Source organism: Paraburkholderia podalyriae (assembly GCF_014397785.1).
GTDB lineage: Bacteria > Pseudomonadota > Gammaproteobacteria > Burkholderiales > Burkholderiaceae > Paraburkholderia > Paraburkholderia podalyriae.
This window is the reverse complement of record NZ_VZQQ01000009.1, coordinates 115344-172117: the sequence shown is the minus strand read 5'-3', so window position 1 is coordinate 172117 and position 56774 is coordinate 115344. Positions and strand designations below refer to the sequence as shown.

The window sequence follows — 56774 nt, the reverse complement described above, 5'->3', positions numbered from 1 at the left end:
CGGCGCTGTTTTCATAGATTTTCCGCCTTGCATCAGCAACAAAAGATGCGAAGCAATGGCGGGTATGCCTTGAAAATCCTCACTACGATCAGTGACATAAGGTGAAACGAATTCTTCCCTTATACGTCGCGAGTTTCGCCTATGCTTAGTTTGGCTTTCGACAGGTTCTTGATAAAGGACGGTCGGATTATCTGGATTCGTCGTATCAAACGAAAGCCAACTGAAGCTCGTAAGGATTATTGAAATTCCCCAATGCATTTACTCAGGACGACAAACCATGGACAGAAGAGAATTTATCAAGAAGACGTCGGCCGTCGGCGCAGCCGTCGCTACGGCCAATGTCACCGCTCAGGCCGCGGATGGCACGCAAGGGGGCGACTCTTCCAACAGCAAGCCTAATATTCTCTTCATCCTGCTCGACGAAATGCGCTTTCCTCGCGTCTTCCCGGACGGCATCACCGATGTGCGAGGCTTTCTCAAGACCTACATGCCGAGAACATTCGATCTGTGGAGAAAGGGTGTCAAATTCTCGGGCCATTACACGGCGGCTTCGGCATGCAGCCCGGCGCGTGCCGCGCTGGTCACAGGGCTCTATACGCAGCAGAACTGGCTGCTAACAACTATTCTGGATTCGCCAGATACGAGGGTATCGATACAACCGGTGCTGCGCCGCGAGTATCCGACGTACGGGAAAATCCTCCAGTCGCTCGGCTATTTGACGCCGTACATCGGCAAATGGCATTTGTCGATCGTGCATAAAGGGCCACGCCCGCTCTCGCTGTATGGTTTCGAGGGCATGACGTATCCCGATCCGACCGGCAGCAACCTGCAAGGCACGATCGGAGATCCGGGAGAAGGCTATCTGAGCGACGCGAATATCGCGGACCAGGCAACGCAATGGTTGCAGGGACGCAAGCCGGGCGATTCACCGTGGTGCCTGACTGTCGGCTTCATCAATCCGCACGACAAGGAGTTCTTTCCCGCGGGCACGGAGTTCAAGCGCTTTACCGCGTTGTTCAATTCGAATCGGTACAACCCGAACGGCTATACGCAGTGGGTCAATTACACCAAGGGGCCGCCTGCTTACGACTGGGAATCCAACCCGCTGCGCAGTCCGCCCCGGCTCGACTATCCGGCGACTGCGCCCAACTGGGAATCCGGCTCTCAACTGGCAGCGAACAAGCCGCCGATGCAAACCTTCAACCGCACGATTCAGGAAGCCGTGTGGGGCGGTGTCCAGGATACGCGTGGTACCGACTTCGAGATCACGGCTTATCCGGTGAATCCGAACTATCCGCCGCCGTCCGAGACCAAAGGCATCGCCAAGGCGCCTTTCCATTACTGGAAGCGAGGCCTCGATTCGTACACGCAGATCATGTCGATCGTAGATGCGAAGATAGGCGCCGTCGTCGACGCGTTACCGCACGCTGTCGCGAGGAAAACGATCATCATTCTCACGTCGGATCATGGCGATTATGCGGGCGCGCACGGCCTGATCTCGGGGAAGACCGGGACGTGTTACGAAGAAGCGTTCAACGTCCCGCTCATCGTGGTCGATCCGACCGGGCAGTACAACGGCGATCTCGACACCGTGCGCGGCGCGCTGACGTCGTCAGTGGACATTCTTCCGCTGCTCGTCACCATCGGCAACGGAGGTCAACGGAACTGGCTGACCGGGGACTACGCTCAGATGTACGGCAACCGGCACGACCTGCTCCCGATGTTGAAGAGCTCGAGCGCACCAGGCCGGCCGTATGTGGTCTTCTCATCGGACGAAACCGTGCCCGAAAGCGTGAACTTCAACAATGCAGCGCCGCACATCATCGGCGTGAGGACCGACAGGGACAAGCTGGGAACATACTCGCACTGGGCGCCGTCCACCACGACGATCACCGGTTCGAGCGACCTGGAGTACTACGATTACTCGACTGAGCAGGGAAGGCTGGAACTCGATAACCGCTACCGCGACCCCGCAGCGCAGGCGCTCCATGATCAGTTGATATCGGACATTCTTCCGAACGAGTTGCAAGCGCCCTTGCCGGGCTATCTGGTCGCAGCGCAGAATCTCGCACAGGCGCGCTACCTTGAGTACGTGCAGTTGATCAACAGCGGCGGCAATTTCGAACTGCCGTTCAAAATTGGGGATGTGTGAACGAGTTGACCGCTCGCCGAGCCGGCTTGCGCCACATTGAAGAAGCGCACGAGGCCAGGCCGGCGATGACGATTCACTCAGCCGTCACCAACACGAATGCGCTACGCGGCGGCAATGAAGCGATCACCGTTCCATCGGCGGCGACAACGAGCCTTGAGGCGCCGTGGCTTGCCGCCGCGCGATTCGCGAGCACCGTGCCCCGCGGCAGACCGGTTGCGAGCGTACTCGCCGCGGCGTCGCTGTCCGAAGTATTGATGGCCGGCAAGACTCATCCATCCATGACTTAGCTGACATTCCTCGACACCGGGTTGCGAAGGTCAGCAAAGCGACCTGCTGCCGCCGCACGCTGCCCGATCGGCAGCCGACCGCTATGGCCGAACTGTTGACCGCATTAGCCAGATAAGCGATTGTGGGACGTCGGCAGATCCATCGGACGATCAAGGCGCGCATTGGGCGAATGCGTGCGAATGGTGGTGATCCCGATTTGGCCTGGTAACTCGTCGTGCGCGTTGGCGGCGAGTAGCCGGGGCAAGTTCCATTCACAGGTGGGGAACACGCCGAGAGGGCAGTCGCTGCACGGGTCTGCCGTGCGATGGTTGCGCCATGCGAGCAGGAGTTTGAGCATCGCGCAGAACACAAGTACGATCGCTGCCTTGAAGAGCCAAACGGGAACAAGATAGCTCACACAAAAAAGCCCGCTCACCAGATAACTGCCACTCGCGAACCCCAACAAGCTGCGCGCGAACATCTTGAAGCGCTTGACCTGCAGTAGCGGTTGGAGCAAGGTCGGCGCCAGCAGCAACAGATGGAAAGCCATCCACTGTGCCAGCGACCAACGCTGCCAGCCGACCGAGCAGGCCGCGGCACTGCCGAGCGGTGTGCCGGGCGCGACGCAGGTGCAGCCGAGAACAACGGTCGCCCGAACGGCCGCACCAGGTGATGATCGTGACGCGAGCAATGCGGGTGATGCGCCCAGCGCAGCATGCCCGAGCCCGGCGCGAGCCGCTTGATGTCGCCAGCCAGCGGCATCGGTACGGCGCCCTCGCTCAGCGCGAGACCTGGCGCGCCGGCGGACGGGCGTGGTGCGTCGAGCTCACTCATTGCGGCGGAACACCATCGCGAGCACGCTCTTCGATCCATTGCAGGTGGCCGTCGCCGACTGGTACACCTGGACGACCCAGTAGCCTTCGGCAGCCTTGCGGTTGGCGTGGTCCTTTTTTGAAGGCGCCTGTGGTCCGCATGACTAGACCTCGCAAAAACGGCTGCGCCGCGATCGTTCCAACACTGATCGCGGCGCAACTCACTACTCAAATACGTCGACTAAACCAACGCTCAGTCGTGATCAAACTCCGGCAGCGCACGCGTACCTTCAATCGACACCGAATGCAGCAGCTCAGGCTTCAGATCGAGCAGACGCAAAATCGTCGGCGCGACCTGCGTGGTCAGCACGCGCTCGTCGTTGACCTGCCCGGCGTGATGCGTATGGGGCACGTACGTCACGAGACCGAGATGGCTGTCGTCGGGCGCATTGCCGCCATGCTCTTCGTCCTTCGACGTGCTGGACGTGTAGATGACGCCCGGGTTCGGCTGAACGATGATGTCGGGCGTGCGGCCGCGCGACGGATCGCCGAACCGGTTCGCCAGTTGCGGGCCAGACAGGATGTACGCCTGCGGGCCGTCCGCGCAAATGCCCGGCGCGTTGCAACTCAGATTGGCTTTCAGTGTCTTCACGACAGAGGACACCTGGCTTTGATCGCGCAGCCAGATCAGACCGACGTCGTCGGTCTGCACGAGACCGGTGCCGACGAGTCCAGTGCCATCGTTGAGATTGCCGCTCTTGGTAGCGGCCTGCCCAAAGTTACCGCCTGAATCCAGATAGTTGTTTGCTTCGAGCAGTCTGGTCAGCGTATCGCCGTTCTTCACGAGCTTCGAATGATCGGTCGGCGACTGGCCATGCTTCGCGGTCACGATGATCGCCGTCGACGAATAGAGATTGCGTTGCTTCAGTTCGGACACGATGCGTCCCAACGCGTCGTCGATATACGCGATCGCGCCGGCTACTTGCGGGCCCGGCGTGAAGCTCGCATCCAGATAGCCGCCGCCGCTCGCGACCGTGGCTTTCTGCGCGACGCTCAGCGTCTGGAAGTTCGCGCCGAACACGGTCGGGACCGCGGCGCTCATTTGACCGGTCGAATCCTTGCCATCGATTTCATGGATCAGAGATTGCACGTGGTAGTTGTCGAACTTTTCCGTGTGCGTGTACGTGTCGAGGTAATACGTTTTGGTCGCCGGATCGATCGAATTTATTTCGGTGCGGGCAAGATCGTCGACGCCCGTGCCGGACGGTCCGTTGAGCCAGTCATAGCCCCACGCGTGTTTGTCGGCCCACGCGGTACGCGCGCCGTGAACGTTGCGCTTGATTACTTCGAAGACCGTGTTGGTCTTCAGGTAGTTGTGCGGATAGACGGGCGTGCAGACACCATTGACGAGCGCATGCGGAATCGCCTGCGGATTGAATGCGCCGCCGCCGTCGAGATGGGTGAGCGCGCCGCCGTTCTCGCCGTCGATGCCCGTCGTTTCATCGAAGATGACATTCCAGCCGGTCGGACCCGTGCAATTGCTATCGGACGGCGCATAGAGCGTGCGGTCGTAGGAGACGTCGTAAAAGAGGCCCGCGGACTTCGGCGAGCCGCCGGTCACTAGCGCGGCGAGGCCCGGAAACGAATCCGACAGTCCCGGCGTGTGCGCGTTCGTATAGGTGGTGCCTGACTTCGCGAGCAGCGCGAGGTTAGGGCAGGTGTTCGCGCCGATGCAACGCGCGACGTCCTGCTCATGCAGGCCATCGAAGCTGATCAGCAGCACATGCTTGACCGACGCGCGATCGCGATCGCGATCGTGATCGCGACCGTGGTCGTGATCGTCGCCGGCTGTCGCGACCGCCGAGTACAGCCCGGCGAGCAGTGCGACGGCTGCGCACATTGCGCTTTGCTTACGCTTCCATTTCGTGATCGGTTTCATGTCTCGTCCTTTTGTTTGACAACGGATTTTGGTAATGCGGGACGAATTTGAACCGTAAAAAAAGTCATTTACGTGACCTCGAATTAATATTTTGCAATACTGAGATCGTAAGATTTTGTTAAGGTACGCGTGATTCGTTCGAGCCGCAGGCGCGGCGGATCGGAATCGATTCCTCGCGCGATCTACGCGAGTCGTCCTGCATAAAAAACGGCACCGGCTATCGCTGCCGGTGCCGTTTCGCCAGTGGGTAGTCAAATACCGCCAGGCGGCAGCTTCTAACAATAATCGTAGCGTTTGCCTCAGGCCATCTGTGCATCGTCATCGTTGGCTGCTTCGCGCTCGAGCAGCGGATAGGCGAGGGCGCAGATGTGTGACTGGATTCGCACGAGATCGCGCAGCACATCGAGGTGCAGAGAACTCGACGCGATGCTGTCGGCCTTGCCTTCACGCAGGCGGTCGAGATGAGAGTCCCGTGCGGCACGTTCGAGACGTCGCAGCGCCTGTTTATCATCGAGCAGCTGCGCCGCGGTCTGCGGCCGGGCCGACACGAGCAGCGCCTGAGCCCGATGGAAACTGTCGATCACCGACTGGTGCGGCGCGCGCAGTTCCGTGGCGCCTTCGGCCGAAAAGCTGACCTGTCCCGCCGAGCCGTACACGAAGGTGAATGCGAGCGCGACGAGGAACGTAGGCCGCGCGATGAACGTATCGATGAGCCTGCCCACGAAACGCGCGCCCGAAACGGCACCTTCGTTGCGTTGGATCTGGATGCAATTGGCAATTCAGGTGGCCGCGCGGCCGCTCACTCCCAGGGCATCGACCAGGTCCGTACGTTCGTGTAGCTCTTCATTGCCTCGACCATGCCCTCCTTGTAACCGTTGCCTGAATTCTTGATGCCGCCGAACGGCGACATCTCCGTGCGATAGCCGGGCACTTCCCAGACGTTCACGGTGCCGACCTCGAGCTCCTTCACGAAGCGCGTGACGTAGTCGAGCCGGTTCGTGCAGACGCCCGACGACAAGCCATAGTCTGTCGAGTTCGAAATGCGGATGACTTCCTCCAGCGCATCCGGCACGCGGATGATCGGGATGACCGGGCCGAAGGTTTCCTCGTGGACGAGCTCGCAGTCGTACGGCACATGGTCGACGACGGTCGGATGGAACAGCGCGCCCTGGCGCGGCGCACCGTAAAGCACCCGTGCACCGCGAGCCTGCGCGTCGGCGACCCGGCGCTCGAACAGTTGCGCGGACGCCTCGTTGATGACCGTGCCCACATCGACGGAAGGATCCATGGGGTCGCCGCACTTGAGTTTTTTCGCATGCACGAGTACGCGCTCGACGAAGGCATCTGCCACGCTTTGCACGACCAGAATCCGCTTGACCGCCGTGCAGCGCTGCCCGGAATTTTTGGTCGCGCCAGTCACCGCGAGCTGCGCGGCCTTGTCGAGGTCGGCATCCTCCATCACGATGAGCGGATCGTTGCCGCCGAGTTCCAGCACCGTGCGGCGATAGCCGGCGTTTTGCGCGATGTACTTGCCGACTCGCACCGAACCCGTGAACGTGATCAGATCGGCGTGCGGATCGGTGATCATCGCGTCGCCCATCGTGCGCGGATTGCCCGTGACGACGCTCAGCATCTCCGGCGGCAGGCCCGCTTCATAGAGCACGTCGGCGAGCGCGAGCGCGGTGAGCGGCGTGAGCTCGGTCGGCTTGAGCACCACGCGATTGTTGGTCGCGATCGCGGGCGCAAGCTTGTGGCTCACCATGTTCAGCGGGTGATTGAATGGCGTGATCGCCGAGATCACGCCGAGCAGCGGCAGCCGCGTCGTGAAAATCTTGCGGTTCTTGCCGTTCGGACTGATATCGCAGGCGTAGATCTCGCCATCGTCCAGGCACGTGAGTTGCGCCGCAAACGACCACACGTCGAAGGCACGGCTTGCTTCATAAAGTCCATCCTTCCAGCACAGCCCCGACTCCGCGATGATCAGGCGCGCGAAGTCTTCCTTGCGCTCGCTCAGCAGCTCGGCCGTGCGCTGCAGGATGCGCTGGCGCTCGAAGCGCGTGAGCCGCGGCTTGAATGCGTGCGCTTTCGCGAACGCTTGCTGCACGTGCTCGGGACGGCCTGCGGGCACCGTCCCCACGACTTCATTCGTGTACGGGTTGAAGACTTCGATCAGCTCGTCGGTGCTCACGTGCTGGCCGGCGATGCGCATCGATTCGTGCCTGATGGCGGGTTTGGTCATTACGTTCATCGAATACCTCGTCCAATGATCCGGTGGGGCCCGCGCGCCCGCGCCTGGCGGGGCACGCGGACTGTGAGCGGCGCGCTATGCGGCGGCCTGCAAAACGTGATTCAACGCGACGTCGAAAATGTCGAAGTTGCGTAGCGCGCGGTTTGCCGGCCAGGCGGTTCTGCGGTTGACGATGAGCGGCACATTTTCTTCCGACAGGCCGCCATGCGAACGCAGCGGCTCGGTCAGACCCGACAGATCGTGACGCGCTGCGCTCGTACCGAATACCTTGGCGCGTGTGCCGATCACGACCACGTCGCCGATCCGGTCGGGCGGCAACTCGAAGCGCTCGCAGGCCTCGGCGCTCGTCAACGCGTGTTGAATGCCCTCGGTCTGGCGTAGCCGTGCGAGCAGCGTGCGCAGCTTGTCCTTCGCGGTCACCACCGCGACCTTGGCGCCAGCGTCGTGGAACGCCGCGAAGATCGTCGGCGCACGAAGGAAACGCGCGTCGTTCATCATGACTTCTTCGCCGCTGGTGCGATCGTAGAAATAGTTGCCCGCGATGCCGTGCACTTTCGGCGGCCTGCCCGTCACGATCGACAGATTGTTCGGGTTGGTAAAGCTCGGAATCACGCATTGCGCGATGCGGCTCGTGCCGGTGCGCAACAGTTTCGCGAGATTGGGCGCGTGGCCAGCCTTCGCCGCTTCGTCGATATAGGCCGGCTCCGAACCGTCGAGGCAGATGACGACGACCGGCAGCGACGGAAACCGATAATCGCGGCCGTTGATGCTCAGTTCGGTATCTTGCGGAGTACTCATCGGATCCTCCCTTCATGCCGTTTTGGCGACAGGACGGCTCATGCCCATTTCATCGAGCACGGCGCCGATCGCGCTGAGCGCGGCGCGCATTTCACGCTCGTCGAGGCGGCCGATGCAGCCGATACGAAACGACTCGGCGACGGTCAGCTTGCCCGGATAGATCACATAGCCGCGCGCCTTCAGGCTGTCGTAAAAGCGCTGGAATTCGAAGCGCGGGTCCTCGGGCATGTGGAAGGTCACGATGATCGGAGCCTGCAGCGCCTCGGACAACAGTGGCTTGAAGCCGAGCGCGCGCATGCCTTCAACGAGAATCCGGCAGTTGTTGCGATAGCGCGCGCCGCGTCCCGCGACGCCGCCTTCGGCATCGAATTCCTCCAGCGCCTGATGGAACGCAACGATCACGTGGGTGGGCGGTGTGAAGCGGTACTGGCTGGTTTTTTCAAGGTTGGTCCACTGCTCGTGAAGATCGAGCACGAGCGTGGTCGCGTTGCCCTTGGAGCGGGCCAGCGCTTCGCGCCGGCAGATCACGAAGCCAAGGCCCGGCACGCCTTCGATGCACTTGTTCGATGAAGCGGCGACGGCATCGATATGCATCGTCTGCACGTCGATCGGCAATGCGCCGAATGCGCTCATTGAATCGACGAGATAGCCCTTGCCGAAGCGGGCCGCGATCGCGCCTATCTGCGCGATCGGGTTGAGGATGCCCGCGGTGGTTTCGCAGTGGACCGCGAACACATGCGTAATCGACGTCGTGGCGGCCAGCAGCTTCTCGATCTGGGCGAGGTCGGGCGGCGTGTCTTCAGCCGTTTCGTGTACGACGGTCTTGCGACCGGCTATCTCGAGGATGCGTTTGGCGCGCTTGCCATAGGCGCCGTTGATCAGCACCAGCACTTCGCCGCCGGGCGGCACGAAGGTTGTCAGCATCGCCTCGACAGCGAAGGTGCCCGAGCCTTGCATCGGCACGGTCACCCAGTCGTTGACGCCATTGGCGATCGCGGCGAGCCGCGCCAGCACCGAGCGATTGATCTCGATGAAGTTGGCGTCCCGGGAACCCCAATCGTGAACCATCGCGGTCTTGACGGTGCGCGAAGTGGTGAGCGGGCCTGGGGTCAGCAACAGTGGATCGCCAGTTTCGGAACAAGCCGGCGAGGCATACGGGGAACCGGTCATCGATGACTCCTGGTGGGTCGATTCGGATACTGCGTCAGTGCCTGGAAGTCACTTTACGAAATGCAACAAAAACAGTCAAGACGCCAACGTTTGCCACATTCGTCCGGGACGTGCAGAGACCCGCGTGGAGAATGGCGAAGTCCGCCACAGATATGGACAAGCCGTCTGCGCTCGGGATAAACCCGCACCGCGATGTGAGCGGCGTCACGTCCTTCGCCACACCACCGGAGTACACTGTTTTTTTCGGCGTCGTTACCGCGCAAGGAGGTCGAAATGAGATTCGTCGAAATGTTCAGGCGCCTGAGGCGGGGCGCCAAAGTTGGTCAGGCGGCCGACTCCGAGCCCCACGATGATCATGGGAAGGCGGCGCAACAGGGCGCGAGAAAGCAGTGGGACATCGTCGGCCGGAATCGCCATAAGCACGTGAAGTCGCAGTAGTGACAAGACGACTGCGCCCCGTGGTTCGATCTTCAGGTGAGCATCTCCGGCAGTTTTTCGCCGAAACCGGAGGGGCTGTCAGTCGCGGCGCGGCATGCCAGCTTGCCGGACTGCACGGATGGGCAGGTACCTGTGGCTCTGTTGTCCACAATGGCGTGGGGACGCCGGCAATCCGAATGCGACGCAGCCGATCGCACCGGGCCAGGTCTACGTGCGCAATTCGGTCAACATGTGGTCAGTGTTCGCGGTCGATCCGGTGCGGCAGGTGCTGATCGTGAATCCTAGCTATATGGCGTTCACGTCGAAGCTGGTGCCGCGCGCACAGATTGCATCGAACAACGGCGAACAGAAGGGCAGCGAAACGAGCGGCATCAAGCTCGCGCTCGGCACGCCGTTCGGCTTCGAGCTGAACGCGTTCCTGTCGCCGCTCGGCATTCCGTGTCAGGCGCCGCCGTGGGGCTACGTGGCCGCCGTCGACCTGCGCCAGGGGCATATCGTCTGGGAGCACAAGAACGGCACGGTCCGCGATAGCGCGCCGCTGCCGATCCCGATGCCGCTCGTCGTGCCGAGCCTCGGCGGCATGGTGACCACCGGCGGCGGCGTCGCGTTCCTGTCCGGCACGCTCGACTACTACCTGCGCGCCTATGACGTGCGCACCGGCGCGCGACTGTGGCAAGCGCGGCTGCCGGCCGGCGGCCAGGCCACGCCGATGACCTATGCCGACAGCAACGGCAAGCAGTACGTGCTGGTGGTAGCGGGCGGACATGGCTCGCTCGGCACGAAGCAGGGCGACTCCGTGGTCGCCTATACGTTGCCGTAGTGCCGCCGATGCAGTGACGCCGCAGTCGCGCGCGGCCACGCTCAATGCGTGAGCGCGTGCAGCAGAAGCTTAAGCGCGCCGGCCACCGTCGCGACCGCGGCGACGCCGGCGAGCCACAGCCCGGCGAACCACGCAAGGCGGCGCCACATGTCAGTGATACCCCTCGCCCGCGCGCATCTTTCCTTTGAATACCGAGTACGCGTACACGGTATAGCCGACGATCATCGGCACCGTGATTGCGGCGCCGACCAGCAGGAACGCGAGGCTTGAATGCGGCGCGGCCGCCGCGCGAAACGAGATCGACGGCGGCACGAGGTTCGGATAAAGACTGATCAGCAGGCCCGCGTAGCACAGCACGAAGATGCCATATGAAAACAGCAGCGGCTGCAGGTGACGACGCGCGGACAGGCTGCGGAAAAAGCCGATCGCCAGCAGCACGACCAGCACCGGCACCCACGCGGTGAACAGCAGGTCGGGCCAGTGGAACCAGCGTGCGGACAAGGAGTTTTGCAGCATGGGTGTCCATAGGGTGACCACCACGATCAGCGCAAGCACCGTGACGGCCATCGTGCGTGCATGCCGCCGGCAGCGCTCGTGCAACTCCCCTTCGGTGCGCCAGACCAGCCAGCACGAGCCGAGCAGCGTGTAACCCGCCATCACGGCGAGGCCGCACAGAATCGTGAAGCCGGTCAGCCAGTCCCACCAGCCGCCCATATACGAATACCCGGCGACCTCGATACCTTGCAGCAGTCCGCCGAGCACGAGGCCCTGGCACAGCGCGGCGAGCGCCGAGCCGCCGAAGAACGCGGCGTCCCACCACGCACGACCCTTGCCGATCGCGCGAAAGCGGAATTCGAACGCGACGCCGCGGAACACCAGCGCGAGCAGCATCGCGATGATCGGCGGATAGAGCGCCGGCAGAATCACGCCATAAGCCAGCGGGAAAACGGCGAACAGACCGCCGCCGCCGAGCACCAGCCACGTCTCGTTGCCGTCCCACACCGGCGCGATCGAGTTCACCATCACGTCGCGATCGACGCGTCGATGCTCGACCGCGAACAGCATGCCGACGCCGAGATCGAAGCCGTCGAGCAGCACGTAGGCGAGCACCGCGAACGCGAGGATCGCGGCCCATACCAAAGCGAGATCAAACGTGGCGGTCGTCATGTGTGGGGCTCCCCGCAGTTGATGAGCCGGCCTGCGCCTGGGCAGGTCCCGGCGTGATGCCGGCGCTGCGATGCGGCTTGTCCTTCGCGGGTCCCGGCGTGTCGAGCGTCGGCGTCGCCGCCATCAGCCGGAACAGAAAGACCACGGCCGCGCCGAATACGATCGCGTACACCACGCCGAAGCTCGCGAGCGAAACCGCGACGCCGGGCGCGGCGATCGGCGACACGCTGTCGGCGGTGCGCAGCAGACCATAAACGGTGTACGGCTGGCGGCCGACCTCGGTCACGGTCCAGCCACACAGCAACGCGATCAGACCGGCCGGCCCCATCGCGACCATGATGTGATGCATCCAGCGCGCTTGGTACAAGGTCCTTCTCGCGCGCGACACGAGACTGCCCAGTCCGAGCAGTGCCATCAGGATGCCGAGCCCGACCATCACGCGAAACGCCCAGAACACGACCGGCGAGAACGGACGCTCGGACGGCGGGAACGATTTCAGGCCGGCTATCGAGCCGTCCCAAGTATGAGTCAGAATCAGCGCGCCGAGATGCGGCACCTCGAGCGCGTAATCGGTCGTCTCCGTGCGCATGTTCGGGAATCCAAACAGGATCAACGGCTGGCCGGGACGCGCGACCCAATCGCCTTCGAGCGCGGCGATTTTCGCCGGCTGGTGCTTGAGCGTGTTGATGCCATGCTGATCGCCGACCACCATCTGGATCGGCGCGACGATGCAGGCCATCCAGAGCGCCATCGACACCATCAGGCGCGCGCACACGTTGCGAGAATCGCGTAGCAGATGCCAGGCGCCCACCGCGCCGACCAGCAACGCGACGCTCAGATACGTGGCCAGCACCATGTGCACGAGCCGGTAGGGAAACGACGGGTTGAAGATGATGCGCAGCCAGTCGGCTGGAAAGAAGCGTCCGTCGACGATCGTATAGCCCTGTGGCGTCTGCATCCAAGAATTGACGGCGAGGATCCAGAACGCGCTCATTAGTGTGCCGAGCGCGACCAGCAGCGTGGCGAGAAAGTGCAGACGCGGGCCGACGTGTTTCATGCCGAACAGCATCACGCCGAGAAAGCCCGACTCGAGAAAGAAAGCCGTCAAGACCTCGTAGGCCATCAGCGGCCCGACGATAGGGCCCGCGCGAAACGCGAAGCCCGCCCAGTTGGTGCCGAATTGATACGACATCACGAGCCCCGACACGACGCCGATGCCGAACACGACCGCGAAGATGGTCAGCCAGTAGCGGTAGACGGCGAGATACACCGGCTTGCGGGTGACGAGCCATGCGCCTTCGAGCACGGCCAGGTAGCTCGCGAGACCGATCGACATCGCGGGAAAGATGATGTGAAAAGCAATCGTGAAGCCGAATTGCATTCGGGCGAGGGTCACGGCATCGATGGAAAAGGACATCAGGGCTCCTCGTGACGCACGACGACAGGCTCGCGGCGTCGGACTGTCAAAAATGCAACGACGTACGCGGCGATTACAGCGGCGCGATGCGAGCGTTGCGCCGCGTGCCGGTGATGTCGCCGCGCACGCATGCGGCCCGCCCGCCGCCGCTACGACACGTAGCAAGCCCCATACCGTTGGGCGCGCGATCGTGCGGTATAGCGCTTGCTCGGCCGAGACATGATCGAAACCGAGGACCGCCCGATGCGATTTCTTGTACTCGCGACCGACTACGACAACACGCTCGCCAGCGACGGCCGGGTCGCCGAATCGACGTGGGCCGCGCTCGAACGCCTGCGCGCGTCGGGCCGTCACGCCATTCTCGTCAGCGGACGCGAACTCGATGACCTGCTCGCGATCTGCCCGCGGATCGAAATGTTTTCCCGCGTGGTCGCGGAAAATGGCGGCGTACTGTATTGCCCGGCCGACGGCGGGCGCCGTCTGCTCGCGTCCGCGCCGCCCGGCAGTTTCGTCGCGGAGTTGCGGCGACGCGCACCTGACGCGTTCAGTATCAGCCAGACGTTGATCGCGACGATGAAACCTCATGAGCATGTCGCGCTCGATGTGATTCGCGACCTCGGGCTGGAATTGCAGATCGTCTTCAATGGCGACGCAGTGATGATCGTTGCGCCTGGCGTGTCGAAGGCGAGCGGTCTGGACGCGGCGCTCGCCGATCTCGATCTGTCGCCGTTGAACGTGGTCGGAATCGGCGACGCGGAAAACGACCATGCGCTGCTCGACGCGTGCGGCCTCGCCGCGGCTGTCGACAACGCCTTGCCGGCGCTGAAGAAGCACGCCGATCTCGTCACGCGCGGCGTCGCGGGCGCGGGTGTCGCCGAGTTGATCGACGCGCTCATCGCCGACGATCTACGCGATATCGCCGACGCGTCGCCGCGCAATCGCATCGTGCTCGGCACCCGCCGGGACGCGCCGGACGACGAGCCGCTGTACTTGCCCGTGTACGGTAGCGTCGTGCTGCTCGTCGGCGAATCGGGCGCGGGCAAGTCGACCGCGACGGCGGGTCTGCTCGAACGGCTCGCGGGCGCGGGCCGCCAGATGTGCATCGTCGATCCCGAAGGCGACTACAGCGATGACGATGCGACGATCGTGCTCGGCGACGCGAGCAACGCACCGTCGATCGAAGAGGCCATGCAATTGCTGCGCCTTCCGGCGCGGCCGGCCATCGCGGTCAACCTGCTGCGCGTACCGCCGCCGGATCGGCCAGCGTTTTGCGCGAATCTGCTGTTGCAGATGCAGCATTTGCGCATGCGCACCGGACGGCCGCACTGGCTCGTGTTCGAAGAGGCGCATCATCTGTTTCCCGCGGAATGGGCCGGCGCGAACCAGGCGATTCCGGATGCGCTAGAAACGGCGCTCGCGGTCACCGTATCGCCCGAGCAGTTGTCGCCGGTGTTGCTGCGACAGATCGGCACGGTGCTCGCGATGGGCGACAACGCGCGCGCGGCCTTGCAGCGCTTCGCCGCGGCAAGTGGACATGAGCCGCCGGCGTCGAGCGGCGATGGGGCGCATCCGTCGACGGATGGCCCCGCGCAACTGGCCAAAGGCGACGCGCTGTTATGGCGCGTCGGCGACGCTGCGCCGCCACAACTCGTGCGGCTCGAACCGGGCCGCAAGGAAAAGCGCCGGCATCGTCGCAAGTACGCGGAAGGATTGCTGATTCCCGAGCGCAGCTTTCATTTTCGCGGCGAGCACGATGCGTTGAACCTGCGCGCACACAACCTCGTGCTGTTCGTCGAAATCGCGGAGGGCGTCGATGCGGCGACATGGGAGTTTCATCGCCGGCGTGGCGACTATTCGCGCTGGTTCGAACAGCAGATCGGCGACGCGGACCTGGCCGAAGAAGCGCGCGGCATCGAGCAGGACAGCGCGCTCGATGCCGCGCAAAGCCTCGCGCGCATCCGCGCCGCGATCCACGCGCGCTACACGCAGCCGGAAAATCCGTCGCTGCCCGCGGTGTTGACCGGCTCGCCGCAAAGTGGCGACGAGCCGGACCCGCATCGGTCCGGGGCCGAGCCGCAGCAATGACGCGTGGATTGCACCGTGACGTGCGCAGTCCGCGCCAGGCACGTGCGATGCGCAGACGCGGGTAGAACGGGCCGATGCCACGGACCGAAGGAGCCCAACATGCGCGTGCAGGCGATAGAGATTGCCGACTTCCTCGTAAGCTGGACCGTCATCAGGGATTCGGAAGGCGCTTTCCAGTGGGTCGTGCTCGTGACCGAACGCGGCGGCGAACATCACACGGTCTTCGAGCGACGCGGGACATGCGGCCACGTATCGTGGGGCGACGCGCTCGACATCGCGGCGGAGAACGCGCGCCGCGTCGCGATCGCGCTCGTCGAGCCAGCCGAGCCGGGCATGACGAACCCGCGGCGTGGGCGGACGCAGGCGGTGCCGCGGGCGAATCATTGATGCGCGATCGGGGGCGGCGGTTCGTCCGTCAAGTCGAGTAACGATTCGATCGGAGCGTTGCGACTGCAATGCTGAGCCCGGTTGCCGCGATTCTCAACAGGCCGGTCATCCCGAAGCCGCAGGTAGCGCCGCTCGCTGGATTTTTTCTTGAAGAATCGGAGTGCTATGGATAAACCGCGTGCGGTCTTGACGTGAATTGACACTTTTCCTATTGCGAAGTGTGAGGGAATGGATCGATGATCTGAAGCTTTCAATCGGGCGACAGATTGGCTCGCCGTCACTTCTCCGGAGCGAGCATTTGAATTCACGCGATCCAGCGGTGCGTCCAGGTATCGACGTCCACCAGTACTACGCCCTCGAAGTAGTTTCAACTCCGAGCGCCGCGCTCGCGGATATCTACTCGTTCACCGGCTCGCGCGGTATGGGTCTCGTAACGAACTACACCATCAAGTTCACGCACCCGCAGCGCGACCTGCCGCGTGGCGACTACATCAACAGGACGGCCTCTTTCGCCATTCAGCCGCCGCTCGTGACGCGCTGGGGCCAGCCGGAGGAAGCACGGCGCATCCATGGCGTGATTACCGGCTTTGCGCAGATCGCCAGCAATCACGACCAGACCGTGTACGAGGTGACGCTGGAATCGCGCCTCGCGTTACTGCGCAATATGCCTCGTACCCGTTTCTTTTTCGACATGACCGAGCCTGAGGTGATCGGGAAGATTCTCAGGGAGAACGGGTTCAACCAGGTTTTCGCGGATTTCAGGTTCGAGCTTTATCGCACCTACCGCAAGCGTCCGATCATCACTCAATGGTGCGAGGACGATCTCACCTTTCTTATGCGCCTGTGCCGCAGGGTCGGCATCTGGTTTGTGTGCGAATCCGGCAAACGCTGCGAGGAAGTCCGCTTCGGGGATGAGTTCATCCATTACATTCGCGACACGAAGCGCTTCACGGTGCCGTACCAGGAGCCGAATGGCCTGCATTCGGTGGCTCGGGAATCCGTGCAGTCGCTCGCCATGCGCACGACGATGAAGCCCGCGACGTACTCGGTACGCAGCTATAGCACGGAAGAGCCGAATAACGAGCGGGTGAACGGCACACAGTCGATCCACGATGACGCCACGACCTACGGCGAAACCTACACTTGGGGTCTCGATCTGGATGACGAACAGGATGCCAGGCGCGAAGCCGAACTGCGGCAGCAGGCGGCGCTGGCGGGGCAGATCGTCTATACCGGGACATGCGACCTGCTCGATATCCGGCCGTCCTGCGTGCTGCAGCTATCGAACCGCGAACTGCCCGAGGTGAAGTACGGGTTGCTGGTCACTGGCATGACCTGCAGCGCTTCGCGCAAGGAGGGCTACAAGGTTGAGTTCACCGCGATCCCGAGCGACCGGCAATACAGGATGCCCCTGCTGGAAGAAACGTGGCCTCGCATACAGGGGGTAGTGACTGGCACGATTGCATCGACAAACGGCTATGAAGGCCCGTACCTGGACGATCAGGGGCGCTACATCGTCAATCTGCATGCGGACAGGGACGCGCGCACGCCGGGGCTGGAGAGTTGCCCGATGCGCCTTGCGAAGCCTTTCGCGGGACAGGGACGGACGGGCTTCCACTTCGGGCTGGAGCCGGGAACGGTCGTCACCGTGGGCTTTCTGTGGGGCAATCCCGACAGGCCGTTCATATCGCAAGTACTGCACACGGCAAAGCACATGGACCCGCTGGTTGTCGGTCATCCGTGGGCGATGCGGCACACGATCCGCACGCGCAGCAATAACACGCTGCAGATGGACGACCGCAGCGGCCAGGAGCATATCAAGCTCGCAACGGAAAATGGCAAGTCCCAGCTAAACCTGGGCCATGTCGTGGATCGCGATGTCAAGCAGCGCGGTGAAGGTTTTGAGCTGCGCACGGACAATAAGGGAAGCGTGCGTGCGGATGGTCTGCTGGTGACGGCCTGGAAACAGCAGAAAGCGAACGGTCCGATGACCGACATGGACGCCGCGCAGACACAGTTCAGTCTTACGCAGGCGCAGGCCCAGGGACTGGCCTCGGCTGCGACGATAGCCAAGGCTGGGATCGCTGACCTCAAGGCTGAAAACCAGTGGCTCAAGGAGGAACTGGCGGGACTGAAGCAGGCTGTCATCGCCCTGACGGCGCCACATGGTGTCGGCATCGCAACGCCGAGTCGCATGATGGTATCGACCGGGAAGGACACAAGTTTTGCCACCTCGTCGGGCTTCAATGTCAATGCGTTGAAGAACATCGCCCTTGCCGCCGTCGAGGCCGTTTCCGTGTTTGCGCAGCGTGCCGGAATCCGCATTCTTGCGATGCGCGGAAAGGTTCAGATACAGGCGCAGTCGGATGCGATGGAACTCGTCTCGCAGGACAACATGCAGTTGTCGAGCGCGGCCGGCACGCTAACCGCCAATGCGGCCAACGGGGTAATCCTTCAGGGTGGCGGAACGGCTTACATCAAGGTTCATGGCGATAACGTCGAAATCGGCGGCGCGGGCGAACTGATCCTCAAAATCGCGGGGATCGACAAGAGCGGACCTGGAGCGCTTGCGCTGCCGCTGCCGAAGTTCATGCAGTCCAGTGTGACGAACAATGAAAAATTCGTTCTTTGCGATGACGTGACGGGACGTCCGCTCGCGAACCGTCCATACCGCATCCAACTGGCGAACGGAAAGATCGTGGAAGGCAAAACAACCGCGAACGGCGAGACTTCCATTTCGGGAAACGAAGTGGCGCAAGGTCTGAAACTGATGCTTCAGAAAAATAGGAATGCGTAACGATGGGTGATGAAATGAACAATCGGGCAGTCCCGTCCGCGCAGCCGGACAACGCGGATACGGCGTCCGCAGTGAAACAGCCCTATCAACTGGGTGTCGCTACCAACACGGTTCTTATGCAGCGCGATCATCTCGGGCAGCCGTACTGGGAATCCTATATGACGCCGGGTAGTTATCAGGTTTATGCCAAGGCGCTTCTTCCGCCGCATCTGCCTGGCGTCATCATCTTCGTCCATGGTGTCAACTCGGAGGGGGAGTGGTATGACAATGCGGAGCAGCAGCTATGCCAAGGACTGAATGATCGCCTTGGTCGAGCAGATTTGAAACCAAACCGCTATGAATATACGGATGCGAATGACAGACCATCCGCTCGTACCGTCAAAGGTATGGGGAGGTCGCCCGTCATCCGGTTTCACTGGGGCTATCGTGCTATGGATGGTGAGAAGGAAAACTGGAAAGTACCGCTAAGGAACATCGAAGGTGTTGATCGGTGGACAGAAGCTGGTTCAAAAAAGCAAGGTCCGTGGTACTGGGGCGGTGGCCCGTTCCAGAACGGTACCAACAATCTTCAGCAGATATGGAGCGAGAAAGGGTTCAGCCGAAATCTGTTTGGTTTTGTCAATATGCAGTGGTTCAATACCGAATGGGAGCGTGAATTGCATCACGCTCCCGGTCGGCAATATTACGCCCATGCGGCGCAGCGTCTTGCCGATCTCATCGACCGGATCGGGACGGCTTACCCGCAGGATACGGTGACGGTCATGTCGCATAGCCAGGGCACGATGATTGCGATGGCGGCAACCTTGTTGTGCAAGACGCGCGCGCCTGATTCGCTGGTGGTAATGAACTCCCCATTTGCGCTGGAAGACAAGCCGACCGACGCGCTTACCAGCTACCACGAGCGTCCGACCACGCAGGCGCGAGTCAATACCTTTAAGGCTGTCGCGAACCGGATTCAGCGTGACCGGAAAGTCTTCACCCCGGAAGATCGCGAGCAACTGCATGTCGGCGCAACGCAGGATAACGAATTATGGAAGCCTGACGCTGTGTTCAATGGTGTCAAGGAGAGGGACAATCATGGGCGTTTCTATGTTTATTTCAATCCCCATGATCGAGTGATGGGAGCCTCGCCATTACAGAGCATCGGCTGGCAGGGCGTATCCAATGTACTGATCGGCGAACTGGGCGAAACGGTCAAGCAGCGCATGCTGGCGCGGGGAACGCCCTGCTGTGACGAACCCGGCATGAAAAGATTTGGTTCGCTACCGCCGATTCCGAATCCTGAGTCCGGCGTCAAGCCGACCGAGTTCTGGAACGGCAACCGGCAAGTTGCCGGAATGCCGCTGTGGACAGTGCCGAACGGCAACCAGCAGGTGAACATCAACGCCGAGCAGGTTCCACATCCAATTACTGCCGAGGAAATGTCGAAGCGAATCTTGCGTAGTGTCACGCTGATGAAGGACGGGAAGATGTACAAGAAAGATAACGTGCCCCGTTACTTTGATGAAGCCCATTCAGATCAGGATGTCCTGGGCGCGCGCGATGATGACGGCGCCTACCTTGACTCCGGCGTGCCCTATCTCGAATCCATTCACGACAGGGAGAAGACAGTTTTTCCGAACGATCCCTATTCGGCCTCCGGCCGAACAGGAAGACTCGAAACTCAGCAGGAAATGCTGAACCGAATCGAGGATTACCAGCCGATGCCGACCAATCACAGTACGCTGGCGCAGTTCGAGCCGTTCATGACGCGCGTAGCAGCGTGGGACCTGCCAATCGGCTTTTGCGATTCATTCGAGAATCCGGATTTTTGGGCTCGGTTGATACGTGACGCAGACTGGCTGAACTACACCGATCCGTACTTCGCGTACGGGACGCTGATCGTGCCGCCAGTGCCGGAAGGAGTCGATAAGGAAACGGTTGCCAATGCGATCACGGAGGCGCAGGCCGAGCGACTGCGTAAGGAGGCGCTGTATGCGAAAAATTAATGCCTTTCGTGCCCTGAGCATGACGCTCTTACTTGCCTTAAGTGCCTGTCAACAGCAATGGGTTTACGACGCGGAGCGCAACCAGAAGGCCCTGGCGACCGGTCAGTATGAAGAAGTTCACTATAACGTGCCGCCGCAAGTGGTCTACCGCATCGACGATCACCGGTATGTCACGCTGGAGGACTACAACGGATGCCTCGGCTACGCCTGGTACAACGATACACGAACCGACGTGCGAACGAAGATTGGCCTGATGTGGCCAACCGGGTTCCGGGGAAGGTTGATTATTGACGATCCAACCGGAATGAACGTGGCGGTTCCCCGTGTATCACGAAACGTCTGTGGTGACAGAGGCTGTATTAACTACGTTGCCTACTCGACCCAACGGTGGACGAACATTTAATTGGGCTCGATACGATACGAGCGAAATAAGCTTCGATCCTGTCGAAGACTCCAACAGGTACGTGATTTCAGTTACGCAGGATGCGATGTACGTCACGTTGTTTGAACATAAATATATTCCCCTCTCTACCACTGGGCAGCGTTCCGCTTCTAACCCGTATGATCTGCAGAATGATCTGTCAAGTACTAACCGTTTTCCATTAGCGCCGGGATACGTCTACGGCAAGGATGCGAAACTGCCCGAGGGCGTCGGTAAACAGGTCAACGCCACCTTACCGTCGGGTCTTCAGACGCCTTCTGGCGCTGACCGCTTTACCTGCGACGCATCCATCCGCGATCCCAATGCGAGCGAATAATGACGAAACCAGTACGTGAAGGCGACCGCACAAGTCACGGCGGCGTTGTGAAGAAGGCAACATCCACTTTCACCGTTGATGGGAAAAAGGCCGCGTTGATTGGCGACATCGTGAGCTGCCCGGAGCACGGCGACAATCCGATCACCGAGCATGGCGAGGGGTACAGCGAAGGCGGTCGCAAATGGGTGGTCGATGGATGCAGGACATCGTGTGGCAGCGTGGTGAAGGCGAGTAGCGATGGAGTGAACATCCGGTCATGAAATGGTATCAAACTGATTTGCGGAAGCATGATCGGGTAATGGGGGCGTGTGCGTTGCAGAGCATTGGCTGGCAGGGCGTATCCAATGAACTGATCGGCGAACTGGGCGATACGGTCAAGCAGCGCATGCTGGCGCGGGGAACGCCCTGCGGTGACGAACCCGGCATGAAGCGATTCGGTTCGCTGCCGCCGATTCCGAATCCTGAGCCCGGAGTCAACCCAACCGAATTCTGGAACGGCAACCATCGCGCTGCGGGCATGCGGCTATGGACAGTGCCGGATGGCAACCAGCAGGTCAACATCAACGCCGAACAGGTTCCGAACCCGGTCACTGCTGAAGAAATGTCGCAACGCACCTTGCGCACCGTCACGCTGATGAAGGATGGGTCGATGTACGCGACGGAGATGAACCGCTACTTCGAGGAAGCACGCTCCGATCAGGATGCCCTGGGCGCGCGCGATGATAACGGCGTCTACCTTGACCCCGGCGTGCCCTATCTCGAATCCATTCACGACAGGGAGAAGACAATTTTTCCGAACGATCCCTATTCGGCCGCCGGTCGAACAGGAAGACTCGAAACTCAACAGGAAATGCTGAACCGGATCGAGGATTACCAGCCGATGCCGACCAATCACAGTACGCTGCCCCAGTTCGAGCCGTTCATGACGCGCGTAGCAGTGTGGGATCTGCCAATCGGCTTTTGCGATTCATTCGAGAATCCGGATTTTTGGGCACGGTTGATACGTGACGCAGACTGGCTGAACTACACCGATCCGTACTTCGCGTACGGGACGCTGAACGTGCCGCCAGTGCCGGAAGGAGTCGATAAGGAAACGGTTGCCGATGCGATCACGGAAGCGCAGGCCGAGCGACTGCGCAAGGAGGCGCTGTATGCGAAAAATTAATGCCTTTCGTGCCCTGAGCATGACGCTCGTACTTGCCTTAAGTGCCTGTCAACAGCAATTGACCTATGACACTGAGCATAGCCAGCAAACAATTAAGACGCGCCAGATTCCGGAACTGCACTACAACGTGCCGCCGCAGGTCATCTATCGCATTGACGATCACCGTTTCGTCACGCTGGAAAACTATAACCACTGCCTCGGCTATGCCTGGTACAGCGATACACGAACCGACGTGCGAACGAAGATTGGCCTGATGTGGCCAACCGGGTTTCGGGGAAGGTTGATTATCGACGATCCAAGCGGAATGAACGTGGCGATTCCTCGGGTGTCCAGAAATGTATGTGGTGATCGAGGTTGTATCGACTATGTCGCTTATTCGTCGGATGGTGGTCGCTCTTTTAACTGGACTCGTTACGACAACTACCATACAAGTTTTGATCCGGTTGCTGATTCCGACAAGTATGTAATCTCGGTTACCAAGGACGCGATGTACATCACGACGTTTACCTATAAGTACAGGCCTCTTTCTGAAAGAGAGATGCCTGTAACTTCCGAAACACACGACCTGCTGAATGATCCATCGATCACCGACCGTTATCCGTTAGCGCTTGGTTACATATATGGAAGAAATCCAAAATTGCCCGAAGGCATTCGCATCCAGGAAAATGTCAAGTTGCCGTCGGGTCTTCGGACGCCTTCTGGCGCTGACCGCTTTACCTGCGACGCATCCATTCACGATCCCAATGCGAGCGAATAATGACGAAACCAGTACGTGAAGGCGACCGCACAAGCCACGGCGGCGTTGTGAAGAAGGCAACATCCACTTTCACCGTTGACGGGAAAAAGGTCGCGTTGATTGGCGACATCGTGAGTTGCCCGGAGCACGGCGACAATCCGATCACCGAGCATGGCGAGGGGTACAGCGAAGGCGGTCGCAAATGGGCGGTCGATGGATGCAGGACGACGTGTGGCAGCGCCGTGAAGGCGAGTAGCGATGGAGTGAACATCCGGTCATGAAATGGTATTTGCCTGATGTGCCGGAATATGAGTACGGCAAGCCTCCGCCTGTCTGGCTTTACGTAGTGATGTGCGTTGTGATCTTTGTTGTCGGCGCTGTCATGACCGTTCTGACATGGCCGCAGGGCAAGCCGGTTGTGTCAGAGGACTTCTTCGTCCGGCTGCTGTTGCTACCGGCGCTGCTTGGCGGTTCCCTTTGCGCGGCGCTTTATATTCCGCATGAAAGATGGAGAAGCGACGTACGTTTCTGGAACGCTCTGTGCAAGTTAGCGCATGTTCAGTGGAAGCACTGGACCCGCGGGCAGGTTGTGATCCTCCGGAGCCTTGCGCTGACACCCGAACCGGAACTGGCCGAGCGGCTGCTCGGTCTGGAGGGGAGCATGCCGTCGAATCCAGGGGAAACGCTGTCGCTGAAGGTGGGCGCGCACGACGGGAAATCCCGGCTGGAATATGTGCTCGAACAATTGCTGTCGCCGTTTGTCCGTGATATTTCGCGCATCTGCCAGCACCATTCGCTCGATGTCGTACTGCAGTCAGGCAGCGAACACCATCTGACCGAGCTAAGGGCGCTCTGGCAACGGCTGAAATTGCCCGGCCTCGCTCGCATCAAGCTAGAGCCGTTCGATGCGAAGGAGGCGATAATCCACGAATGGTTCGAAGAGAGGGAGATGCCTGACTTTGTGATTGTGCTCGCGTGCCAGTTGCACGAAAACGGTGAAAAGCCTTTGTGGTCGGAAGCCGCAGTGGGAATGCTGATGGCGAAGCCGTCCGCCGTCGCACGCTACAACGGAAAGATCAGGCCGCAGGCACGAATCTTCAGGCCGATTCCTTCCACACCGGATGCGGTGCTGGACGCAGTGAAAGCGCTGATCAAGGCTGAACAGACGCCTGTCGACCGGATCAAGCATCTCTGGATGAGTGATCTGACAAAGCAGGGGCATAACGCAAGTATCGCGGCGGTCAGAGACGCGGGTCTGACGCTCGCGGTGCATGCGGTGGACGAGGCCATCGGCAGGCCCGGCCCGGTCAATGCGTTACTGCTTCAGACGCTGGCGGCGCAAATGGTCCAGCATGGACAGGGAACGCAGTTGATCGCTTCGCCGTCCGCCGAGGGACTGAGACTGAACGTCGTCGGGATGCAGGAAGCCCCTGTCGAGGAGGCTTCGGATTTCATGTATCCGCCCTGCCTCGCGTCCTTCACTATGGCCCTGATCTTTGGATGGGCCTTCTTCATGTTTCTGGCTGTTGAGACCGGCGGCCTCAATCCGATGCTGTTCTGGGTTTCATTCGGGCTCGTGATTTTGACATTCGTTGCACAGATCGCATTGGCCTTCTGGGAAGCGCGGAAGATTGGTCAAAGGTTCACGACCCGTCTGCGGCATTCATCAGCCGAGGAAGTGTCATGACGTTCCCCCAGCACCTGCGGCGGATTCCCATTCTGCTAGTTCCATTCTTCACCAGGTTCACCTGGGCAGGCATGCTTATCATGGCGGTTTATACAAACGTGGTGGGATGGTTTGTCGCGCAGGACATGGGCGATCTAGTATGGATACAGTACCCGCTGATGCTGCTGGCTTTCACGGTTGGGTTCATCGGGTATGACCTGTGGTGCCACTGGCAATACGGTGTTGCGCATGCGCTGTATATCGAGGACGTGATTGACGGGGTGTGTCCTGATACCGAACAGGAAATCTGCGAGGCCGCAATGTGGCACTGGTACGCGAAGCGAGGAAGGCCGTGGTGGATTAGCCGGAACCGTGAGCGTCCACAGTTGCGCTTCGTTGACGGGTGGCGGCGCATGGCGGCGTATCGGCGCGCGATGAAAGCCGAAGCCTTTCGGCTCAGGAAAAATCAAACCCCGTGATTTTCTGAAGAAATGCCACCCTACATGGTCGCCAAGACGACCCTCGATGCGACGGATCATCCGCGGCGGGTGGCGCGCCGCGGCCTCGGCAGCCAATGCCGCAGGGCGAGCAATAAAGTCGATCCCAGCAGCAGCGTGGCGACCGGAAACGTGCCGGCCGCATTCACCGCGATGTCCATCGGACGCTCGCCGAGCAACTGCATCCGACGGCGCGTCATCGCGGCGCCGAGCGACTGCAGATCGCTCTTCAGCGCGCGCTCGGCGTCGGGCAGCAGGATGGTTTCCTCGTCGGCGACATGATGGGCGACTTCGCGGATTAGTTGAAAAAAGATCCCGTCGTAGGCGGCGTTCTCGGGGCCCATCCCGCGCAGCTTCGCGATCGTCGCGCGCATCTCGTCGTGTTCGAGACGGCTTTTGCTCAGTGTTTCGTCACGGCCGAGCGCGCGGTCCAGCGCCGGGTAGAAAATTTCTTCCTCCAGCTGCGCGTGGATGTCGAGCGCGTCGCACACGCCGTTGACGATCGCGCGTTTGCGCCACCACGGCGTGGACGCGTGGTATCGGTGCGAAGCCGCGAGCACGTGCATATGGTCGAGGCGGATCATCGACGTGATCGACGGCGACAGCGCTGAGGCGTCATTGGACATGGCGGTTCTCCAGGGCAAGGGTGCTCGCGGATACCGCATGCGCCATTCCCGCTGCCCGGCTATCGATCGACCCGGCGCCAGCGCCTGCTAGCGGAGCGCCTTGCTGCTCGTGAGGGCGCTCAACGCCGAGTCCGCGGCATCCGCCGCGCGGGCGAACAGATCGTCGACGACTCTGCGCGCCGCGCTATATCCGCCCATCAACGCATCGGCTTCGCTGTCGAACGGCCGGCCGCCGGCAGCATCGAAGCGCAGCGGGCAGAACGTTGCGATCGCATTATCTGCCTGATAGACGTGAACCACCGCCGCGTAATGCGTGCGTACCGCCGCGCGCCTGGCGGGGCGCAACGTGAAGTCCGTCTCGACGGTCACCTCGATCGTAAACCCGTGGTATTCGTAGGTCCGCATTGTCATTTCCTTCGCCGCGTGAGTGGGTGATCGTGCCGGTGCGCGATGATCACGCGCGACCGGCGCGGCGCTCATCGCCGCCGCGCGCGTTCGGTCGGCGCTGGCTCCATGCTTCGAGCGTATCGAGCCGAGCGAGCAGCAGGCGCGCTTGCGGCTGCAGCCCCGGCGGCAGTTCGGCATTAGCCTCGATGCGCGCGCGCCAGTAAGCCGGCATCGCGACCACCGTGGCATGCCACTCGACGCGCTCGCGTTGAACGAGCCGTTCGAGGCGCTGGACCATCGCGCCGATGTGCGTCAATTCGTTTGCGACGTCGTTATAGCTACGCGCGGCTTTCACAGATGGTCTCTCCGATTTCTTGTTAGTCGTCGTCGTGGGTCATGGTTCGACCGTACCGCGTCGCCGCCCACTTGATGGCGCGTCGCTTCAACGTCTTCAGTTGAGCGGTCAATTTTTCGTCCGGCTTGCGCGGCATCGGCAGTAAGTCGTACCGGCCTGCTGGTGATGTCGGAAAACGCCGGAATCAGCATACGCCGATGTTCGCCAAAAAAATAAATCGCGCTACGTGTCCGAAACTGTCGCGTTGCAGGCAGCCCCGTCGGCACGCGCGTTGCGTGGCGTGCGGCGAGAATTCGAGCGACCTCGTGATACAGCGCTCGAAATGAGGTTGGCGCGATCGCCCGCCACTGCAACGCGTGATCTGGGTCAAAATATCGACTGGCGGTGCGGTGATTGCGCGCACATTCCGTTACCTCGTTCGCGATCGAGTTAGCGTAGCGCGATCAACGCGTATCGAGGTTGAAGGAGAGCCGAAATGCCTGACGTCCGGCAAAACCGCTCGTGCGCCATCCATGCACGCGAGCGCGCAGATTCCGCGAGTTGCAATCACAATCGCGCCTCGCCTCGCGCTGCGAGCAAGCGTCGCACGGCGGCGCTGCGCGCAACGCTGGTCATCACATTCGCGGTCGCCGCGACGGCCGCGTGCTCGACTGGGGCCGAGCGCATCGTTGCGCAGCCTCCGGGTCAACAGACGTGCAATGTGGCCGGCAAGTTTTGCGACACGTTTTTCGGACCTTGACGAAACGCGCGCCAACGCCTGAGCCGCGCCGGCGCGCGAGACCACAAGGAATTGATGACCTGTTCCTGCGGGGTAGTCATCTGATGCATTGTCGAAAGCCCGCGCTGGCGTGTTCACCCGACGTCGTTGCTGCGCGGAACTTCGCTGCCTATTTCCGCGCCAGTGGTCGGATCGCTCGACGGGTCCGAGCGCAGACGCGTCGCCATCGCGGTGAGCGCGGATTCCTGTTGCGCTTCGAGGCCGACCGACGCGCTGCCATCGCCGCCATCCACCGCCGGTTCACCGTTTTGTATCGTGAGACCGGTGCCGCTGTTCCACGGTGCGTTGATCACCGCTCCGTTGTGCGACATCTTGTAGTAGACGCTCGCGAATTGCTGTGTCGGCGGCAGCTTGCCCGGAGGGAAATTTGGCGTGATCGCATACAGCGCTTTCTCGAACGACTTCTGATGCGCGACTTCGCGAGTCATCAGAAAACCGAGCGCCTCGCGCACGCCCGCATCGTCGGTCACGTTGATCAGCCGTTCATAGATGATCTTCGCGCGCGCTTCCGCGGCGATGTTCGAGCGCAGGTCCGCGGTCGGCTCGCCGATCGTGTCGATGTACGCGGCGCTCCACGGTACGCCGCCCGAGTTCGTCAGCGGCGCTCCGCCGCCGTACAGCACCTGGGTAATGTGACTGTCGTTGCCCGCGCCGTTCAGCCTGCGGTAAAGCTCGGCCTGCTGCTCGACCGCTTCGGCGAGTTCCCCTTTCGCGCCGCGGTTCAACATCGCGACGATCGAGCCGATGATCTCGAGGTGGCTCAGCTCTTCGGTTGCGATATCGAACAGCATGTCCTTGCGCCCTGGATCTTCTTCCGCAACGGCCTGCGTGAAGTAGCGCATCGCGGCGGCCAGTTCGCCTTGCGGACCGCCGAACTGCTCCAGCATCAGATTCGCAAGACCGGGATGGGTCGTGCCGACGCGAACCGTGTATTGCAGCCGTTTGTTGTGCATAAACATCGTGACCTCCATTCGAGTTGGATACTGTGGGCCGTCCATCCCCCGTGCCACGCGTGCGGAGCGCGGTTCGTCGTGAGCGGCGCGCCGTTCGCCGCGCACGCTGCGTTCCCGGTCGGATCGAGTGGCGTCGTCAGCGAACCGGCGATGGCGTGCACGGCCGCCGATGTCGGCCACATCACGCGGCGCGCGCATCGTCAAGGGCGTGTCCGAGGCCTTCGGCATATGGACAGCCGGCATTGGTTGGAGCAGCATGGTCGCGTGGATAGGCTACGAGCAGCGGGCAAATGCTGTCCGAACGCGCATGTGTGCGAGGGCGATAACCCAGATACCCGCACTGCGGTAACGACGCTCTTTCGAGTTGCGTGCGCGAGCCAGGCAACAATTCGTCCTAATGCAGGAGGAAAGACATGCTGACGCAGAAGACCAAGGACATCGTAAAAGCCACGGCCCCAGTTCTGGCCGCGCACGGCTACACGATCATTCAACGCTTTTACAGGCGGTTGTTCGAGGCGCATCCCGAGCTGAAGAACGTATTCAATATGGCGCACCAGGAGCAGGGACAGCAGCAGGAAGCGCTCGCCCGAGCCGTATACGCGTACGCCGAGAACATCGAGGATCCGGGCAGTCTCGCCGCGGTGCTGCGCAATATCGCCAACAAGCACGCGAGCCTCGACGTCAAAGCGGAGCACTATCCGATCGTCGGTGAACATCTGCTTGGCGCGATCAGGGACGTGCTCGGCGAGGCCGCGACCGACGACATCATTTCCGCGTGGGCGCAGGCCTACGGCAATCTCGCGGACGTGCTGATGGGCTTGGAAGCCGAATTGCGCGAGACGCGCACGGCGCAGCTCGGCGGCTGGACCGGATGGCGCACGTTCGTCGTCAAGGAAAAGCGGCCCGAAAGCAGCGTCATCACATCGTTCATTCTTGAACCGAAGGACGGACAGCCGGTCGTCAACTTCGAGCCGGGCCAGTACATCGGGATTGCCGTCGATGTGCCCGCGCTCGGCCTGCAGCAGATCCGTCAATACAGTTTGTCCGACGTGCCGAACGGCCATACCTATCGGATTTCCGTCAAGCGCGAGAGTGGCGAGGCGGGCCGCCCGCCGGGCTATGTGTCCTCGCTGCTGCACGATCACGTGAACGTCGGCGACGAGGTGAGACTGGCGGCACCGTACGGCACTTTCTACATCGACGTGCATGCGAAGACGCCAATCGTGCTGATCAGCGGCGGCGTCGGTCTCACGCCGATGGTCAGCATGTTGAAGCGCGCGATTCAGGACCCGCAGCGGCGCGTGGTGTTCATTCACGGTGCGCGCAACGGCGCGGTGCACGCGATGCGCGATCGTCTGCAGCAGACCGTCGCCACCCAGCCGAATTTCGGCGCGATCGTGTTCTACGACGCGCCGCTCGGCACCGACGTGCAGGGCCGCGACTTCGACTACGCGGGTTTCATCGACCTCGGCAAGCTGCGCGACGAGATTTTGCTGCCCGACGCCGACTACTACATCTGCGGTCCGGTTCCTTTCATGCGACTGCAGCACGACGCACTGAAAAACATGGACATTCACGAGTCGAAGATCCACTACGAGGTGTTCGGCCCGGATCTGTTCGCTGAATGACGCATCCCATCGTGCCGCGCGACGGCGCTCGCGCCGTCCGCGGCGGCACGATGATTCGATAGCGGAAGCGACAAGCAGGGATGCAGTCACCGTGATCGGGAGTGCCACATGAAAGTGCACCATCTGAACTGCATTTCGACTTGCCCGCTGTGCGGCAAGCTGTTTAACGGGCACCCCGATTCGTTGATCCGCCGTGGTCATCTGACTTGCCATTGTCTGCTCGTCGAAAGTTCGGCGGGGCTCGTGCTGGTCGATACCGGTTTCGGTCTGCGCGATGTTGCCGATCCCTGTTCGCGCCTGAGCAAATTCTTCCTGCGGATGCTGAAGCCTGAGTTCCGAAACGAAATGACGGCGATCAGGCAGATCGAGCGGCTCGGTTTCGACCCGCGCGACGTGCGGCACATCGTGATGACGCACCTCGATTTCGACCATGCGGGCGGGCTCGACGACTTTCCGCGCGCGGCGGTGCACATGCTCGCGAGCGAGCGCCAATACGCGGCGCAGCAGAAGACGTGGCTGGACCGGCAGCGCTTCCGGCCGCAGCAGTGGTCGTATCAGAACATGTGGCGCGTGCATTCGCCGCAATACACCGAACGTTGGGAAGGCTTCGCCAAGGTCCATCCGATCGAGGAGCTCGCGAGCGAAATCGCGCTCGTGCCGCTGCGAGGACATACCTATGGTCACGCGGGCGTCGCGGTGCACGGCGAGGGCGGCTGGCTACTGCTCGCGGGCGACGCCTACTTCGACAACGGCGAGCTCGACCCGGCGCGTCCGCATTGCGCACCCGGTTTGCGCTTCTACCAGTGGATGCTCGCAAAGGACCGCGCGGCACGACTGTACAACCAGCGCCGTCTGCGCGACCTGGCGAAGCGGGCGAGTCCCGCGTTGACGATTTTTTGCAGTCACGACGTCGACGAATTCGAGCGGCTCGCGGGCCGTTCGGTGGCGGTGCCGCCGGAGCAGATGGCGTGATGCTCGCAAGCTGGCGACGACGCCCGGTGTTAGAGAGCTGGTCGCTTTTTTTGTGCGAGGCATTTCATCGATCCGGCCGCCTCAGCAGCGCGGCCGCGAGCAGGCCGGCGCCGAGCGCCACATAGACATTGCCGAGCGAGCGGCGCGACAGATGCGCCTCGAAACCCGGCGTGAGCCGGTCGGGCACCACCTTGTAGTCGACGACATACGCGCTCGCCACGGTCGCGGCGGCGGCTGCCGCAGTGGCGCCGGGTCGTCGCGACGGGGCGGGGCCGGCCATTCGATCGACGAGCGCCTCGAACATCACCGCCCAGAAGATCGCAGCCGCCTGATGGATCGTGAAGCCGGTCACCGTATGGCGAATGCTGAAGTCGCGTTCACGCAGCGCGCGTTGCGGCCACAGGCTGTGGGTGACGGCATTGATCGGCGCGAACGCGCTGCCCGATGATGCGTCGGTGGATGCCGCCGCAGCTGTCGCCGCCGACAGGCAGCCGGCCAACAGACCGGACGGGACGGCTCGCGTAGCGTCGCACAAGTGGCCTGATACCACGGCGAAGCGTTTTTGTACTCTAGCGTTTTCATGGCAGGGCTCCGATTCGGGCGCGTGAGCGCTCGCCCGTGGTCGCGGACAGAGGTATGCGCGAGGAGCAGCATGGCGCGTTCCGCGCGAACGATGCCGTGCATCACGCGATTTCGGCCTTCACGAAGCTCGCCATGAACGTGCGGGTCGTGCCGTCGGGAAACAGCACCGCGACCTGTTCGTCAGTTGCGAAGACCACATGGCCCGAACCGTATTTGCGCACGCGGACAGCGTCGCCGCGGCCGAAGCGCGGCTTCCCGCTGGCGTGGCGCGGCAGCTTTTTATCGTCCGGTGCGCTCCGCTGCGCTTCGAGCGTTGCCGCCAGCGGATTCAGGCAGTTGTCGCAGGTGCCGCAGCGCTCGAAACCCTGCGCATCGCCGAAATACTCGAGCATCACGCGCCATCGACAGCCGCCGGTTTGCGCGTAGTCGATCATCTGTTGTAGTGCATCGCGATCGCGTTTCGCGAACTGCGCGTAGCGTTCGACCGCGGCCTCGATCGCACGGTCCTCGCCACTGCCGGGGCCAAGGTCGCGGCTAACCTCGCGTAGCCGATACCGCTGCAGCCGGTCGCGCGATACGTGCCGCGAGTCGGTCAGCATCTTCAGCGCGACGGTGAGCTTGTTGCGGCCGACGTCCGGCACCGCGTCCAGCAGCTCGCGCGCCGTCACGCCAGGACCGGGCGATTTCGTGTGCTGCGCGAGCGCGTCGCAGATGCGGCGCAGCAGCGCCGCATCGGGATAGCGACCCAGCGCCAGAAACTGTTGCACGCGTCGATCGTTCAGATCGAACAGCAGCTCGCAGCGCGCGACCTTGCCATCTCGTCCCGCGCGGCCGCTTTCCTGGTAGTAAGCATCGATGCTGCCCGGCATCTGGTAATGGACGACGAAGCGGATATCGGGGATATCGACACCCATCCCGAACGCGTTGGTCGAGATCACCACGCGCACGTCGCCCGACACAAAGCGCTCCTGCGCGTCGTGCCGCTCTCGCGCGGGCATACGGCCGTGATAGCAGGCCGTGGCGACTTCCCAGCCGCGCACCGTCGCCGCCAGTCGTTCGGCTTCGCGCACGGTCGCCGTATAGACAATGCCTCTGCCGGTCTCGCTCGCGAGCAGCGTACGCAACGCGGCAGTCTTTGCTTCTCGCGCGCGCGTCGACGCCCGCTGGCGCCCGCCCGCGACCGACACCTGCGTGACCCGATAGTGAAGATTGTCGCGATACACGCCGGTGTTCACGATGCACGGCTCGCGAAGACCGAGAGAGCGCACGATGTCGTCGCGGATGTCCGCCGTCGCCGTCGCGGTCAGCGCGAGAATGGGCGGCTTGCCGAGCGCCTTGACGGCATCGACGATGCGCAGGAACGCCGGGCGGAAGTCGTGCCCCCACTGCGACACGCAATGCGCTTCGTCGACGACGACGAGTTCGATGCGCTGACGCAAGCGCCCGTGCAAGGCGTCGATCAGCTCCGGCCGCGTCAGTTGCTCGGGCGTGACGAACACAATGCCGCGGCGCGCGCCGCGTAACGCTTCGTAGGTCGCGCGCAGTTCGGCGGCCGGCACCGTGCTATTGATCCGCCAGGCGTCGACGCCGGCCTCGCGCAGTTTGTCGAACTGGTCTTTCATCAGCGCGATCAGCGGCGACACGACGAGCGTCCAGCCATCGAGATGCAACGCCGGCAACTGGTAGCACAGCGATTTGCCCGCGCCGGTGGGCATCACGGCGAGCGTGTCGCGCCGTTCGAGCACGCTGCGGATGATGTCCCGTTGGCCGGGGCGCAGCCGGCTGATGCCGAACACCTCGCGCAGCGTCCGGCGCATCGCGTTCAGACGGGCGGACGTGTCGCGCATGGCGGGGGTGTCGTTCATGAAAGTTGGCGGTCGGCTTGCGCCGCGGTGAGTAAGCCTGCGGCGCAGCAAACACCGTACCGCGCCGAGGCGCCGCGGCCGGGAATGCGATGTGCTGATTCGTGATGACGTGACATTGATGGCCAAACGGGTGGACTCGTGAGCAAGCAACAGAAAAGCGACGCGTATCCGTACGCATCGGGCGGATGGGGGTCGCTCAAGGCGGTTGCGAGGATCCTGCTGCAGGAAAAAGCCCTGCTGAAGGATAGTCAGGTCCTGATGCATCAGAACAAACCCGACGGCTTCATGTGCGTCAGCTGTTCGTGGGCGAAGCCAGCCGATCCGCATACGTTCGAGTTCTGCGAGAGCGGCGCGAAAGCCACCGCGTGGGATCTCACGGCCAAACGCGTAACGCCCGATTTCTTCGAAGTCCACACGGTCAGCGAGCTCGCGAAATGGCACGACCACGACGATCGCTTCAGAGGTATCAAGGGTTCGCGGATGGTGATCCTGATGAATCCGGCCGACATGGCCAAACGCGGACGCGCGCAGGGCGCGCGCATCGCCCTCGAGACGATCGCGGACGACGGCGTCGAGCGCCGCGTCGACGGACTGACCGTCGTGCCGTTCGACGTGCCGCAAGGATGCATCGGCGGCTATTACCCGGAATGCAATCCGCTGCTGCCGCTGTGGCACTACGCGAAGGAGAGCAAGGTGCCGGGCGCGAAGTCGATTCCGGTGCGGGTCTCGGCGGGCACGCGGTAATTGGCACGGCGGGGAGGTGTGCCAGCGCTTTGCGCGCGGGAATTGGCGTGCCGAACGGGGACCGAAGCGGCGCAGAACCGCTGGACTTGGGAAGATGAAAGTAGATACAAAGAGGCCGGCGTCGTTACCTGTGCCGGCCGTCAATTACACCCGGGCAGCGCGTGAAGGGCATGATAAGCGCGTGCCCATCTCCATCATAGTCGGGCCAGCGGCGCGTGACGTGCGCGTCGCGTGTTGGTAACCCATGAGTTTCGTACGAGGCGGTACTTACAGATTTAGTTGCGCGAGCGGACCAAAACTGCGGCTTTGCGAACTTCAACAACTGAAGTGGCATGCACCGCGCCAGGCGGTCGCAGCGACCCGCTTATGGCGTCGACGATCACCTGTTTTTAACTGGCCATTCAACCGGTTGAACTCGCAACTCAACCGAGTCGCACGCGAGTAACTTTACCGTCCGCATCGTCGGGCGCAACTTTCTTGATGTCACTTCCGACCCAACGTTCTTCAGAAGATTTCAGATGCGATCGCATCGCCGCTTCTGCGGCAATAGGGTCGCCTGCTTGCAGTGCATGCAGGACTTTTTCGTGCTCCTCAACCGCAGCCATCCATGTGGCTGTATTTTCGGCGAGTTCGCTAATCCTCGCCCCGATCGGATCGCGCCTCGCGTCAAACAGATTGGCCACATAGCGGCTCAACACCGTATTGCCGGCCGCTTCCGCAATGATCAGATGAAACTGTCGGTCCGGTTCCAGAGGAGATTTGTTGGCAGAGGCGAGGCGATGCATCGCATCCACGCTGCGCCGCAACCGGTCCAGAGATGTGGCCGTAAGCCGCGTACTGGCGAGCACGACGAGGCTGCCTTCGATCACGGCACGCGCCTGCATGATTTCCGTCGGACTTTCGCCTAGCACAGCCAGCGATCCTTCACTTTCGGTTGCGGTTTCGCGCACATAGACGCCCGACCCTATGCGGGTCTCGACGCTGCCGCCGATTTCCAGTGCGATCAACGCCTCGCGCAGAGACGGACGCGAAACACCCAGTTGCTGCGACAAATCGCGCTCGGCCGGCAGTCTCGACCCCGGAGGGAAATCGCCTCCGTGGATGAGGCCGCGAATCTGGTCGGCGACCAATTGGTAAAGCCGCTTTGGCTCGGTCTGTTTCATCTTGCTGTCGGAAGGAAAAATATGGCCCGATCGTCTGATCGACCGGCGATCAAGTCTAGCACGCAAGCGCGACAACGTTTTCCGCACATTTGACAGGAGGGATACGGGTTTGTACTCGGTAAGGCCAATCTGGATATAACGAAAATTGGCTTGACCAAACGGGCCTTTTATTCTCTAATCTGCCTCAGATTGGCCTGACCAACATCAGTGCCGTATTCAAAGAAGGAGACACGCGTGACAGATTTGAGCGCTGAACTGGCCCCGCGCGCGGTGGACGGCTTCGCTTCGAAGGAACCCCCGGAGCTATTGAAACTCAGCGGGCTGGGGAAGCGATTTCCCGGTGTCGTTGCACTGGAGGGCGTGCACTTCGAATTGCGCCGCGGCGAAGTGCACGCGATTTGCGGCGAAAACGGCGCGGGCAAGTCGACCCTGATGAAAATCGTCAGCGGCCAATACCAGCCCGATGCCGGCACGATCGTTTTTCGCGGCATGGAAAGGCGGTTCGCATCTTCACTCGAGGCACAGGAAGCAGGCATTGCGATCATTCACCAGGAACTGAATCTGGTGCCCCACCTGTCGATTGCGGAAAACATCTACCTGGCACGCGAGCCCAAACGCGGACCGTTCATCGATCGCGCACGACTGAATGGCAACGCCCAGAGCGCGCTCGCCCGCATTGGCTTGTCGTTGCCGCCCACCAGGCTGGTGGGGACGCTGTCGATCGCCCAACAACAGATGGTCGAAATCGCCAAGGCTCTCTCGCTCGACGCCCAGGTGCTGATCATGGACGAACCCACTTCGTCGCTCACCGAATCCGAAACCATGCACCTGTTCCGGATCATCAAGGAGTTGCGCGAGAGCGGGGTCGGCATTGTCTACATCTCTCATCGTCTGGACGAGATGAAGCAGATCGTCGACCGCGTCACGGTGCTGCGCGACGGACATCACATCTCGACGGACGATTTCGCGGCGACCAGCATGGATGAGATCGTTGCGCGGATGGTCGGCCGGGCGTTGAATGATGCATACCCGCCGCGCCGCTCGGTCCCGACGCAGGACGTGCTGCTGCGTGTCGACAATCTGTCGCGCGCACCGGCATTTGGGCCGGTTTCGTTCGAACTGAGGCGAGGCGAAATTCTCGGCTTCGCCGGCCTGATGGGCGCAGGGCGGACCGAAGTGGCACGGGCGATTTTTGGCGCTGACCAGCCGGACCGCGGCGAGATTCATATCGGGAGCGAGCGCGTCTCGATCCGCTCACCTATCGACGCGATTCGCCACGGCATCGCGTATCTGTCGGAAGACCGCAAGAGCGACGGCCTCGCGCTGAAGATGCCGGTCGCGACCAACATCACGCTGGCCAATATCGAGGCGGTGTCGGGGCGCGCCGGCTTCATCCGTTTCGCCGAAGAAGCGGCCACCGCACGGCATTACGTCGAAACGCTCGGCATCCGCACGCCGACGGTCCATCAATTCACGCGCAACCTGTCCGGTGGCAATCAGCAGAAGGTTGTCATCGGCAAATGGCTGTTTCGCGAATCGAAGATTCTGTTTTTCGACGAGCCCACGCGCGGCATCGATGTCGGCGCGAAATACGCGATCTACACGCTGATGGATCAGCTCGCCGCGCAGGGCATTGGCGTCGTGCTGATCAGTTCGGAATTGCCCGAAATCCTCGGCATGTCCGATCGCGTTGCGGTATTCCACGAAGGCCGGATCGCCACGATCCTGGAGACGCGCCACACCAGCCAGGAAGAAATCATGCACTTTGCATCGGGACGGAATCATGCTTGAAATAACATCCGAACAGAGCACTACTGTCGACACCAGCGCGAAGCTCCGGCGCCGCGACCTGATCCAGAAATTCGCCGCGCTCGGCAGTCTGATCATGCTGGTGGTCGTCTTTTCATCGACCAGTTCCGCGTTCTTCTCGGTCGAAAACGGCATGACGGTCGCCTTGCAGGTGACGTCGATTGCCTATCTCGGTGTGGCGGCAACCTGCGTGATCATTACGGGTGGAATCGACCTGTCCGTGGGTTCCGTGCTCGCGCTGTCCGGCGTGGTCGCCGCGTTGCTCGTCAAAGCGGGCGTGCCGATTCCTCTCGGCATGTTCGGCGGCGTGGTGGTGGGCGGCCTGTGCGGGCTCGTCAATGGCCTGTGCGTCACGCGCATGGGTCTGCCGCCCTTTATCGCCACGCTCGGCATGATGCTGGTCGCGCGCGGTCTCGCGCTTCAGATCACGGGTGCGCGCCCGGTTTCGGGACTCGGCGACGCGTTCGGCGAACTCGGAAATGGCGCATTGTTCCGCATCTCGCATATCGGAGCGGATGGGTTCCCCGATACGGTATTTCCGGGGATTCCGTATCCCGTGATCATCATGGTCGTGCTGGCGGTGGCCGTGTCGATCATGCTGACGCGCACCTCGCTCGGGCGGCACATCTACGCGGTCGGATCCAATGCCGAAGCCGCACGGCTCTCCGGCGTCAATGTCCGACGCGTCACCTTATTTACCTATGTGCTGTCCGGCGTACTCGCCGGTCTGACGGGTTGCGTGCTGATGTCGCGCCTCGTCACCGCGCAACCAAACGAAGGCGTCATGTACGAGCTCGATGCGATCGCGAGTGCCGTGATTGGCGGGACGTCCCTGATGGGCGGTGTGGGCACGATCTCCGGTACGGCCATCGGTGCGTTCGTCATCGGCGTGCTGCGCAACGGCCTGAACATGAACGGCGTGTCGAGTTTCGTCCAGCAAATCATTATCGGACTGGTCATTCTCGGCACAGTCTGGATCGACCAGGTCAGAAATCGTCGATAAAGCACATCGAATGATGGCATTCGAGAAGTCCAACAAAGCAGTGCAATCACCAACCCAAGGAGTGAGACATGAGGAAGACGTATCTGGCATTGGCCGCCGCACTTTTGACCGCAGTGATGGCGCACGCGAATGCGGCGGGTGGAGAGATCGCCGTGATCGTCAAGACGGCCAACTCGAATTTCTGGCAAAACGTGCAAAAAGGTGCAACGGAGGGCATGAAAGGGCTGAACGGCTACACGATGACGTTTCAGGGACCGGCGACCGAGTCAGCCGTGGCCGACGAGGTCAATATGGTCGAGAACGCGGTGAACCGGCATGTCGCGGGAATCGTGCTCGCGCCGTCCGATCCCGACGCACTGGTCCCGGCAATGAAGAAGGCCTGGGAGGCAAAAATTCCGGTCGTGCTGATCGATTCGCTCGTGTCCGATTCCGGCAAGCAGTATTACCAGTCGTTCCTCTCGACCGATAACGCCAAGGCCGGTGAGTTGTGCGCGAAAGCGATGATCGACCGTGTCGGACAGACGGGGAAAGTCGCCGTGATGTCGTATGTCGCCGGCGCGGGTTCTGAGATCGGCCGCGTGGGCGGTTTCCGGAAGTATCTCGAGCAGCACTCGAAACTCCAGATTGTCGGACCGTTCTACTCGCAGTCACAGATGGCGACCGCGCTCAATCAGACGACCGACGTGCTGTCGGCCAACCCGGATCTGAAGGGCATCTTCGGTGCGAACGAACCGACCGCCGTGGGGATGGGGCGCGCGTTGGCGCAGTCCGGGAAAGCGGGCAAGATCGTCGCGATCGGCTTTGACGGCAACCAGGACCTCCAGGGCTTCGTCAAGGATGGAACGATCCAGGCCATCGCTGTTCAGGGCTCGTATCAGATGGGCTACAAAGGCGTCAAAACGGCGGTGGATGTCATCGAACACAAGCCGGTTACGAAGCAACTGGATACCGGTGTCGTGATGGTCGAGAAGGACAACATCGATCAGCCCGCCGCGAAGAACGTGTTGTATTGAAGCGCGGCGCGGACGACGCCAGACGGCGTTGTCCGCCCTTGAGGACTGCGCCGTTCAGGACGCGCTGTAAGGCGTTGAACATCCAGCAACGAATCCCTGGAAACGGAATTCCTGATGAAAGCAAGTGATCTGCGTGATCTGTCACGCGGCGCAGTGCAACTGAGCGCACTGGGTATGGGCTGTTCGCAACTTGGCGGCTTGTATCGCACGATGCCGCCGGAACAGGCGCGTGCGCTGATGGACGAAGCGTGGTCGCTCGGTCTGCGCTATTTCGACACGGCGCCGTTCTACGGGTACACGCTTTCGGAACGCCGCGTGGGCGACGCGTTGTCAGCACGGCCACGCAACGAGTTCGTGCTGAGTACGAAAGTCGGCAGGCTTCTTCGGCCAGACCCGACGGTCGGGGCCGGCGATGACGGCTGGGCTGAACCGCTCCCTTTCCGACCGCATTACGACTATAGCTTCGACGGCGTAATGCGGTCTTTCGAAGACAGCCAGCAGCGTCTCGGTATTGCGCAAATCGATCTGCTGTATGCGCACGACATCGGTCGAATGACACATGGGGATGCAAACGTCGAATTCTGGAAACAGCTGACAGACGGAGGCGGCTTCCGCGCACTCGACACGCTGCGTAGCGCAGGGCAGGTCAAAGCCATCGGCCTCGGCGTGAACGAGTGGCAGGTTGTACATGAAGCCATGCAGGAGATACAGCTCGATGTGACGTTACTGGCGGGCCGCTATACGCTCCTCGAACAGGATTGTCTGTCGCCGTTCCTCGACAATTGCGTACGGCATGGGAATTCGATCGTGGCCGGCGGTGTGTTCAATTCTGGCGTGCTGGCAGGTAACGGCAAGTTCAATTATGGGGACGCGCCCGCGGGTGTCGTGTCGCGTGTCAACCGGCTGGCTGAGGTTTGCCGCGAATTCGAGGTTCCGCTACCCGCTGCGGCACTGCAGTTTCCGCTTGCGCATCCTGCGGTTGTGTCGTGCGTGGTGGGCGCGCGCAGTGTCGAACAACTCCGGCAGAACGTCGCGTGGTTTGAGCAGGCGCTGCCAGCCGGATTGTGGCAGGAGCTGAAGTCGGGCGGTCTGATTGCGGACACCGCACCTGTGCCGAAGGTGGTCCAGTGAGCCTGCGTATCGACGCACATCACCATTTCTGGCACCTCGCGGCGCGTGCGGGGCATTGGCCTCCTGCCACCCTCGGGCCGATCTATCGCGACTTCGGACCAGCCGATTTTGAACCGCTGCTGGAGCAATGCGGCATCGACGGAACCGTCCTGGTCCAGTCCTTACCGGACAGCCAGGACACCGGGTTTCTGCTCGAACTGGCGGAGCGTCACTCTTTTATCCGTGGCGTGGTGGGATGGGCCGACCTGAAAGCACCGCACGCGCCGCAAACGATCGATGCTTTGGCCCGCCACCCGAAGCTGAAAGCGCTGCGGCCGATGTTGCAGGATCTTGCCGACGACAACTGGATCGACGGCCCGGCATTGCGACCGGCGATTACCGCGATGCTCGCGAACGACCTTGCATTTGATGCGCTGGTCGTCCCGCGTCAGCTCCCCGGATTGGTCGCATTCGCGAGGCGTTATCCCGGTCTGCGGATTGTTATAGATCATGCAGCCAAGCCACTGATCGCTATCAGGCAACTGGAGCCGTGGCGAAGCGCCATGAACGATCTGGCCAAACTCGAAAACGTACATTGCAAGCTGTCCGGCTTATGGACAGAAGCGCCGCCGGAGACCGACTTCGCCGCTTTCGAGCCCTACGTCGAAACGCTATTCCGACTGTTCGGCACGCATCGTCTTCTGTGGGGAAGCGACTGGCCGGTCCAGCGGCTCGCAACACATTTCGGAGGCTACGCCGGGTGGCTCGCCGCCTGTGAAAAATACTGTGACCAATATGCCCGCAATGAGGACAAAGACGCTGTATTCGGCGGCAACGCTTATCGCTTCTACCGGCTCGAAGAATAGGGAGAGTGTGATGCAACGAATGGCAATGGTCATCGGCATCGATCCGCAGTACATCGACGAATACAAACGCCTGCATGCGCAGGTGTGGCCGACGGTGCTCGATCGCCTGAAACGCTCGAATGTCACCCGCTATTCGATTTTCCTGCGGGAGCCCGAGAACCTGTTGTTCGGTTACTGGGAATACGTCGGAACTGACTATGAAAGCGATATGGCGGAGATTGCGCGCGACCCCGAAACACAACGTTGGTGGAGCCTGTGCGGTCCGTGCCAGAAACCGTTGCCGACTCGTGCGCCGCCGGAACACTGGGCACAGATGGAAGAGGTCTTTTACCTCGAATAGGTGTCGTCGCGACATCGCACTCGTTTGACCTCGCCATAAAGAGACAAATTAACCGAGCCCGCATCGAAGCCGCATCATGGCTTCGAGGGTTCTGTACCTGAAAGAGGAAACCTAATGCTCACCGTTATTTGTGAAACTCCCGGCGTACTGCGCTCCGAGACGCGCTCAATGCCATTGCGAGAGCGCGGCGAAGTGTTGCTACGAGTGCGACGCGTCGGCGTATGCGGCACTGACCTGCACATCTTTACCGGCAACCAGCCATTTCTGGCGTACCCCCGCGTGATGGGACATGAACTGTCGGGGACGGTCGAAGAAGCAGATGCGGATTCCGGCCTGGCAGTCGGCGACCCGGTCTACGTGATGCCCTACCTGTCATGCGGTCAGTGCATTGCTTGCAGGAACGGCAAAACGAACTGCTGCGTGAACATTCAGGTATTGGGTGTGCATCGCGATGGCGCACTGACGGAGTATCTAAGTTTGCCGCGTCAGTTCGTTCACAAGGCTGAAGGAATCACGCTCGATCAGGCGGCAATGATCGAGTTTCTCGCCATCGGCGCGCACGCGGTTCGCCGCGCAGAAGTTCAGGCCGGACAGCGCGTGCTGGTAGTCGGTGCCGGTCCGATCGGTATGGCCGCAATGATCTTTTCACGTCTGCGCGGGGCCACGGTAACGGCGCTCGATACACGGCTCGATCGTCTGAACTTCTGCGCTGAGAAAATCGAAGTGGCGGCTACCGTGCAACTCGGTGATACCGACGTCGACGAACTGACGAAACTCACCGACGGCGAATTCTTCGATGTGGTCTTCGATGCGACGGGTAATCCGGCTGCCATGGAGCGTGGCTTCGAGTTTATTGCGCACGGCGGGAAATACGTGCTGATTTCCGTGGTGAGAGACAAGATCACGTTCTCCGATCCCGAGTTCCACAAGCGCGAAGCCACTCTGATCGGAAGCCGCAATGCGACTGCGGAAGATTTCGAAACGGTGCTCAGGGCCATGCGTGCCGGTCAGGTGCCCGATGCGGCACTCAACACGCACCGGATGAAACTTGCCGAAGTTCCCGCGGAATTTTCGAAACTGCTCGAACCGTCCGCAGGCGTAGTGAAAGCGATCATCGAATGCTGACAACGACGCAGATCGGGTATTAGCCATGAGCCAGCCAATTCTCCAGTTCGGCACCAGCCGCTTTCTTCAGGCGCATGTCGACCTGTTTGTTTCGGACGCCATGGCGCGCGGTGCCGCGCTCGGTGGCATCACAGTCGTGCAGACGACCAGCAGCGAGTCCAGTCAGAAGCGTATTGCAGCGCTGGCAGAAGGCGGACGATATCCGGTACGGATTCGAGGTATGCGTCACGGAGTGCAGGTGGACGAGATGCTGAGCGGCAACGCGGTGCGCGCGGCATGGCACGCCGGGACTCACTGGAAACAGGTGCGAGATGCCGTATCGGAACATGTCGAAGTGATTGTTTCCAATACGGGAGACAGGGGATTCCGGCTTGATGACCGGGATACCGCAGCGCTCGTGAATCATCCGGAGCGCGTGCCACATAGCTTCCCGGCCAAGCTGCTGGTGCTGCTTCATGCCCGTTGGGAAAGGAATCCCGATGCGCCGCTCTCCCTTTTTCCGTGCGAACTCGTGGTCAATAACGGCGATACGCTGCGCGAACTGGTTGTGACTCTCGCGAAAAATTGGCGGCTGCCGGAGCCATTTACTACCTTTCTTCGAACGCGTTGCATATGGGCCAATTCGCTCGTCGACCGCATCGTTTCACAGGCGATTGAACCGGTAGGCGCGGTTGCGGAACCGTATGCGCTCTGGGCGATTGAGCAGCAGCCGGGACTGGTTTTACCCTGCACTCATGAGAACATCGTTTTGACTAACGACCTGCAGCACTTCGAGCGTCTGAAGCTGTTCCTGCTCAATCTCGGTCACAGCTATCTGGCCGAGCGCTGGCTGGAGGACCGCAGGCCGGCTGACGAGACCGTATGTCAGGCAATGAACGACCCGATACTGCGCGCTAGCCTGGAAACCGTCTGGGCGGAAGATGTAGTTCCGACATTTGCGGCCTTAGGTCAGCGCGATCAGGCTCTCGCCTACCTCGTCGAGTTACGCGATCGCCTACTCAATCCGTTTCTCGAGCACCGGATAGCGGACATCGCGCAGAATCACACAGAAAAATTGCAGCGGCGTTTTCTGCCGCTCGTGCAACTTGCCGATAAACTCGGCGTGAGTCCTGGACCGCTGCGAATACGAGCGACGCTGGAGCGTGTCGCATCGGTTTAGGAAACTGCGTCGGGAAAGTTATCGGCTGCTTTACGTCCAGGTTCTGCTTGGAATGGGGCTCGGCATGACCGTCGGCCAGTTCTGGCGTTCTGGGCCTCGCGACCGCGTTCGCGCTGCATGCGGGTGCGGGACTGCACATCGACGCGCATCATCTGGACACGGCCATCCTGGCGCAGTATTCGACGCGCACGCAGTCGCACGGGCTCGTCGAGTTCGCACTGCATCTGATTCCGGAGACGCTCGTCGGCGCCTTCGCGAAAGGCGAGGTTCTGCCGGTCCTGCTGCTTGCCCTTCTGTTCGGCTTCGCATTGAACGCCAGCGGAAGCGCCGGACGGCGAGTGCAGGAATTCATCGATAGCGTCGCATACGTGCTGGTCCGAATCCTCGCGACATTTCCTCACCATACCGGTCTGAAGACGCGTCAGTGGTCTGAAGTCATTCCCGCGCTCGCGAACATTGTCGCCGCCGCGAAAACGCTGCGCAGCCAACTTTGAAAGTTTCTCCGCCTGGCGCAGGACTCGGGAACGCTGATTGCGTGTCAATCACGATGGCCGTGGTTAACCCCCGGTCACCCGCAATCTCACCTAGGAGAATGTCATGACTTCGGACAAGAATTCGAATCGTCAGCCGGCGAACCCGGTGCAGCCTGGCCGCGACAGCGGACAGCAGCAACAGAACCAGACTCCTCCGACGCATCAGGGCGGCCAGCGCCAGCCCTGAGCGCGATGAGCGACGGCGTGTGCCAGCGTGGTCGCGCGAAAAAACCGGGGACCCAGCGAAATAGCGCCGCGAATGGCGGATCGTGACTACGAAAGGCGACGTGGAAAAACTACACATCTATCTGTTCGGCGCGCACGATGCGGTCCGGCACGAGCAGGCGCTGATCCGACTCGACAAGGCCGGTTTCATGGTCACGCTCGCGCGGGTCGCGGTCGAGGATCTGCCGACCTACGTGCAGGCAAGCGAACGCCCCGAGCTGCAGAGTCTGATCAGACGGATCGCGCCGCGCGACACGCTCGTCGTTCTCGAACTGGCCGCGCTCGGCTGCAACGCGCGCGATATCCTCGTCACGGTGATGCAGTGCCGCAAGGCCGGCGTGGCGCTGCGTTGCGTCGAAGTCGGCCATTCCGATCTGGCCGGGCGTCCCGAACCATCGGCGGTGAAGGCGCTGCGCGCGCTGGTGCGGCTCGATGCAGCGTGCCGCAGCCTGCGCAGCCGCGATAGTCTCGCGGCTGTTCGCGCGAGCGGCAGGCACACGGGCCGGCCGCCGTCGCTGTCCGAGCAGCAGCGTCAACGCGTGCTGCAGTCGCTCGGCAAAGGCCAGTCGGTCAGCGAGGTCGCGCGGCGCTTCGGCACTTCACGACAGACCGTGATGCGCATCCGCGCGGACACGCCCACCGCGTAGAAATTGCCAGCGGATTCTCGTCTCGTCCCGTTCTTACCGCATCGCCTGATCCAGGGTCCGTTCGGCGCATTATGCGCGAACGGCTACGTGAAAAGCGCCAACGTGCCGATACGCGCGCACATGCGTCTGCCCATAACCGTTCAGTTACGGACAACACCATGTGCTTTGCTTTGAAAGTTCGCGCGTCTAACCTCAACGTACGCATGACAACCTCAATCCCTGCGGGATTCGGACCCGAGGCGCGGCGCCATGCCGTGTGAAGCGATGAACGTGAAACGTCTGACTGTTTATGCCAGCCCGGGGTCCCTGCGAGTCGTCGCAGTCTGGAAAAGCCTGATCGAACATCGTGCGCAGGTGTGCGGGTGGTCCGCGCATGTGAACTGCGCGGGCGGGCGCGAGTCACTGAGCGTCGATCTGCTGGATTGCCCGGCGGATCGCCTCGCGAACATCGCGGCCGCGTTGAGCGCGGGACCGATGACGGTGCTGACGAGCGACACCGAATCGACCATCCGTTCGTCCTGAAGGCGCGGCTCCGGTGAGAGTCGGTAGCGCGGCCGACGCTTTTCGTGGTGCTTGAGCTTTACCCTACGCCATCGCCCCGTTCGCCCTTCGCGGCATGGCTTTTGAGCGGCCCCCGTGGCACTGCTCTCCAAGCGGCCCTTGTGACCGCTTCTTTTTTGCGCCTCGCGAGATTCGCACCGCCGCCGCCATGCACGGTGTGTCATTTGCTTGCCGCGATCCGCGCGGCCTGTTTCCGCAGCCGCCGTTTCAGGATCAGCAGCAGCCGTGGCCTGGTCTCGCGAGCCGCATGACGCCGCGTCCTGATCATGGTGAGTCGAGCTATCGCGGCAGCGGCCTGCTCGCGGGGCACAAGGCGCTGATCACCGGCGGCGATTCCGGCATCGGCCGCGCGGCGGCGATCGCTTTCGCGCGCGAAGGCGCGGACGTGTCGATCATCTATCTGCCCGCCGAGGGGCGCTGGCGATGTCGCGCGCGAGCTATGTGACAGGGCAGGTGTACGGCGTGACGGGCGGCGAGGGCCAGCCGTGAAACGCGAAGAAGGGCGCGGCGACGCTGGCATCGCTGCGCCGCTGGCTCAATGAGTGCGAGCGGACGCGGCTGCAGCGCCATGCGTGCCCGCACCCGGCGGCGTCTGTTGACTCGCCGCGAGCCGCGCGCGGAAATAGCGCGCGGTACGCAGGAGCCCTTCGTCGAGCGACGTGCCCGGCTGCCAGCCGAGCAGCGCCGTCGCCAACGCGATGTCCGGCTGCCGATGCCACGGATCGTCGGCCGGCAGCGGCCGCGTTTCGAGCGGCGACGCGGAACCGGTCAGCGCGACGATGCGCTGCGCGATGTCGCGCATCGACACTTCGTGCGGATTGCCGAGATTGACCGGGCCGCCCGGATCGTCGGCGCTGTTCATCAGCAGGATGAAGGCGTCGATCATGTCGTCGACATAGCAGAACGAGCGCGTCTGCGTACCGCCGCCGTAGAGGGTCAGCGGTTCACCACGTAGCGCCTGCATCATGAAGTTCGACACCACGCGGCCATCGGCCGGATGCATGCGCGGGCCGTAGGTGTTGAAGATGCGCGCGATGCGGATCGACAGGCCATGCTGGCGGCGATAGTCCATGAACAGCGTTTCGGCGCAGCGCTTGCCTTCGTCGTAGCACGAACGTGGACCGATCGGATTCACGTGGCCCCAGTAGTCTTCTTTCTGTGGATGCACGAGCGCGTCGCCATACACTTCGCTAGTCGACGCCTGGAAAATCCGCGCGTTCACGCGCTTGGCGAGCCCGAGCATATTGATCGCGCCGTGCACGCTGGTCTTCGTGGTCTGCACCGGATCGTGCTGGTAGTGAATCGGCGAGGCGGGGCACGCGAGGTTATAGATCTCGTCGACTTCCACATACAGCGGAAACGTCACGTCGTGACGCATCAGTTCGAAGTTCGCGCAGTCGAGCAGAGGCGCGATGTTGTCCTTCGTGCCGGTGTAGAAGTTGTCGACGCACAGCACGTCGTGTCCCTGCGCGACGAGCCGCTCGCACAGATGCGAGCCGAGAAAGCCGGCGCCGCCGGTGACCAGAATGCGCTTGCGGGTCAGTTCTTTCATGGTGCGTGATCCTCTGGTTGGACCGGATGAGCGTTTAAAAACCGGTGCGAAATCACGCCGTGACGTGCAGCAGCGTGTCGTGCCAGTCCTGCGCGAAGCGCTCGATATGAAAGCGTTCCAACGCGGTGCGGCGTGCGCCCGCGCCGAGCCGCCGTGCTTCGCCGGGATCGCGCAGCAGCCCGAGCATCGCGTCGACGAGCGCGTCGACGTCGGTATGCACGAAGCCGTTTTCGCCGTTGCGGATCACGGTGGCGAGCTCGGTCGTCGCGAGACCGACGATCGGCATGCCGATCGTCATCGCCTCGACGATCGCGAGGCCGAGGCTGGTCCAGCGGATCGGATTGAAAAAGAAGCGGTAGCGCGCACTGAACGCGGCAAGATCGAGGTTGCCGATTTCGCCGATGCCTTTCAGCCGCCGCGCGTCCATGCCGACGAGATCGAGCGGCACGCGCGTGCGGGTTTCGCCGAAGACGTCCGCACCGAGCCGCCGGCCGCGCTGCGCGAGATGATTGACGACCACGATGCCGCGCTCCAGCTCGCCGGTATAACGCGCGCCGTCGGGCACCACGACGCCATGTTCGATCACGCGTGTCGGCGTGACGCCGCTATCCCACATCAGCCGGTTGAAGTGCGTGACGTGAACCAGCAGCGTTTCGGGATCATCGACCCAATGCCATTGCTCGAACGGGTTCTCCTGCGGCGGATCGTGCTCGACGTAGACGCGCGGCAGACGCTGCTGCGCGGCGCTCAGCACGTGCTCGCGGTCGTATTCCCAGTGCGTGCGATGCTGGTACAGCACCACGTCGAATTCGTGATTGGCGACGTCGTCGATCGCGATCTCGTGCACGTTGTCGCCCCACGGCAATACGCCGACCTTGCCGGCATAACCGGGCGGATGTCCGGGTTTCGTCACCAGATAGAAATCGTGCGGCGTCTGGCTCAGGTAATACATGTAGTTGCCGTGCACGTGCCAGGTCAGCACGCGCAGTCGGCGGCAATTACGCAACATGGTGCCGATCCTCGAAAGACAGCGAAACGGTTGCCTCATGCAAGGTGCCTGGCGCGCCTGGCTGCGCGCCGGCCGCGAGCGCAAGCTGCGCGCGGGCGGTCTCGACGACCTCGTCGACGCGAACGTTCAGCGCGCACGGATGGCCGTACGGGCAGTCCCGGAACATGCAGGGCCGGCACGCCGGATAGTCAGCGAGCACGCGATGCCGCGCATGATCGAGCGGCGCCCAGCGCCGGGTGTCGCTGCCACATGCGATCACGACCGACGCGGTCGCCAGCGCCGCGGCGAGGTGCGAGATGCCGGTGTCGTTGCAGACCACGAGCCGTGCATGCGCGACCAGCGCCGCGAGCCCGCCGAGCGACGTCGCGCCCGCCAGATGCAGCGCGGGCGCGCTCATCGCGCCGAGCACCGCGCAGGTCAGCGGCGCTTCGGCGGCCGTGCCGGTGATCGCGATCTGCCAGCCGTCGGCGGCAAGGTGGTCGGCGACGGCCGCGAAGCGCTCGGCCGGCCAGCGGCGCGACGGCAATTGGGAGCCGGGGTGAAGCAGCACGAGCCGCTCGTCTTCGATACCGTGACATGCGCGCAGCGCGGTGTACTTGTCGAGGTCCAGCGCGGTGAGCGGGAACGTCAGACGCCGGTCGTGCGCCGCTACGCCGAGCGCGCTCATCAGTGCCAGATAGCGCTCGGGTTCCGGCAGTGCGTCGGGCCACGCGATGAAGCAGCCGTCGCGCGGCGCCTCGTCCGGCTGCACGAAGCCGGCGTCGGCGCGTGCACCAAGTTCATGTAGCAGATCGTTGGCGATGCCGCCGCTGCCGTGCAGCTGGATCGCCAGATCGAAACGCCGGTTGCGCATCCGCGCGAAGAACGCGGGTAGGCCATCGTTCGATTCGGGCTGCTCGGGAAAACCCACGGCGCCGGGAAACACGATCAGTTCGTCGATGAGCGCCGCATAGCGCTCGACGAACGCGCGTGCCCACGGCAGTCCGATCAGCGCGATATGCGCCTGCGGCGCGGCCGCGCGCAGCGCGCGCAGCGCGGGCACCGCGCACAGCATGTCGCCGAGCTGCAGCGCGCGAAAGACAACGATACGGCGCGGCGCGAGCGCCGCCAGCAGCGAGGATACGGTCATGGAAAGAACACCTTGAAACGGATGGCGCCATAGAGCCGCCAGTAGATCGACAGGAACGGAATCGGGATCGATGTCCAGATCATTTCGGCGACGTGGCGCCAGCCGTGGTTGCGCCCGCGCAGGCGCCGCGCGCAGAAATAGCCGGTCAATCCGCACCATGCGAGCAGACCCGCACCCGCGAGCGTCGGAAGATCCGCGAGCGCGCCGCCGAGCGCGAGCAACGCGGCGGCGAGAATCGCGTAGTACAGCAGCGGCGGCCGCGAGCGGATACGCGTGCGAAACAGTTCGGGATGCTTGCGATAGAGCAGCGCATCGAACTGGCTCTTTTTCTGCTGTGCGATGCTCACGCCCCAGCGCGCGGGCCGCACTGGATGCACGACCACCGCGTCGCGCGCGCGCACGATCCGGCCGCCCGCGGTAAGCAGCGTGAACTGCAAGTCCGAATCCTCGCGCCACGCCGACGTGAAACGTTCGTCGAAGCCGCCGGTCGCGACGAGCGCCGCGCGCGTGACGAACACGTTCGCGGTCGCGAATTCGGCGCGCGCGAGGCCGCTCGCGTCCGCCTCGTAATCGGTCGGCAGCTCGGGCAGCCTGGGCAGCGGCACGACGATCCTGCCGGCGGCCGCCGAGGCGCCGTGCGCGAGCGCCGCGACGCCGGCCGTCAGCCAGTGCTGATCGGGCAGCGTGTCGTCGTCGGTGAAGGCGATCAGCGGCGCGCGCGCATACTGCCACCCCGCATTGCGCGCGCCGGCCGGACCTTGGGTGCGCGTGACCGGCAGGTAGTGCACTTCCAGGCCGCGTGGCGCCTGTTCGCGCGCGAATCGTTCGACGCAGGCGCGCGTGGCGTCGTCGGGACCGTCGTCGCAGACCACGATCTCGTAGCGGTGCGGCGCGAGCTGCTGCGCGCACAGCGCGGCGAGGCAGTTCGCGAGCATCGCGGGACGGCGGTAGGTGGGCACCACCACCGACACGTCGGGCCACGACGGTGTGCGCAGCGTGCGGCCGGCTTCTTCGGCATCCTCGCTGCTGCGGCGCGCGGCCACGCCGCCATGCAGTGGCGCCGGGCACATGACCGACGTGTTCATGCGCCGCCCCCCGCCTTGTCGACGAGGAACGGGCCGATCACGAGCGCGTCGAGCGGCGAAGTCCAGAACGACTCGACCGCGTCGCGCGGCGAATTCACCATCGGCTCGCCGCGCGTATTGAACGACGTATTGACGAGGATCGGCACGCCGGTGCGCTGCCTGAACGCGGCCAGCAGGTCGTAATACAGCGGATGCTGCGCGCGGTTGATGGTCTGCACGCGCGCGGTGCCATCGACGTGGCGCACGGCCGGAATGCGCGCGGCCTTGTCAGCGCGCACGTCGAACACGAACAGCATGAACGGCGCGGTTTGGCCGTTCACGAACCATTCGTTGGCTTCCTCTTCCATCACGACCGGCGCGACCGGGCGGAAGTCCTCGCGATCCTTGATCTCGTTGAGCTTCGCCTGCATCCGCGGATCGACCGGCGACGCGAGGATCGAGCGCGCACCGAGCGCGCGCGGGCCGAATTCGGTGCGGCCCTGATACCAGCCGATCACCTTGCCTTGCGCGAGCAGATCGGCGGTCTCGCCGGCGATATCGGCGAGACGCCGGTATGGAACTTTCGACCAGCGCAGAAACTGCTCGATTTCCGCTTCGCTGTATTCGGGCCCGAGATACGCGTGATCCATTCTCCAATGACGCTCGCGGTCGCCGCGCGCGGCACGCTCGCGGTAGTCGGTCCACAGTGCCGCGCCAAGCGCGGTGCCAGCGTCGCCGGCCGCCGGTTGCACCCACACTTCGCTGAATGGCCCGGCATCGCGCACCTTCGAGTTCATCACGCAGTTCAGCGCGACGCCGCCCGCCATGCAGAGCCGGCTCAAGCCGGTCTGCCGATGCAGCCAGTGCGCGAGTTCCAGCACGGTTTCCTCGAGCACGCGCTGCAGCGAATTGGCGATATCGAAGTGGCGTTGTTCGAGCGGCCCGCCGCGTTCGCGCGCGGGACCGAAGCGCCCGGTCAGACGCGGCGCCTCGACGGTATAGCTGCCGTCCTGCCGGTAGCGGACGATCTCGCGGAATACCTCGACATAGGCCGGCTTGCCGAACGACGCGAGCGCCATCACCTTGTACTCGTCCGATGAGTGCAGGAAGCCGAGCCAGTCGGTCACCGCTTCGTAGAGCAGCCCGAGCGAGTGCGGCAGCTCGACCTGCTTCAGGCGCTTGTACTCGCCGCCGACGAATTGCCCCATGCTGGTCGTCACGCCTTCGCCGCGACCGTCCATCGTCAGCACGGCGGTGTCGTCGAACGGCGCGGCGAGAAACGCGCTCGCCTCGTGCGCGAGATGGTGCTCGACGAAGTGCCATGCGAAGCCATGTTCGCGGTCCACGCCCTGAAAGCGCTTGCGCAGATGATGCGGCGCGCCGTCGAGCAACTGGCCCTTCGCGTTGGCGATATAGCTGAGAAACAATGGGTCCCACGGCGACGCGGACGGATTGTCCGGATGCGTGCCGGCCGGATCGAACGGCAGCTCGATCGTCGTGCCGGGCTTCTTCGGCATGCCGCCGAACAGCGTGGGGTCGTAAGAGTAAGCGACGTGATCGAGATCGGCGAGCGTGATGCCGGCTGCTTTCAGGCAATAGTCGATCGCATCGAACGGGAGTTGCCAGGTCGAGAACGGCACGGGGCGTTTCGCGTGCTTGACGTGCGTGAAGCGCTCGTCTTCGGCGGCGGCGAGCACCACGCCATCGCGCAGCAGCGCGGCCGCGCTGTCGTGATAGACCGCATTGATTCCGAGTGTGTACATAGCGTTCGCCATCAGAGTGGGTTCAGGGGACCGTGGGCTGATCCGTCAGAGACGGCGTGCTCGTGCTATCGGCGCGACCGGCGCGAACCGGTCGCGAGCCGGCGCGCTCGGATCCGCCACGACGCGGCGCATGCGCATGCGCGCGCCGCAATTCGAGTGCCGCCTGCACGACCTCGTCGGTCGGCACGCCGAGCAGGCAGGCGTGATGCCCGAGCGGACACACGCTGCGATAGCACCAGCGGCATTCGACGTCGCGATACAGCACGCGTTGCGGCGTTTGCCACGGCGTGTGCTGCGGGTTGGTCAGCGCGTAAAGATCGACGACCGGCGTGCCGAGCGCGGACGCGACGTGCACGGGGCCGCTGTTGTTGGAGACCAGCACGCTCGCGCGTTCGAGCAGCGCGGCAAGCTCGGCGAGGGTCAGCGCGCCGCTCAGGTCGTACAACTGCGCGCGCACGCCGGGCACGGCCGCGCGCATCACGGTCTCGACGAGCGCTCGCTCGCTCGCGCCGCCGGTCACGAGCACCGGGGCGCCGGTTTCGCACGCGAGCCGGGTTGCGACCTCGCCGAAGCGCTCAGGCGGATAGCGGCGCGACGCGGCGGTCGCGCCGGGATGCAGCACGATGCACTCGGTGTGGCGGGTAATGCCGAGCGTCCGCAACTTCCCGTCGAGCGACTGACGCGCGGCGGGCGGCACGCGAAAGCGCATGCCGGTGTCGCGCGTCTGCGCGCCGACGTGATGCACCAGATCGAGCTGGCGTTGCACCTCGTGCCGCGTGCGCTGCTGCGGCTCCGGTTCGCGCAGCCAGTCGGTCAACAGCGCGTACGGATTTTCGCGGCAATGCGCGAGGCGGCGCGGAATCCCGGCGAGATAGCACAGCATCGCGGCCGGCAACGGGCTCTGGCTATAGACGGTGAAAATCACCGCCGCATCGAAGCCGCCGCGCCGCAGCCGCGCCTGCACGCGCTGATCGTCGAGCAGATCGCGCGTCGCGTTCGACACCCGCGCGACCCACGGCGCGTCGTATTCGATCACGTCGTCGACGTCGTCGAGAAACGGCGCGAGCGCAACGCCGCTGCCCGACGCGAGCAGCGTCAGATGGCGACCTTCGGCGGACTCGCGCAGCGCGTGCAGTGCGGGCGTCGTCATCAGCACGTCGCCGAGATTGTCCAGGCGCACGCACAGGATCCTTTTGACGTCGTCGCCCCAGCACACTGGCTGCGACGTGTCGGGCACGCGCGCGTGAGCCAGCCTCGGCGGCGCAAGCGGCAGTGGCGCGTTCACCGTAGCGCCTCCTTGCGGCGCGCCACGGCGGCCGATGCCAGGCCGTGCAACACGACGAACTGCGCGGCCTCGTGCAGACCGGTGGCGCGCTCGCTCGGCGTGCGCTGCGGGCCGGTTTGCCAGTGGGTCTCGTGGCCGTTGTCGAGCAGGATCGTGCGACAGCCGGCGCGATTGCCCGCTTCGACGTCGTCGAGAATGTCGCCGATGAACCAGCTGTTGCCGAGATCGAGCTCATGCTCTTCGGCCGCGCGCAGCAACATGCCGGGCGCGGGCTTGCGGCAGTCGCAGACGATCGCGTAACGCGCGACGCTGCCCTCGGGATGATGCGGGCACCAGTACACGCCGGCGAGCGTGGCGCCGCACTCGGCGAACATCTGCCGCAACCGCCGTTCGACGTCGAACAGCGCTCGGTCTTCGAACTTGCCAAGCGCGATGCCGGATTGATTGCTGATGACGAACAGCGGGTACGGATAGGCGGCGAGCAGCGCGAGCGCCTCGCGCGCGCCCGGCGCGAAACGCATGAACGCGGGATCGGCGTTGTAGGGCACGTCTTCGAGCAGCGTGCCGTCCTTGTCGATGAACACAGCGGGTAGCGCCATGATGGTTCGTGTTATGCGCGAGCTTCAGTCAAAAGTCGGAACAGGCGCGCCGCAGCCGCTGGACCGGCCGCGGCGCGTTCCCGATACGCACGCTGCGCGCGTTCGCGCGGCGTGCGCCGTCGTCAACGGAACGATGCGCCGGCGGCTGCTCGCAGCGGTGCCTGCGCCGGCTCCGACGTGGCGTCGAGCGATGTTTGGGCCGGTGCGAGCCTTGCCGCGCGCGCATAGAGTTGCGCGAGCGCTTCACTGACGCCGCGCCAGGTGAAGCCGGTCCGCGCACGGTCGAGGCCCGCTTCGCCCATCCGGCGCGCGAGCGCAGGGTCGAGCCGCAAACGGTCGAGACGCGCGGCGAGCGCGTGCGGATCGCGTGGCGGCACGAGAAAGCCGGTCACGCCATCGACGACCGAATAGCGGATGCCGCCGACATCGGCGCCGATCACCGGCGTCGCGCAGGCCATCGCCTCGATCGGCGTGATGCCGAACGGCTCGTACCAGGGCGTCGTCACGAACACGTCGGCGGCGCTGTAGTAGTAGCGCAGCCGCGCGCGGCCCCGTCGGCCGACGAAGCTGGTCTGGTCCGCAACCCCGCATTCGCATGCGATCTCGCGCAGGCGCGCGATCTCCGGCGTCGCGATTTCGTTGGGCGCGTCCGAATTGCCGCCGACCACATACAGCCGCGCCGCCGCGCCGAACGTGTGTTTCAGCACGCCGACGCCGCGCACCACGTTGTCGATGCCTTTGCGCTGCACGAGCCGGCCTAGCTGCAGCACGATGAAGTCGTGCTGGCGCCAGCCGAGCGCGTCGCGCGCGACCGCGCGCTCGATGGGCCTGAACTCGTCGGCATCGAAACCGCACGGCACGATCTCGATGCGCGCCCGATCAGCGCGATAGTGTTCGAGCAGATCGGCTTCGTCTTGCGGACATTCGGCGACGACGACGTCCGAGCGTGCGACCAGATCGTCTTCGATCGCGAAGCGCTCGTCGGGGAAGCCGTCATCCGCTCCCTGATGGATACGCCGTACGCGGCCTAGCGCGTGGAAGGTCGTGACCAGCGGGATGCCGAGGGCCGCCTTCACTTGCAGCGCGGCGAGGCCCGACATGAAGAAGTTCGCGTGCATCACGTCGTAGCGTTGCGGTTCGCGGCGAAAGAACGCGATCAGAAACGCGGCGAACTCGCCCATGAAGGGCAGCAGCTGTTCCTTCGGCAATTGCCGAGGCGGCCCCGCGGGCACGTGAATCACACGCGCGCCGTCCATCTCGACGCGCTCAGGCAGCAGTGCCCGATCGCGGCGCGTGAACACGTCGACCTGATGGCCCATTTCCACTAGCTGGCGCGCGACGTTTGCGACGTAGATGTTCTGCCCGCCGCTGTCGACGCCACCGGCGACAGCAAGTGGCGACGCGTGTTCACTAATCAGAGCGATCTTCATTGGCATTCCTTTGCGACGCGCGGTTATTGATTGAGGTTCGTATCCGGCGCTCAGCATGTGCTGTGCCATTCGCATGCTGCGGCGTGGAGCAACGACGCAAAGGTTGGGCGAGACGGACCAAGCGCTGTGGCGTACCCTTTTTCGCCAAGCGAGAAGCGCTGTGGCGTTCCCTGTTTCTACACACGGTCATGTAACTTCGAACCACTCGCGCCGCATCGCGACTAGCATGAGTGAAGGACTGCACCCATTCAATGAGCAAGCTGTTCGCGCAAAAGGGCTGTATCCAAGGACTTTTTTGCTCGCTGCCGGGCGCGATGCTTGCTCGCTGCCACACCTGTGTCACGTTTTTTCCGGCGCGCTACGACCCAGGATCTCATGCCGAATTCCGCCCAGGTGCCTCGCTCCGAACTGACTCGTCGAATCTTTGGCGATCTCGCGCAAGCGGTATGGCGTTATCGCGGACAGACCATCGCGGCGCTCGCGCTGATGATCGCCGCGCGGCTAGCGACCGTGCTGGTGCCGCTCACGCTGAAGCACATCGTCGACGAACTCGGCCATCCGCTCGCGCATGTGGTGTTTCCGGTGTTCCTCGTGCTCGCCTATGCGCTGCTGCGCTTTTTCGGCGATGCGCTGAACGAGGCGCGCGACGTCGTGTTCAGCATCGTCGTGCAGCGCACGGTCGCGGCGCTGACCGAGCGGACCTTCGCGCATCTGCATCGGCTCAGCGCGCGCTTTCACACGCGGCGCGAGACCGGCGCGATCGTGCGCGACGTGCAGAAGGGCGCGGACGGCATCGGTTTTCTGCTCGGCACCGCGCTGTTTACGATCGTGCCGACGCTGTTCGAGATCGCGGTGATCGTCGCGATCATGGTGCACAGCTATGCGCGCGAATTCATGCTCGCGATCGTCGTGACCTTCGTGCTGTACGCGGGGTATACGTTCGTGTTCACGCGGCGGCGCGTCGCGTTCCAGCGCGCGGTCAATCTGCTCGAAGCGCAGTCGGACGGCCGGCTCGTCGATAGTCTGCTGAACTACGACACGGTCAAGTACTTCGCGACCGAAGACAGCGAAACGCAACGGCTCGGCGACGTGCTGGAGAAGTGGGTGCACGCGCGGATCGCCAACCAGAACGCGTTGACCGCATTGCACGTGGGACAGAGCGCGGTGATCGCGCTCGGGGTGGCGGCGGTCA

General features: G+C 62.8%; 54 protein-coding genes and 3 pseudogenes (2 of these 57 cut by a window edge). 33 read left to right on the top strand and 24 right to left on the bottom strand.

From position 1 onward, the window contains the following. The 3 genes from F6X42_RS13255 to F6X42_RS13245 form a co-directional block, all read left to right on the top strand. Positions 1-17, top strand: partial view of a hypothetical protein gene (locus tag F6X42_RS13255; RefSeq protein ID WP_246530081.1) — the end only. Its footprint begins 166 nt before the window's first position; only the last 17 of its 183 coding nucleotides appear in the window; its start codon lies beyond the left edge, outside the window; it ends in the stop codon at positions 15-17. A 260-nt stretch (positions 18-277) separates the two neighbouring features. Further along, the gene (locus F6X42_RS13250) at positions 278-2152 is read left to right on the top strand and encodes a sulfatase-like hydrolase/transferase (RefSeq protein WP_187634644.1); all 1875 of its coding nucleotides are present in this window, start codon (positions 278-280) and stop codon (positions 2150-2152) included. A gap of 65 nt (positions 2153-2217) precedes the next feature. Further along, complete coding sequence (locus F6X42_RS13245) at positions 2218-2439, top strand: hypothetical protein (RefSeq protein WP_187634643.1); 222 nt, start codon at positions 2218-2220, stop codon at positions 2437-2439. Between the two features lie 104 nt (positions 2440-2543). Here F6X42_RS13245 and F6X42_RS13240 read toward each other — a convergent pair whose 3' ends face one another. The 6 genes from F6X42_RS13240 to F6X42_RS13215 all read right to left on the bottom strand — a co-directional run bounded on the left by F6X42_RS13240 (position 2544) and on the right by F6X42_RS13215 (position 9386). Next, the gene (locus F6X42_RS13240) at positions 2544-2969 is read right to left on the bottom strand and encodes a hypothetical protein (RefSeq protein ID WP_187634642.1); all 426 of its coding nucleotides are present in this window, start codon (positions 2967-2969) and stop codon (positions 2544-2546) included. Between the two features lie 515 nt (positions 2970-3484). Next, entirely contained in the window at positions 3485-5170 is a 1686-nt protein-coding gene (locus F6X42_RS13235; RefSeq protein WP_187634641.1) for an alkaline phosphatase family protein, read from the bottom strand. Positions 5171-5469: 299 nt separating this feature from the next. Further along, positions 5470-5892 carry a hypothetical protein gene (locus F6X42_RS13230; RefSeq protein ID WP_246530080.1) on the bottom strand — a complete coding sequence of 141 codons (423 nt, stop codon included), beginning with the start codon at positions 5890-5892 and terminating at the stop codon, positions 5470-5472. Positions 5893-5969: 77 nt separating this feature from the next. Beyond that, the gene (gene phnY / locus F6X42_RS13225) at positions 5970-7418 is read right to left on the bottom strand and encodes a phosphonoacetaldehyde dehydrogenase (protein WP_222945582.1); all 1449 of its coding nucleotides are present in this window, start codon (positions 7416-7418) and stop codon (positions 5970-5972) included. Positions 7419-7493: 75 nt separating this feature from the next. Continuing rightward, complete coding sequence (locus F6X42_RS13220) at positions 7494-8216, bottom strand: alkaline phosphatase family protein (RefSeq protein WP_187634640.1); 723 nt, start codon at positions 8214-8216, stop codon at positions 7494-7496. Positions 8217-8228: 12 nt separating this feature from the next. Next, on the bottom strand, positions 8229-9386 hold the full coding sequence (locus F6X42_RS13215; protein ID WP_187634639.1) for a 2-aminoethylphosphonate--pyruvate transaminase: 1158 nt from the start codon (positions 9384-9386) through the stop codon (positions 8229-8231). A 670-nt stretch (positions 9387-10056) separates the two neighbouring features. Here F6X42_RS13215 and F6X42_RS13210 point away from each other — a divergent pair. Then, positions 10057-10644: pseudogene (locus F6X42_RS13210) on the top strand (membrane-bound PQQ-dependent dehydrogenase, glucose/quinate/shikimate family); the annotation flags it as partial. 41 nt (positions 10645-10685) lie between these two features. On the opposite strand, the gene F6X42_RS13205 reads toward F6X42_RS13210, so the two are convergent. From F6X42_RS13205 to F6X42_RS13195, 3 genes are read right to left on the bottom strand one after another with little or no spacing between them, the layout of a single operon-like run. Next, the gene (locus F6X42_RS13205; protein WP_187634638.1) at positions 10686-10793 is read right to left on the bottom strand and encodes a hypothetical protein; all 108 of its coding nucleotides are present in this window, start codon (positions 10791-10793) and stop codon (positions 10686-10688) included. 1 nt (position 10794) lies between these two features. Further along, entirely contained in the window at positions 10795-11811 is a 1017-nt protein-coding gene (gene cydB, locus F6X42_RS13200; protein ID WP_187634637.1) for a cytochrome d ubiquinol oxidase subunit II, read from the bottom strand. Beyond that, the gene (locus F6X42_RS13195) at positions 11792-13228 is read right to left on the bottom strand and encodes a cytochrome ubiquinol oxidase subunit I (protein WP_187634636.1); all 1437 of its coding nucleotides are present in this window, start codon (positions 13226-13228) and stop codon (positions 11792-11794) included. Before F6X42_RS13195 ends, cydB begins: the two co-directional genes overlap by 20 nt. Positions 13229-13471: 243 nt before the next feature. On the opposite strand from F6X42_RS13195, the gene F6X42_RS13190 reads away from it, so the two are divergent. From F6X42_RS13190 to F6X42_RS13135, 12 genes are all read left to right on the top strand, one after another. Continuing rightward, positions 13472-15313, top strand: coding sequence for an HAD hydrolase family protein (locus F6X42_RS13190; RefSeq protein WP_187634635.1), 1842 nt, complete (start codon positions 13472-13474; stop codon positions 15311-15313). A 99-nt stretch (positions 15314-15412) separates the two neighbouring features. Next, positions 15413-15700 (top strand): hypothetical protein, encoded by a 288-nt coding sequence (locus F6X42_RS13185; RefSeq protein WP_246530079.1) that lies wholly within the window; start codon positions 15413-15415, stop codon positions 15698-15700. 319 nt (positions 15701-16019) lie between these two features. Then, positions 16020-18497 carry a type VI secretion system Vgr family protein gene (locus F6X42_RS13180; protein ID WP_312892667.1) on the top strand — a complete coding sequence of 826 codons (2478 nt, stop codon included), beginning with the start codon at positions 16020-16022 and terminating at the stop codon, positions 18495-18497. A gap of 2 nt (positions 18498-18499) precedes the next feature. Then, a complete protein-coding gene (locus F6X42_RS13175; protein WP_222945581.1) occupies positions 18500-20485 on the top strand; it encodes a Tle3 family T6SS lipase effector in 1986 nt (661 codons plus the stop codon). Then, the gene (locus tag F6X42_RS13170; RefSeq protein ID WP_187634633.1) at positions 20472-20888 is read left to right on the top strand and encodes a T6SS immunity protein Tli3 family protein; all 417 of its coding nucleotides are present in this window, start codon (positions 20472-20474) and stop codon (positions 20886-20888) included. The genes F6X42_RS13175 and F6X42_RS13170 overlap by 14 nt, the downstream gene beginning before the upstream one ends. An 85-nt stretch (positions 20889-20973) precedes the next feature. Beyond that, positions 20974-21243 carry a hypothetical protein gene (locus F6X42_RS13165; RefSeq protein WP_187634632.1) on the top strand — a complete coding sequence of 90 codons (270 nt, stop codon included), beginning with the start codon at positions 20974-20976 and terminating at the stop codon, positions 21241-21243. Further along, complete coding sequence (locus tag F6X42_RS13160; protein ID WP_187634631.1) at positions 21243-21503, top strand: PAAR domain-containing protein; 261 nt, start codon at positions 21243-21245, stop codon at positions 21501-21503. The genes F6X42_RS13165 and F6X42_RS13160 overlap by 1 nt, the downstream gene beginning before the upstream one ends. Continuing rightward, positions 21500-22408, top strand: a complete 909-nt coding sequence (locus F6X42_RS13155) for a hypothetical protein (RefSeq protein ID WP_187634630.1) — start codon at positions 21500-21502, stop codon at positions 22406-22408. Before F6X42_RS13160 ends, F6X42_RS13155 begins: the two co-directional genes overlap by 4 nt. After that, the gene (locus F6X42_RS13150) at positions 22395-23165 is read left to right on the top strand and encodes a T6SS immunity protein Tli3 family protein (protein ID WP_187634629.1); all 771 of its coding nucleotides are present in this window, start codon (positions 22395-22397) and stop codon (positions 23163-23165) included. The genes F6X42_RS13155 and F6X42_RS13150 overlap by 14 nt, the downstream gene beginning before the upstream one ends. Further along, complete coding sequence (locus F6X42_RS13145; protein WP_187634628.1) at positions 23165-23425, top strand: PAAR domain-containing protein; 261 nt, start codon at positions 23165-23167, stop codon at positions 23423-23425. Before F6X42_RS13150 ends, F6X42_RS13145 begins: the two co-directional genes overlap by 1 nt. Then, the gene (locus F6X42_RS13140) at positions 23422-24831 is read left to right on the top strand and encodes a KPHS_23130 family T6SS system protein (protein ID WP_187634627.1); all 1410 of its coding nucleotides are present in this window, start codon (positions 23422-23424) and stop codon (positions 24829-24831) included. Before F6X42_RS13145 ends, F6X42_RS13140 begins: the two co-directional genes overlap by 4 nt. Then, positions 24828-25289, top strand: a complete 462-nt coding sequence (locus F6X42_RS13135; protein ID WP_187634626.1) for a hypothetical protein — start codon at positions 24828-24830, stop codon at positions 25287-25289. Before F6X42_RS13140 ends, F6X42_RS13135 begins: the two co-directional genes overlap by 4 nt. Before the next feature lie 56 nt (positions 25290-25345). Here F6X42_RS13135 and F6X42_RS13130 read toward each other — a convergent pair whose 3' ends face one another. From F6X42_RS13130 to F6X42_RS13115, 4 genes are all read right to left on the bottom strand, one after another. Further along, entirely contained in the window at positions 25346-25933 is a 588-nt protein-coding gene (locus F6X42_RS13130; protein ID WP_187634625.1) for a hemerythrin domain-containing protein, read from the bottom strand. 87 nt (positions 25934-26020) lie between these two features. Beyond that, complete coding sequence (locus F6X42_RS13125; RefSeq protein WP_187634624.1) at positions 26021-26338, bottom strand: hypothetical protein; 318 nt, start codon at positions 26336-26338, stop codon at positions 26021-26023. A 49-nt stretch (positions 26339-26387) separates the two neighbouring features. Next, positions 26388-26675: a hypothetical protein gene (locus F6X42_RS13120; protein WP_187634623.1), complete on the bottom strand. Its 288-nt coding sequence runs from the start codon at positions 26673-26675 to the stop codon at positions 26388-26390. 852 nt (positions 26676-27527) lie between these two features. Beyond that, on the bottom strand, positions 27528-28412 hold the full coding sequence (locus F6X42_RS13115; RefSeq protein ID WP_187634622.1) for a manganese catalase family protein: 885 nt from the start codon (positions 28410-28412) through the stop codon (positions 27528-27530). 407 nt (positions 28413-28819) lie between these two features. Here F6X42_RS13115 and hmpA point away from each other — a divergent pair, with 407 nt between their 5' ends. Together hmpA and F6X42_RS13105 are read left to right on the top strand one after the other, a co-directional pair. Beyond that, positions 28820-30034: an NO-inducible flavohemoprotein gene (gene hmpA / locus F6X42_RS13110; protein ID WP_187634621.1), complete on the top strand. Its 1215-nt coding sequence runs from the start codon at positions 28820-28822 to the stop codon at positions 30032-30034. A 108-nt stretch (positions 30035-30142) separates the two neighbouring features. Next, positions 30143-31006 (top strand): MBL fold metallo-hydrolase, encoded by an 864-nt coding sequence (locus tag F6X42_RS13105; RefSeq protein ID WP_187634620.1) that lies wholly within the window; start codon positions 30143-30145, stop codon positions 31004-31006. Positions 31007-31070: 64 nt separating this feature from the next. Here F6X42_RS13105 and F6X42_RS13100 read toward each other — a convergent pair whose 3' ends face one another. Both F6X42_RS13100 and F6X42_RS13095 read right to left on the bottom strand, forming a co-directional pair. Beyond that, the gene (locus tag F6X42_RS13100; RefSeq protein WP_246530078.1) at positions 31071-31541 is read right to left on the bottom strand and encodes a hypothetical protein; all 471 of its coding nucleotides are present in this window, start codon (positions 31539-31541) and stop codon (positions 31071-31073) included. 148 nt (positions 31542-31689) lie between these two features. Beyond that, a complete protein-coding gene (locus F6X42_RS13095; RefSeq protein WP_246530077.1) occupies positions 31690-33453 on the bottom strand; it encodes a RecQ family ATP-dependent DNA helicase in 1764 nt (587 codons plus the stop codon). 138 nt (positions 33454-33591) lie between these two features. Here F6X42_RS13095 and F6X42_RS45880 point away from each other — a divergent pair, with 138 nt between their 5' ends. After that, entirely contained in the window at positions 33592-34197 is a 606-nt protein-coding gene (locus tag F6X42_RS45880; protein ID WP_376776365.1) for a hypothetical protein, read from the top strand. Between the two features lie 422 nt (positions 34198-34619). On the opposite strand, the gene F6X42_RS13085 is transcribed toward F6X42_RS45880, so the two are convergent. After that, on the bottom strand, positions 34620-35360 hold the full coding sequence (locus tag F6X42_RS13085; protein ID WP_187634619.1) for a FadR/GntR family transcriptional regulator: 741 nt from the start codon (positions 35358-35360) through the stop codon (positions 34620-34622). Between the two features lie 243 nt (positions 35361-35603). Here F6X42_RS13085 and F6X42_RS13080 point away from each other — a divergent pair, with 243 nt between their 5' ends. From F6X42_RS13080 to F6X42_RS13025, 13 genes and pseudogenes are all read left to right on the top strand, one after another. After that, a complete protein-coding gene (locus F6X42_RS13080; RefSeq protein ID WP_246530092.1) occupies positions 35604-37151 on the top strand; it encodes a sugar ABC transporter ATP-binding protein in 1548 nt (515 codons plus the stop codon). After that, entirely contained in the window at positions 37144-38172 is a 1029-nt protein-coding gene (locus F6X42_RS13075) for an ABC transporter permease (RefSeq protein WP_187634618.1), read from the top strand. Before F6X42_RS13080 ends, F6X42_RS13075 begins: the two co-directional genes overlap by 8 nt. Before the next feature lie 68 nt (positions 38173-38240). Beyond that, on the top strand, positions 38241-39185 hold the full coding sequence (locus F6X42_RS13070) for an ABC transporter substrate-binding protein (protein WP_187634617.1): 945 nt from the start codon (positions 38241-38243) through the stop codon (positions 39183-39185). 114 nt (positions 39186-39299) lie between these two features. Beyond that, positions 39300-40316 carry an aldo/keto reductase gene (locus F6X42_RS13065; protein WP_187634616.1) on the top strand — a complete coding sequence of 339 codons (1017 nt, stop codon included), beginning with the start codon at positions 39300-39302 and terminating at the stop codon, positions 40314-40316. Further along, the gene (locus F6X42_RS13060) at positions 40313-41161 is read left to right on the top strand and encodes an amidohydrolase family protein (protein ID WP_187634615.1); all 849 of its coding nucleotides are present in this window, start codon (positions 40313-40315) and stop codon (positions 41159-41161) included. Before F6X42_RS13065 ends, F6X42_RS13060 begins: the two co-directional genes overlap by 4 nt. Positions 41162-41186: 25 nt before the next feature. Beyond that, positions 41187-41501 (top strand): L-rhamnose mutarotase, encoded by a 315-nt coding sequence (locus F6X42_RS13055; RefSeq protein WP_246530076.1) that lies wholly within the window; start codon positions 41187-41189, stop codon positions 41499-41501. 114 nt (positions 41502-41615) lie between these two features. Further along, positions 41616-42626 (top strand): zinc-binding alcohol dehydrogenase family protein, encoded by a 1011-nt coding sequence (locus tag F6X42_RS13050; RefSeq protein WP_187634613.1) that lies wholly within the window; start codon positions 41616-41618, stop codon positions 42624-42626. A 25-nt stretch (positions 42627-42651) separates the two neighbouring features. Then, a complete protein-coding gene (locus F6X42_RS13045) occupies positions 42652-43785 on the top strand; it encodes a mannitol dehydrogenase family protein (protein WP_187634612.1) in 1134 nt (377 codons plus the stop codon). A gap of 86 nt (positions 43786-43871) precedes the next feature. Then, positions 43872-44174, top strand: a pseudogene (locus F6X42_RS13040) (cation:dicarboxylate symporter family transporter); the annotation flags it as partial. A gap of 208 nt (positions 44175-44382) precedes the next feature. Then, positions 44383-44505, top strand: a complete 123-nt coding sequence (locus F6X42_RS45290) for a hypothetical protein (protein ID WP_281393962.1) — start codon at positions 44383-44385, stop codon at positions 44503-44505. A gap of 100 nt (positions 44506-44605) precedes the next feature. Continuing rightward, on the top strand, positions 44606-45190 hold the full coding sequence (locus tag F6X42_RS13035) for a helix-turn-helix domain-containing protein (RefSeq protein ID WP_187634611.1): 585 nt from the start codon (positions 44606-44608) through the stop codon (positions 45188-45190). A gap of 264 nt (positions 45191-45454) precedes the next feature. After that, positions 45455-45712: a hypothetical protein gene (locus F6X42_RS13030; RefSeq protein WP_187634610.1), complete on the top strand. Its 258-nt coding sequence runs from the start codon at positions 45455-45457 to the stop codon at positions 45710-45712. Positions 45713-45917: 205 nt separating this feature from the next. Further along, positions 45918-46163: pseudogene (locus F6X42_RS13025) on the top strand (SDR family oxidoreductase); the annotation flags it as partial. Between the two features lie 123 nt (positions 46164-46286). Here the strand turns inward: F6X42_RS13025 and F6X42_RS13020 are convergent. From F6X42_RS13020 to F6X42_RS12985, 8 genes are all read right to left on the bottom strand, one after another. Continuing rightward, entirely contained in the window at positions 46287-47303 is a 1017-nt protein-coding gene (locus F6X42_RS13020; protein ID WP_187634609.1) for a UDP-glucuronic acid decarboxylase family protein, read from the bottom strand. A 52-nt stretch (positions 47304-47355) separates the two neighbouring features. Then, a complete protein-coding gene (locus F6X42_RS13015) occupies positions 47356-48312 on the bottom strand; it encodes a glycosyltransferase family 4 protein (RefSeq protein ID WP_187634608.1) in 957 nt (318 codons plus the stop codon). Continuing rightward, positions 48302-49441, bottom strand: a complete 1140-nt coding sequence (locus tag F6X42_RS13010) for a glycosyltransferase family 9 protein (protein WP_187634607.1) — start codon at positions 49439-49441, stop codon at positions 48302-48304. The genes F6X42_RS13015 and F6X42_RS13010 overlap by 11 nt, the downstream gene beginning before the upstream one ends. Next, complete coding sequence (locus F6X42_RS13005; RefSeq protein ID WP_187634606.1) at positions 49438-50526, bottom strand: glycosyltransferase family 2 protein; 1089 nt, start codon at positions 50524-50526, stop codon at positions 49438-49440. The genes F6X42_RS13010 and F6X42_RS13005 overlap by 4 nt, the downstream gene beginning before the upstream one ends. Then, a complete protein-coding gene (locus F6X42_RS13000; protein ID WP_187634605.1) occupies positions 50523-52268 on the bottom strand; it encodes a carbamoyltransferase family protein in 1746 nt (581 codons plus the stop codon). Before F6X42_RS13000 ends, F6X42_RS13005 begins: the two co-directional genes overlap by 4 nt. Before the next feature lie 22 nt (positions 52269-52290). After that, complete coding sequence (gene waaF / locus F6X42_RS12995; protein ID WP_187634604.1) at positions 52291-53553, bottom strand: lipopolysaccharide heptosyltransferase II; 1263 nt, start codon at positions 53551-53553, stop codon at positions 52291-52293. After that, positions 53550-54152 carry a D-glycero-alpha-D-manno-heptose-1,7-bisphosphate 7-phosphatase gene (locus F6X42_RS12990; protein ID WP_187634603.1) on the bottom strand — a complete coding sequence of 201 codons (603 nt, stop codon included), beginning with the start codon at positions 54150-54152 and terminating at the stop codon, positions 53550-53552. Before F6X42_RS12990 ends, waaF begins: the two co-directional genes overlap by 4 nt. Positions 54153-54274: 122 nt before the next feature. Then, entirely contained in the window at positions 54275-55582 is a 1308-nt protein-coding gene (locus tag F6X42_RS12985; protein ID WP_187634602.1) for a glycosyltransferase family 4 protein, read from the bottom strand. Between the two features lie 375 nt (positions 55583-55957). On the opposite strand from F6X42_RS12985, the gene F6X42_RS12980 reads away from it, so the two are divergent. Continuing rightward, positions 55958-56774, top strand: the 5' portion of a protein-coding gene (locus F6X42_RS12980) for an ATP-binding cassette domain-containing protein (RefSeq protein ID WP_187634601.1). Its footprint extends 1877 nt past the window's final position; the window shows 817 of its 2694 coding nt (coding positions 1-817); it begins with the start codon at positions 55958-55960; its stop codon lies beyond the right edge, outside the window.

What these genes read in the sequence shown, in the direction of transcription:
- F6X42_RS13050 (WP_187634613.1), top strand. Translation starts at nt 41,616, where the DNA reads ATGCTCACCGTTATTTGTGAAACTCCCGGCGTACTGCGCTCCGAGACG.
- F6X42_RS45290 (WP_281393962.1), top strand. Translation starts at nt 44,383, where the DNA reads ATGACTTCGGACAAGAATTCGAATCGTCAGCCGGCGAACCCGGTGCAG.
- F6X42_RS12985 (WP_187634602.1), bottom strand. Translation starts at nt 55,582, where the DNA reads ATGAAGATCGCTCTGATTAGTGAACACGCGTCGCCACTTGCTGTCGCC.
- F6X42_RS13190 (WP_187634635.1), top strand. Translation starts at nt 13,472, where the DNA reads ATGCGATTTCTTGTACTCGCGACCGACTACGACAACACGCTCGCCAGC.
- F6X42_RS13195 (WP_187634636.1), bottom strand. Translation starts at nt 13,228, where the DNA reads ATGTCCTTTTCCATCGATGCCGTGACCCTCGCCCGAATGCAATTCGGC.
- F6X42_RS13115 (WP_187634622.1), bottom strand. Translation starts at nt 28,412, where the DNA reads ATGTTTATGCACAACAAACGGCTGCAATACACGGTTCGCGTCGGCACG.
- F6X42_RS13005 (WP_187634606.1), bottom strand. Translation starts at nt 50,526, where the DNA reads ATGAACACGTCGGTCATGTGCCCGGCGCCACTGCATGGCGGCGTGGCC.
- F6X42_RS13140 (WP_187634627.1), top strand. Translation starts at nt 23,422, where the DNA reads ATGAAATGGTATTTGCCTGATGTGCCGGAATATGAGTACGGCAAGCCT.
- F6X42_RS13205 (WP_187634638.1), bottom strand. Translation starts at nt 10,793, where the DNA reads ATGTGGCGCCGCCTTGCGTGGTTCGCCGGGCTGTGGCTCGCCGGCGTC.
- F6X42_RS13250 (WP_187634644.1), top strand. Translation starts at nt 278, where the DNA reads ATGGACAGAAGAGAATTTATCAAGAAGACGTCGGCCGTCGGCGCAGCC.
- F6X42_RS13075 (WP_187634618.1), top strand. Translation starts at nt 37,144, where the DNA reads ATGCTTGAAATAACATCCGAACAGAGCACTACTGTCGACACCAGCGCG.
- F6X42_RS13070 (WP_187634617.1), top strand. Translation starts at nt 38,241, where the DNA reads ATGAGGAAGACGTATCTGGCATTGGCCGCCGCACTTTTGACCGCAGTG.
- F6X42_RS12990 (WP_187634603.1), bottom strand. Translation starts at nt 54,152, where the DNA reads ATGGCGCTACCCGCTGTGTTCATCGACAAGGACGGCACGCTGCTCGAA.
- F6X42_RS13235 (WP_187634641.1), bottom strand. Translation starts at nt 5,170, where the DNA reads ATGAAACCGATCACGAAATGGAAGCGTAAGCAAAGCGCAATGTGCGCA.
- F6X42_RS13165 (WP_187634632.1), top strand. Translation starts at nt 20,974, where the DNA reads ATGTACGTCACGTTGTTTGAACATAAATATATTCCCCTCTCTACCACT.
- F6X42_RS13015 (WP_187634608.1), bottom strand. Translation starts at nt 48,312, where the DNA reads ATGTTGCGTAATTGCCGCCGACTGCGCGTGCTGACCTGGCACGTGCAC.
- F6X42_RS13220 (WP_187634640.1), bottom strand. Translation starts at nt 8,216, where the DNA reads ATGAGTACTCCGCAAGATACCGAACTGAGCATCAACGGCCGCGATTAT.
- F6X42_RS13095 (WP_246530077.1), bottom strand. Translation starts at nt 33,453, where the DNA reads ATGAACGACACCCCCGCCATGCGCGACACGTCCGCCCGTCTGAACGCG.
- F6X42_RS13155 (WP_187634630.1), top strand. Translation starts at nt 21,500, where the DNA reads ATGAAATGGTATCAAACTGATTTGCGGAAGCATGATCGGGTAATGGGG.
- F6X42_RS13240 (WP_187634642.1), bottom strand. Translation starts at nt 2,969, where the DNA reads ATGGCTTTCCATCTGTTGCTGCTGGCGCCGACCTTGCTCCAACCGCTA.
- cydB (WP_187634637.1), bottom strand. Translation starts at nt 11,811, where the DNA reads ATGACGACCGCCACGTTTGATCTCGCTTTGGTATGGGCCGCGATCCTC.
- F6X42_RS13185 (WP_246530079.1), top strand. Translation starts at nt 15,413, where the DNA reads ATGCGCGTGCAGGCGATAGAGATTGCCGACTTCCTCGTAAGCTGGACC.
- F6X42_RS13055 (WP_246530076.1), top strand. Translation starts at nt 41,187, where the DNA reads ATGGTCATCGGCATCGATCCGCAGTACATCGACGAATACAAACGCCTG.
- F6X42_RS13010 (WP_187634607.1), bottom strand. Translation starts at nt 49,441, where the DNA reads ATGACCGTATCCTCGCTGCTGGCGGCGCTCGCGCCGCGCCGTATCGTT.
- F6X42_RS13150 (WP_187634629.1), top strand. Translation starts at nt 22,395, where the DNA reads ATGCGAAAAATTAATGCCTTTCGTGCCCTGAGCATGACGCTCGTACTT.
- F6X42_RS13175 (WP_222945581.1), top strand. Translation starts at nt 18,500, where the DNA reads ATGGGTGATGAAATGAACAATCGGGCAGTCCCGTCCGCGCAGCCGGAC.
- F6X42_RS13030 (WP_187634610.1), top strand. Translation starts at nt 45,455, where the DNA reads ATGAACGTGAAACGTCTGACTGTTTATGCCAGCCCGGGGTCCCTGCGA.
- F6X42_RS13145 (WP_187634628.1), top strand. Translation starts at nt 23,165, where the DNA reads ATGACGAAACCAGTACGTGAAGGCGACCGCACAAGCCACGGCGGCGTT.
- F6X42_RS13130 (WP_187634625.1), bottom strand. Translation starts at nt 25,933, where the DNA reads ATGTCCAATGACGCCTCAGCGCTGTCGCCGTCGATCACGTCGATGATC.
- F6X42_RS13105 (WP_187634620.1), top strand. Translation starts at nt 30,143, where the DNA reads ATGAAAGTGCACCATCTGAACTGCATTTCGACTTGCCCGCTGTGCGGC.
- phnY (WP_222945582.1), bottom strand. Translation starts at nt 7,418, where the DNA reads ATGAACGTAATGACCAAACCCGCCATCAGGCACGAATCGATGCGCATC.
- F6X42_RS13125 (WP_187634624.1), bottom strand. Translation starts at nt 26,338, where the DNA reads ATGCGGACCTACGAATACCACGGGTTTACGATCGAGGTGACCGTCGAG.
- hmpA (WP_187634621.1), top strand. Translation starts at nt 28,820, where the DNA reads ATGCTGACGCAGAAGACCAAGGACATCGTAAAAGCCACGGCCCCAGTT.
- F6X42_RS13160 (WP_187634631.1), top strand. Translation starts at nt 21,243, where the DNA reads ATGACGAAACCAGTACGTGAAGGCGACCGCACAAGTCACGGCGGCGTT.
- F6X42_RS13245 (WP_187634643.1), top strand. Translation starts at nt 2,218, where the DNA reads ATGACGATTCACTCAGCCGTCACCAACACGAATGCGCTACGCGGCGGC.
- F6X42_RS13000 (WP_187634605.1), bottom strand. Translation starts at nt 52,268, where the DNA reads ATGTACACACTCGGAATCAATGCGGTCTATCACGACAGCGCGGCCGCG.
- F6X42_RS13215 (WP_187634639.1), bottom strand. Translation starts at nt 9,386, where the DNA reads ATGACCGGTTCCCCGTATGCCTCGCCGGCTTGTTCCGAAACTGGCGAT.
- F6X42_RS13135 (WP_187634626.1), top strand. Translation starts at nt 24,828, where the DNA reads ATGACGTTCCCCCAGCACCTGCGGCGGATTCCCATTCTGCTAGTTCCA.
- F6X42_RS13170 (WP_187634633.1), top strand. Translation starts at nt 20,472, where the DNA reads ATGCGAAAAATTAATGCCTTTCGTGCCCTGAGCATGACGCTCTTACTT.
- F6X42_RS13020 (WP_187634609.1), bottom strand. Translation starts at nt 47,303, where the DNA reads ATGAAAGAACTGACCCGCAAGCGCATTCTGGTCACCGGCGGCGCCGGC.
- F6X42_RS13045 (WP_187634612.1), top strand. Translation starts at nt 42,652, where the DNA reads ATGAGCCAGCCAATTCTCCAGTTCGGCACCAGCCGCTTTCTTCAGGCG.
- F6X42_RS13065 (WP_187634616.1), top strand. Translation starts at nt 39,300, where the DNA reads ATGAAAGCAAGTGATCTGCGTGATCTGTCACGCGGCGCAGTGCAACTG.
- F6X42_RS13085 (WP_187634619.1), bottom strand. Translation starts at nt 35,360, where the DNA reads ATGAAACAGACCGAGCCAAAGCGGCTTTACCAATTGGTCGCCGACCAG.